Annotated in this window: 35 protein-coding genes and 6 pseudogenes (1 of these 41 running past the window's edge); 16 read left to right on the top strand and 25 right to left on the bottom strand. The window is 51.5% G+C overall.

Annotated elements, in window-relative coordinates; genetic code table 11:
- The 3 genes in view from HKD32_RS14110 to HKD32_RS14100 are tightly spaced (at most 35 nt apart) and all read left to right on the top strand, a layout consistent with a single transcriptional unit that may run on beyond the window.
- Nucleotides 1-989: the 3' portion of a TolC family protein gene (locus tag HKD32_RS14110; RefSeq protein ID WP_061928783.1), read on the top strand. It extends 199 nt beyond the left edge of the window; the window shows 989 of its 1,188 coding nt (coding positions 200-1,188); its start codon lies off the left edge, out of view; the stop codon is at nucleotides 987-989.
- Nucleotides 990-1,024: 35 nt separating this feature from the next.
- Nucleotides 1,025-2,143 (top strand): efflux RND transporter periplasmic adaptor subunit, encoded by a 1,119-nt coding sequence (locus HKD32_RS14105; protein ID WP_061928785.1) that lies wholly within the window; start codon nucleotides 1,025-1,027, stop codon nucleotides 2,141-2,143.
- 4 nt (nucleotides 2,144-2,147) lie between these two features.
- Nucleotides 2,148-5,207 (top strand): efflux RND transporter permease subunit, encoded by a 3,060-nt coding sequence (locus tag HKD32_RS14100; RefSeq protein WP_061928766.1) that lies wholly within the window; start codon nucleotides 2,148-2,150, stop codon nucleotides 5,205-5,207.
- Between the two features lie 88 nt (nucleotides 5,208-5,295).
- Here HKD32_RS14100 and HKD32_RS15535 read toward each other — a convergent pair.
- Nucleotides 5,296-5,519, bottom strand: a pseudogene (locus HKD32_RS15535) (IS481 family transposase); the annotation flags it as partial.
- Between HKD32_RS15535 and HKD32_RS15530 the strand changes: the two are divergent.
- Complete coding sequence (locus tag HKD32_RS15530) at nucleotides 5,488-5,697, top strand: hypothetical protein (RefSeq protein ID WP_382385004.1); 210 nt, start codon at nucleotides 5,488-5,490, stop codon at nucleotides 5,695-5,697. The pseudogene HKD32_RS15535 and the gene HKD32_RS15530 overlap by 32 nt on opposite strands.
- A gap of 614 nt (nucleotides 5,698-6,311) precedes the next feature.
- On the opposite strand, the gene HKD32_RS14090 is transcribed toward HKD32_RS15530, so the two are convergent.
- The 10 genes and pseudogenes from HKD32_RS14090 to HKD32_RS14045 all read right to left on the bottom strand — a co-directional run bounded on the left by HKD32_RS14090 (nucleotide 6,312) and on the right by HKD32_RS14045 (nucleotide 18,422).
- Entirely contained in the window at nucleotides 6,312-7,040 is a 729-nt protein-coding gene (locus HKD32_RS14090) for an SDR family oxidoreductase (protein ID WP_010505648.1), read from the bottom strand.
- Nucleotides 7,041-7,063: 23 nt separating this feature from the next.
- Nucleotides 7,064-8,029 carry an ABC transporter permease gene (locus tag HKD32_RS14085; protein WP_061928768.1) on the bottom strand — a complete coding sequence of 322 codons (966 nt, stop codon included), beginning with the start codon at nucleotides 8,027-8,029 and terminating at the stop codon, nucleotides 7,064-7,066.
- Nucleotides 8,013-9,560, bottom strand: a complete 1,548-nt coding sequence (locus tag HKD32_RS14080) for a sugar ABC transporter ATP-binding protein (protein WP_061928770.1) — start codon at nucleotides 9,558-9,560, stop codon at nucleotides 8,013-8,015. Before HKD32_RS14080 ends, HKD32_RS14085 begins: the two co-directional genes overlap by 17 nt.
- A 36-nt stretch (nucleotides 9,561-9,596) precedes the next feature.
- Complete coding sequence (locus HKD32_RS14075; RefSeq protein WP_228119067.1) at nucleotides 9,597-10,517, bottom strand: substrate-binding domain-containing protein; 921 nt, start codon at nucleotides 10,515-10,517, stop codon at nucleotides 9,597-9,599.
- A 99-nt stretch (nucleotides 10,518-10,616) separates the two neighbouring features.
- Nucleotides 10,617-11,387 (bottom strand): SDR family NAD(P)-dependent oxidoreductase, encoded by a 771-nt coding sequence (locus tag HKD32_RS14070; protein WP_061928774.1) that lies wholly within the window; start codon nucleotides 11,385-11,387, stop codon nucleotides 10,617-10,619.
- A 19-nt stretch (nucleotides 11,388-11,406) separates the two neighbouring features.
- Nucleotides 11,407-12,420 (bottom strand): AraC family transcriptional regulator, encoded by a 1,014-nt coding sequence (locus tag HKD32_RS14065; protein WP_061928776.1) that lies wholly within the window; start codon nucleotides 12,418-12,420, stop codon nucleotides 11,407-11,409.
- A gap of 14 nt (nucleotides 12,421-12,434) precedes the next feature.
- Nucleotides 12,435-13,472: an NAD(P)-dependent alcohol dehydrogenase gene (locus tag HKD32_RS14060; RefSeq protein WP_061928779.1), complete on the bottom strand. Its 1,038-nt coding sequence runs from the start codon at nucleotides 13,470-13,472 to the stop codon at nucleotides 12,435-12,437.
- A gap of 523 nt (nucleotides 13,473-13,995) precedes the next feature.
- Nucleotides 13,996-14,682: pseudogene (locus tag HKD32_RS14055) on the bottom strand (integrase core domain-containing protein).
- A 360-nt stretch (nucleotides 14,683-15,042) separates the two neighbouring features.
- The gene (locus HKD32_RS14050) at nucleotides 15,043-16,656 is read right to left on the bottom strand and encodes a carbohydrate porin (protein WP_228119066.1); all 1,614 of its coding nucleotides are present in this window, start codon (nucleotides 16,654-16,656) and stop codon (nucleotides 15,043-15,045) included.
- A gap of 14 nt (nucleotides 16,657-16,670) precedes the next feature.
- A complete protein-coding gene (locus HKD32_RS14045; RefSeq protein ID WP_061928416.1) occupies nucleotides 16,671-18,422 on the bottom strand; it encodes a glycoside hydrolase family 13 protein in 1,752 nt (583 codons plus the stop codon).
- Nucleotides 18,423-18,612: 190 nt separating this feature from the next.
- On the opposite strand from HKD32_RS14045, the gene HKD32_RS14040 reads away from it, so the two are divergent.
- On the top strand, nucleotides 18,613-19,704 hold the full coding sequence (locus HKD32_RS14040) for a LacI family DNA-binding transcriptional regulator (RefSeq protein ID WP_167347189.1): 1,092 nt from the start codon (nucleotides 18,613-18,615) through the stop codon (nucleotides 19,702-19,704).
- Nucleotides 19,705-19,746: 42 nt separating this feature from the next.
- Here the strand turns inward: HKD32_RS14040 and HKD32_RS15480 are convergent, their stop codons facing one another.
- Nucleotides 19,747-19,914, bottom strand: a complete 168-nt coding sequence (locus tag HKD32_RS15480; protein ID WP_382385075.1) for a hypothetical protein — start codon at nucleotides 19,912-19,914, stop codon at nucleotides 19,747-19,749.
- Nucleotides 19,915-20,039: 125 nt separating this feature from the next.
- Nucleotides 20,040-20,330: pseudogene (locus HKD32_RS14030) on the bottom strand (transposase); the annotation flags it as partial.
- Between the two features lie 225 nt (nucleotides 20,331-20,555).
- Between HKD32_RS14030 and HKD32_RS14025 the strand changes: the two are divergent.
- From HKD32_RS14025 to HKD32_RS13995, 7 genes and pseudogenes are all read left to right on the top strand, one after another.
- Entirely contained in the window at nucleotides 20,556-21,587 is a 1,032-nt protein-coding gene (locus tag HKD32_RS14025) for a LacI family DNA-binding transcriptional regulator (RefSeq protein WP_194258331.1), read from the top strand.
- Between the two features lie 200 nt (nucleotides 21,588-21,787).
- Nucleotides 21,788-22,792, top strand: a complete 1,005-nt coding sequence (locus HKD32_RS14020; RefSeq protein ID WP_194258330.1) for a Gfo/Idh/MocA family protein — start codon at nucleotides 21,788-21,790, stop codon at nucleotides 22,790-22,792.
- The gene (locus tag HKD32_RS14015; protein ID WP_010505434.1) at nucleotides 22,789-24,204 is read left to right on the top strand and encodes an MFS transporter; all 1,416 of its coding nucleotides are present in this window, start codon (nucleotides 22,789-22,791) and stop codon (nucleotides 24,202-24,204) included. The genes HKD32_RS14020 and HKD32_RS14015 overlap by 4 nt, the downstream gene beginning before the upstream one ends.
- A gap of 407 nt (nucleotides 24,205-24,611) precedes the next feature.
- Complete coding sequence (locus tag HKD32_RS15350) at nucleotides 24,612-25,118, top strand: fumarylacetoacetate hydrolase family protein (protein WP_228119065.1); 507 nt, start codon at nucleotides 24,612-24,614, stop codon at nucleotides 25,116-25,118.
- Nucleotides 25,119-25,148: 30 nt separating this feature from the next.
- Entirely contained in the window at nucleotides 25,149-26,075 is a 927-nt protein-coding gene (locus tag HKD32_RS14005) for a 2-hydroxyacid dehydrogenase (RefSeq protein ID WP_061928422.1), read from the top strand.
- A 64-nt stretch (nucleotides 26,076-26,139) separates the two neighbouring features.
- Nucleotides 26,140-27,561: a carbohydrate porin gene (locus HKD32_RS14000; protein WP_228119064.1), complete on the top strand. Its 1,422-nt coding sequence runs from the start codon at nucleotides 26,140-26,142 to the stop codon at nucleotides 27,559-27,561.
- 58 nt (nucleotides 27,562-27,619) lie between these two features.
- Nucleotides 27,620-27,832, top strand: a pseudogene (locus HKD32_RS13995) (transposase); the annotation flags it as partial.
- 159 nt (nucleotides 27,833-27,991) lie between these two features.
- On the opposite strand, the gene HKD32_RS13990 reads toward HKD32_RS13995, so the two are convergent.
- From HKD32_RS13990 to HKD32_RS13975, 4 genes are all read right to left on the bottom strand, one after another.
- Nucleotides 27,992-28,585 carry a hypothetical protein gene (locus HKD32_RS13990; protein ID WP_010505738.1) on the bottom strand — a complete coding sequence of 198 codons (594 nt, stop codon included), beginning with the start codon at nucleotides 28,583-28,585 and terminating at the stop codon, nucleotides 27,992-27,994.
- 42 nt (nucleotides 28,586-28,627) lie between these two features.
- Nucleotides 28,628-29,392 (bottom strand): hypothetical protein, encoded by a 765-nt coding sequence (locus tag HKD32_RS13985; protein ID WP_010505736.1) that lies wholly within the window; start codon nucleotides 29,390-29,392, stop codon nucleotides 28,628-28,630.
- 110 nt (nucleotides 29,393-29,502) lie between these two features.
- Nucleotides 29,503-31,968: an MFS transporter gene (locus tag HKD32_RS15345; RefSeq protein ID WP_228119063.1), complete on the bottom strand. Its 2,466-nt coding sequence runs from the start codon at nucleotides 31,966-31,968 to the stop codon at nucleotides 29,503-29,505.
- Between the two features lie 106 nt (nucleotides 31,969-32,074).
- The gene (locus HKD32_RS13975; protein ID WP_061928350.1) at nucleotides 32,075-32,500 is read right to left on the bottom strand and encodes a hypothetical protein; all 426 of its coding nucleotides are present in this window, start codon (nucleotides 32,498-32,500) and stop codon (nucleotides 32,075-32,077) included.
- Nucleotides 32,501-33,140: 640 nt separating this feature from the next.
- Between HKD32_RS13975 and HKD32_RS13970 the strand changes: the two genes are divergently transcribed.
- The 3 genes from HKD32_RS13970 to HKD32_RS13960 all read left to right on the top strand — a co-directional run bounded on the left by HKD32_RS13970 (nucleotide 33,141) and on the right by HKD32_RS13960 (nucleotide 40,424).
- A protein-coding gene (locus HKD32_RS13970; RefSeq protein ID WP_194258329.1) for an IS5 family transposase occupies nucleotides 33,141-33,898 on the top strand; the annotation gives its coding sequence in 2 pieces (ribosomal slippage) (nucleotides 33,141-33,474 and nucleotides 33,474-33,898; 759 coding nt in all).
- A gap of 287 nt (nucleotides 33,899-34,185) precedes the next feature.
- A complete protein-coding gene (locus HKD32_RS13965; protein ID WP_061928616.1) occupies nucleotides 34,186-37,446 on the top strand; it encodes a TonB-dependent receptor in 3,261 nt (1,086 codons plus the stop codon).
- 653 nt (nucleotides 37,447-38,099) lie between these two features.
- Nucleotides 38,100-40,424, top strand: coding sequence for a TonB-dependent receptor (locus HKD32_RS13960; RefSeq protein ID WP_382385110.1), 2,325 nt, complete (start codon nucleotides 38,100-38,102; stop codon nucleotides 40,422-40,424).
- Nucleotides 40,425-40,763: 339 nt separating this feature from the next.
- Here HKD32_RS13960 and HKD32_RS13955 read toward each other — a convergent pair whose 3' ends face one another.
- Nucleotides 40,764-41,963 (bottom strand): Fic family protein, encoded by a 1,200-nt coding sequence (locus HKD32_RS13955; protein WP_061928610.1) that lies wholly within the window; start codon nucleotides 41,961-41,963, stop codon nucleotides 40,764-40,766.
- A 220-nt stretch (nucleotides 41,964-42,183) separates the two neighbouring features.
- Between HKD32_RS13955 and HKD32_RS13950 the strand changes: the two are divergent.
- Nucleotides 42,184-42,871 (top strand): annotated as a pseudogene (locus HKD32_RS13950) (integrase core domain-containing protein).
- Here the strand turns inward: HKD32_RS13950 and HKD32_RS13945 are convergent.
- The 7 genes and pseudogenes from HKD32_RS13945 to HKD32_RS13915 form a co-directional block, all read right to left on the bottom strand.
- Nucleotides 42,868-44,220: an autotransporter strand-loop-strand O-heptosyltransferase gene (locus HKD32_RS13945; RefSeq protein ID WP_061928606.1), complete on the bottom strand. Its 1,353-nt coding sequence runs from the start codon at nucleotides 44,218-44,220 to the stop codon at nucleotides 42,868-42,870. The pseudogene HKD32_RS13950 and the gene HKD32_RS13945 overlap by 4 nt on opposite strands.
- Entirely contained in the window at nucleotides 44,217-45,398 is a 1,182-nt protein-coding gene (locus HKD32_RS13940; protein WP_061928604.1) for an autotransporter strand-loop-strand O-heptosyltransferase, read from the bottom strand. The genes HKD32_RS13945 and HKD32_RS13940 overlap by 4 nt, the downstream gene beginning before the upstream one ends.
- Nucleotides 45,399-45,400: 2 nt before the next feature.
- Complete coding sequence (locus HKD32_RS13935) at nucleotides 45,401-47,209, bottom strand: fatty acyl-AMP ligase (protein ID WP_061928602.1); 1,809 nt, start codon at nucleotides 47,207-47,209, stop codon at nucleotides 45,401-45,403.
- Nucleotides 47,206-53,547 (bottom strand): type I polyketide synthase, encoded by a 6,342-nt coding sequence (locus HKD32_RS13930; RefSeq protein WP_194258328.1) that lies wholly within the window; start codon nucleotides 53,545-53,547, stop codon nucleotides 47,206-47,208. Before HKD32_RS13930 ends, HKD32_RS13935 begins: the two co-directional genes overlap by 4 nt.
- A 56-nt stretch (nucleotides 53,548-53,603) precedes the next feature.
- On the bottom strand, nucleotides 53,604-55,055 hold the full coding sequence (locus tag HKD32_RS13925) for an AMP-binding protein (protein ID WP_194258327.1): 1,452 nt from the start codon (nucleotides 55,053-55,055) through the stop codon (nucleotides 53,604-53,606).
- A gap of 94 nt (nucleotides 55,056-55,149) precedes the next feature.
- Nucleotides 55,150-57,399, bottom strand: coding sequence for a Hint domain-containing protein (locus tag HKD32_RS13920; protein WP_061928596.1), 2,250 nt, complete (start codon nucleotides 57,397-57,399; stop codon nucleotides 55,150-55,152).
- Nucleotides 57,400-57,540: 141 nt separating this feature from the next.
- Nucleotides 57,541-57,671 (bottom strand): annotated as a pseudogene (locus HKD32_RS13915) (IS481 family transposase); the annotation flags it as partial.

Raw genomic sequence — 57,671 nt, 5'->3', positions numbered from 1 at the left:
TTGGTTACGTCACCTGGCAGGGAGGCGTTTCTGTCCCTTTATGGCTGCCAGGACAAGGCTCTGCGACGGAACATCTTGCTCAGGCAGATTCCAAGGCTGCACTGGCCCGTGTTGAAGTGGAACGGATGGCTATCGCCGTTCGTGTGCTTGAGCAGGGAAGCGCGGCCATTCTTGCGGATCGCAGAGTGATCGCTGCTCGGATGATCGTACGATCTCTGGAGCATATCGCGCTGTTGACCACCCGTTCGAAAGAGCAAGGTGAAGCAACGGGCGTTGAAGAGCAGGCCGTTAACGCGCAGCTTGCTGAAACCCGATCTGAACTGGCGCAGGCCGAAGAAGACCAGACGCGTTCTCGGGTGGCGTTGTTTTCACTTCTGGGTATTCAGGGAGTTCCGGATATTCTTGCTGCGCAAGCCCCATGGCTCGCGCGTATTCCAACAGGAAACTCTAAGGCTCTGGAAGATCTGGATCCCCGTATTAAAGCCGCACATCGCGCAGTTATGGCTGCTCAGGAAGACATGCATCTGGCGCGTTCCAGTTTCATGCCCAACCCTGAAGTTGGCATTGATGCAATCGATCAAGGGCAATACGGAAGCCCTTGGGCAACACAGGTTGGCGTCAACATTCGTGTCCCCCTGCCAAGTGACGTTACGCATACGCCGCTTCTTTCAGCCGCACAGAACCGTTTGGCTGCTGCCATGCGTGCCGAGGTCGAAGCGCGACGGGCCGTTCATAATGAACTGGCTCAGGTCATGGCGCGCGTGACGGCTGCCCGAGTGATGCTTCTCCAGTCCCAGACCGGTGCTTCCCAGACCATGAAGCGTGCAGATGCGATGGAACATTCCTGGCAACTGGGCGAGACGCCTCTCATTGAGGTTCTTCGTGCAAGAACTGAAGCCTGGCGTGCTTTGTTGACTCTGAATCAGGCTGAGGTTGCATGGCATAGCGCGATTATTCGTATCTGCATTTCCACAGGGACGCTCCCTTGAAATTTAAATGCCTTTTTTCAGCATGTCTGTTCGGCATGCTGACCGTGACCTGTCATGCGGAAACGCCGACTTGGTTGCGTCCTGTCTCTCTGACTGCAGCAGCGCAACAGAGTGAGAGAATTACCATAGTTCCCGTCAGATCAGGCGAGTTACGCGTGCTTCTTCCGGCGATGGCCAGCGTTATGGCGAATTCGACACGCTCTGTGACGATCCGTCCTGCAGGAAGCGGTAAAGTCACGGAGGTTCTGGTCACACCTGGAGAGCGTATTCGGAAGGGACAGATCCTCATTACTTATACGGATCATTCGCTTCACGAACTTTATCTTGAGCAGGGCCAGGCCAATGCTGCGCTCCTTTCAGCACATGCTGCGGTTTCTGAGGCTGAAAAATCCTATCAGCGCGGACGTTCTTTGAGTGGGACAACAGTCTCCATCGGTGATGTTCAGCGTCGTCTTTCCATGCTTCAGCAGGCACAGGCCTCCTTGGCCGCGCGGAAAACTGACAGCGCGACGATCCGACATCGGCTTGAGGAAGAATTCACCTCTGTGACTGAAACGATCGGGCATGGAGAGGCTTCGAGCCTGATCTCACCGGTAGACGGTGTGGTTCAAAGCGTCAGCACGGCAGTTGCTGCAGATATTACGGCTGGCGAGCCTGTGGCTGTCGTGACAGACCTGTCAACAGTATGGATTGTTGCGCAGGTTCGTCCGGAAGATGCTCAAAATCTTGCTGTTGGAGATCGTCTCTTCATCCAGTTGTCCGGCCATGAAGGGCAGCCACCACTTTCGACACGTATCAGCACGATTGATGGCATGGCCAATCCTGACACTGGTTTGCTCCGGGTGACCAGTGTGATTGAAAGCCCACCAGCCGAGCTGCGGCCAGGCGCAATGCTGGATGTGAACTTCGAGACAACAGGTCATGCTACTGGACTTATTGTTCCAACCATCGCCATTCAGCGGATTGATGGTCATGACATTGTATATGCGGCTACCGATGGAAAGACGTTCCAGCCGCACGAAGTTCACGTTGTTCTGTCAACGGATGATGACGCTGTCATTCTGACGGACCTGCATGACGGTAGCCGGGTTGTCAGTGCGGGAAGTTTTGCACTCAAGGGTGCTGCGATCGTTGAATCTTCAGGCGGCGACTGAGGCAATGTTAGCTTTCATCCAGAAAAATACCTATCTTTTACTCGGTATTGTTGTCGCTCTGCTGATCGGTGGAGTTCTGACCATTCCAGGTCTTCCCGTCGAGCCTGTCCCAGATATTTCACCGCAACAGGTTATGGTATCGGTCACGGCTCCCGGTCTTGCGACCGAGGAAGTGGAAAAGCTGATTACCTTTCCCTTGGAATCAAGCTTGACCGGCATACCGGGTGTGACAGACCTTCGATCCATTTCCCGAACAGGGGTCTCCGCTGTTTACCTGAAATTCACAGACTCATCCGATATTGATCTGGACAGGACACGGGTCAGTCAACGTCTTCAACTAGCCCGGGACACCATTTCCGTGCCCGGAATTTCCATCATCATGGGGCCGCTTGCCACTGGGATGGGCGAAATCATGCAGATCCAGATCAAAGGATCCGAGTACTCGCTCACAGAGTTGAATCGGATCATGACATGGACTGTTGCGCCTCAGTTGAAGCTTGTGCCCGGTGTTGTGGACGTCAACGTCAATGGCGGTGCGGAAGAGACTTTTGAGCTTACGCTGGATCCAGCCCGCATGGTGAGTTTCGGCGTTTCTATAGATGACATTGATCAAGCCATTTCAACCAATAATGCCTCCTCTGGAGGGGGGTGGATTGCCCATCATGACGAGCAACAGGTTATTGTAGCCCGTGCCCGCATAACAGGACTTGAGTCCTTTGGTCTCATCCCTGTTAAAACAGGGCCGCACGGGCATGTTATCCGTATCCGTGACATGGGAAAAGTTGCGATTGGAACACGGACCCGTCTTGGTGCCGTGACGCGCGATGGGCAAGGCGAAATCGTTAACGGGGTTGTCCTGATGCAGAATGGCGCCAGTTCGAACGCCACTCTGCGAGCTATTAATGCTGCTCTTCCGGGAATCCGTCAGTCCCTTCCTCAAGGCGTGACACTGGATCCGTTTTATACCCGCTCTACTCTGACAACGGAAACGATCGGGACCGTCAAAGAGAACCTGATCATTGGCGCTATTCTTGTCATTACAGCTTTGGTTGTGGTGCTTGGAGACTGGCGGGCAGCATTCGTTATTGCTTCCGTAATTCCTGCTGCACTGATTTTTACCATGGCAGGAATGCGCTGGTTTGGTGTCTCTGCCAACCTGCTCAGTTTGGGCGCTATTGATTTTGGGATGATCGTCGACAGTTCCCTGGTTGTGGTGGAGCACCTGCTGACAACGCGTGACCAGGTCGGCAACAGAGAGAGCTTCAGAACGCTTGCCCACAAAGCACTTCTGGGGGTTATTCAACCGGTCAGTTTTGCAATAGGCATCATCATTATCGTGTACCTTCCGATCCTGACCCTTGAAGGGATCGAGGGGAAAATGTTCCGGCCCATGGCGCAGACAGTGATCATGGCGCTGATTGCGTCCCTTCTCTACTGCATTATCTGCATTCCAACGCTTGCAGCTTTTTTCATGAAGTATGGCCCTGTCGACCGTGAAACACGGTTCGTGCAGTTTGTGCGAAGATACTACGAACCTGCACTAGCCTGGAGTGAGCATCATGTAAGACTGCTCATTGGTATTACGCTTGGTACGTTTGCTGTGGCTGTTTTCTTTGCCAGTCAAATGGGCGGTGAATTTGTCCCTCAGCTTGATGAAGGTTCACTTCTTGTTACATCCTTACGGCTACCAAGTGCATCTTTGGAAACCGTTTTGCGTGGCGTGACCGAGCAGGAGCGGATTCTCAAGAGCTTCCCGGACGTTGAAACTGTTGTCAGCAACACCGGGACTTCAGCTATTCCAACAGATCCGATGGGAACAGGCGAAACGGATACGTTCATCTTTCTCAAGCCGCGCTCTCAGTGGACAACAGCAAGTACCGAAGCTGGTCTTGTTGGAAAAATGAGTGCCGCGCTTCGTGAGAGACTTCCAGATGCAGAATATTCCTGGACGCAGCCTATTCAGATGCGGATGGATGACCTTCTCTCTGGTGTCCGCACGCAGTTGGCGATTTCTATTTATGGCGACAATCTTGAAATGCTGTCCCATCTTTCGGACGCGACGATAAAGGCCATCAGCAGTGTTCCAGGGGCGGCAGATGTCAATTCTGCAAACGAAGGCATGATGCCGTATATCCATGTGGATGTGGATCGCGATTCAGCGGCGCGTCTGGGGGTTGCTGTTCCTGATATTCTTCAGACTGTAGAAGCGATAGGAGGACGCATTGGAACATCCATTACTTTGGACAATGCGATTATTCCATCTCAGGTGCGGTTTTCAAAAAATGCCGTGGTTTCCATGGATCAGATCGGCAGGCTTCAGATACGCCGGTCCGACCATGCGGGCTGGGTCATGCTTCAGGACGTTGCACGTCTTTCCCTCATTGACGGAACGTCCCGTATTGATAGAGACAGCCTGAATCGTCGGATTATCGTACAGGCAAATGTTCGTGGCCGGGATGTTGCGAGTTTTGTAAAAGCAGCTCAAAATGCTGTTTCGCAGCAGGTTAAACTCCCTGCTGGATACCGCATGTCCTGGGCTGGGCAATTCCGTAATCTCGAATCTGCAAGTCGGCGACTTTCCATTGTCGTGCCGATTGCGCTGGTTCTGATCTTTGGTCTTCTTGTCGCGGCGCTGGGCTCTCCGGGAGCGGCGGCCTTGGTGTTTGTGAATCTTCCTGTGGCGGCTACTGGCGGTATTCTTGCACTGGTTATTCGAGGCATGCCGTTCAGCATCGCAGCGGGAATTGGATTTATCGCCTTGTTTGGCGTCGCCATTCTCAATGGTGTCGTGCTTGTATCCCAGATACGGACTTACCAGAAGTCAGGAATGGCTGTTGTAAAGGCTTCATTTGAAGCTGCCCGAGTGCGTCTGCGCCCTGTAATTGCAACAGCATCTGTTGCAAGTCTCGGTTTTTTTCCGATGGCGTTTTCTGGAAGTGCAGGCGCAGAAGTCGAACGACCATTGGCAACAGTCGTGATCGGTGGACTGGTGTCTTCAACCTTATTAACCCTTCTGGTGTTACCGTCATTATACGCATTCGTTTTCAATAACCGCACCCGATAATGCATTGAGAAAATGGTGGAGACATATGATATACTTTTCACCATTTTAACATCGGTAGTAACTCCGCAAAAATAATCAGAACCTGAGCCTATATGTTTGGTCCCGGGATTTGATGAGTTGGATTGATAATGAATCTTTCTGGCTCTCAAGTCCATATTTGCAGACGTGTTCGTAAGGTGTGAGGCCACTCAGCCTCTCGAGCCTTCGCCCGAATTTATAGGCTGCTATGATGTCGTTGAGGTGTGTCCTTAACTGCTCATGACGGTCGTAATGGAAGCATTTGACGGTTGCTTCCTTGATTGTCCGGTCGATAGCAACGACCCTCAGCAGTCTGGACTTCGACAATCTGGCGCTTGCGCCATTTTGCATCTGTTTTCGGGTTGATCCCGAACTCCTCGCTCAGCGTCGCGAACAAAGCCTGCGATCGCTGTATTGCTGCTCGAACGGCGGGCGTGGCCGTGGTGCTGCCATGACATGGCTGCCCCCATAATGCTTCCTTCCACTCACGTGAAAATACCACACCATCAAACCACGGGACCAAACACCTAGGCTGAAGCATTCCTGAACGATTAACTCTCAGACTGGTATCCGATCATGGAGGCAGAAAACGCCTTTTATCGCTGGCTCGAAGCCAGTCGTCCCCATGCTCCAATGTGCGCAGCATCCAGCAAACACTGGCGCTCCCACAACGTCTTTCAGATTCTACTTCTGACCGCCCTTCAAGCCCTCGCCCCTAGGACACCCTAGGAGATTGAGTAATAGCTATCCTGTTGGTTCGATACTCGCCTAATTGAAAAATCCGACATGCGCACAACCTTTTGCTCCAGTTGGAGCAAATACGGAATCAGGCGCTCGAGAAATACGGTGCACAGCGTCGACATTCCTGTGTGCCTCAAGCAGGCAATATGCTTGCCTCCAGCAACGTCTATCTGGCACCCTAGATCGCGAGAATTCGAGACGCTGTTCGGGTTAGCAACAGCAGGATCAATTACTTCTCACCCGAACAAACAGCCTATTTTCAAGAGAGACAACAGGAAGCCCGTTAAGTTCAAAATTGAAACATTACAGCTTTAATTAACGTTTCTTCGATCTTTCAGCCTCTATTTAAGCATCAAAATTATGCGGCAAAACGACCAGATCACGCACCATGACACCTTTTGAACGTGTCAGGATAAAGATCAGAGCTTCGGCAACTTCCTTGGCTTCCATCAGGGCACCCGCTTTAATGTTGGCTTCAAGCCGCGCCTGATCCCAGTCTTTCAGCAAAGGGGTGACAACCGGGCCAGGCTGAATGGCGCCCACACGAATTCCGTACTTCGCGACCTGACGGCGAACCGTATGGACGAATGCCTGCACGGCATGTTTCGAGGCCGTATAGATTGGCTCGGCCATGATGGGGATCATGCCTGCAATCGAGCTGGTCATAACGATATCGCCACTTTCCTGCTTCATCATCTGCGGCAGTACGGCGCGAACCGAGCGGAAAGCTGCATTGATGTTCAGATGGAGCATCGAATCCCAGCTATCAGGATCGCCTTCCCACACATTGCCACCAACATACGCGCCGGCATTGGCGTGGAAAACATCGATCCGGCCCTGCTCCTGAACGATCTGCGCGACCGCAGCATCTACGGTTTTGTAGTCGAAAAGATCGACAATGATCGCATGAGCCTGGCTGCCGAGTTCTGCTGTCTTTTCTTCCAGCGCCTTGGCGTCACGGTCCAGAAGATAGACCACCGCACCAGCTTCGATGAGATAACGGGCACATTCGAGGCCAATGCCCGAAGCCGCGCCCGTAATAGCGACGACCTTGTTCTGAAGAGACTGTGTCATATGCTCTACCTTGTGATTCTGTCTCAGCGTGCAGATGCTGTGCCGCGCTGACGACTGATGAAAATTGCGAGAAGGATGATCGCGCCCTTGATGACGTTCTGAACGTAAGGGGAGACTTCAAGCAGGTTCAGCCCGTTGTTCAGGACGCCCAGCAGCATGGCGCCGATCAGGGTCCCGATGATGGAACCACGGCCGCCGGAAATTGAGGTGCCACCCAGCACCACGGCAGCGATGGCATCAAGTTCAAAGCCGACGCCTGCATTCGGCTGACCACTCATGAGACGGGAGGAGAGAACAACGCCCGCCAGAGCAGCCGTAAAGCCGCCGATCAGGTAAACGATAATCTTGTATTTTCGGGAATCGATGCCGGAGAGGCGAACGGCGTCTTCATTCCCACCGATTGCATAAATGTAGCGGCCAATCGGCATGCGCTGGAGCAACAGATAAGCCAGCGCATAGACCACCAGCATGATGAGAATGGGAGTCTGGATTCCCAGAATCTTCCCGCGACCGATAAACGCAAACCAGTCTGGAAGACCCGAAATGGGATAGCCGTTCGTGTAGATCAGCCCTAGTCCACGAGCGATGCTCATGGATGCCAGAGTGACGATGATCGGCGGCATTCCGAGACGGGCAATGCACAATCCGTTTCCTGCTCCAAAGAGCGCCCCGACACCTAGCCCGGCGATAATGGCCAGCCCGGCGTTCAAGCCAGAAACCAGCAGACCCGCTGTAATGGTTCCGGCCAGCGCCATGACCGCGCCTACGGAGAGGTCAATGCCGCCCGTGAGAATGGCAAAAGTCATGCCTACAGAAATGATGGCATTGATCGAGACCTGTCTGGCAACGTTTTCGAGGTTGCCGAAGGACAGGAAGCGACTGTTGAGCGCGATCATGCAGGCCACGACCACGAACAGTCCGACAGCCGGGAGAAAGGCCGTTGAACGTGCGACCTTCGACGCTCTGTAACGCTCAAGCAGAGAGTGCATCGACTGCGGACTTTTTAACGCTTGCTGTTGCATGACGCATTACCTCTTCCGAACTGATGGCATCCCCTTCCAGAACTGCCGTGATGACGCCATGGCTGAACACGGCCACGCGGTCACACATTCCGACGACCTCTGGAAGCTCGGATGAGATCATGATGATGGCGTATCCCTCTGCCGTGAGGTTCCGCATGAGTGTGTAGATTTCCGCCTTGGCCCCGACATCAATGCCGCGGGTGGGCTCATCGAAGATCAGGATCTTGCTTCGCCGGTTCAGCCAGCGCGCAATCACAACCTTCTGCTGATTCCCACCACTGAGGCTCACTACGGTCGTTTCGTCCGAAGGGGCTTTGATGTGGACCGCGGACATCAGTTCCTGTGTCTTCCGCTTCTCCCGGGCGGTGTCGATCGTGCCGATCGGGCGGGTATATTGCGGCAGGTTGTTGATGGAGATGTTGTCCCGGATGCTGAAGCCGAGGATCAATCCCTCGGTTTTTCGGCTTTCGGGCAGAATTCCGATGCCATGATGCAGAGCCTGTGCAGGATTCCCCATAGACACTTCCCTGCCCTCAATCCGCACCCTTTTTCCGGGACATGGCAGTGCGCCGATCAACGCCAGCGCCGTTTCCGTTCGGCCAGAACCGACGAGCCCGGCGAAACCGAGGATTTCACCTTTTCGCAGATAGAAACTGTTGGGGTGCCCGTTACTGGCAAAACGAATGTTTTCGGCTTCCAGAATGCGCTCGGCAGTCTGGAGAGCGGGTTTGGGCGGAAACGTACTTTCAATTTTCCGGCCGACCATCTTCTCAACCAGATGATCCATGGTGCAGTCAGCTGTTTTCAGGACGCCCACGTGGGCACCATCACGAAGCACCGTAATGCGGTCGCAGATTTCGAAAATCTCTTCGAGGTGATGTGACACGAAGAAAATTCCGATCCCCTGATCGCGAAGCTGCCGCATGACGTTGAAGAGCAGTTCAGCTTCCGTCGGGGTCAGGGTCGCGGTTGGTTCGTCGAGGATGAGAACCTGCACATCCAGTGACAGGGCTTTCGCAATTTCCACGAACTGCTGTTCCGCGACACTGAGACGCGCAACAGGCACATCAAACCGCGTTTTTACTCCCAGACGTTCGAAAATTCCCTGCGCAATGCGCGTCATTTCGTTTTTGCGGGAAAATCCGAGAGCGTTCCGCATCTCGCGCCCGAGGAAAATATTATCCACGGCATCGAGTTCAGGAATTAGGCTGAATTCCTGAAAAACAATTCCGATCCCCGCACTGATGGCGTCCCTGTAGCTGAAAAAGTGGCATTCTTTTCCTTTGAGAAAGATCTGTCCTTCATCCTGAGACTGGATACCGCCCATGATCTTGATGATCGTGGATTTTCCAGCACCATTCTCCCCCAGAAGAGCGTGGATTTCTCCACGCTCCAGGCTGAGGCTGACATTCCGTAACGCCCGGACTCCCGGAAAGCTCTTGGAGATTCCCTCAAGCGCCAGAAGAGGCTCCGACAATATCTGACTGGTTTCTGTCATGATGTTCCCTCCAAAATCCGGGGCCGACCTTGGAATTTACCAGCTGAACGTCTTGGCTTTCGTCGCGTCGATCAGTTCGACATCGACTGGCAGAACCTTCGGCACTTCTGCACCCCATTTCTTGGCAAGGGCGAGTGCCAGTGCCAGACGGATTTCCTGCCGGGGGAACTGTGCTGCCGTGGCGATGAAATGCGAGCCTGGCTTGCTGATGGCCTTCACAGCTTCCGGGTTACCATCAACGCTGACCAGCTTCACGTCCGAGCCATTGGATTCAATGGCGGACAACACACCGAGCGATCCATTGTCATTGACGCTGAAGATGCCCTTTAGATCCGGGTTCGCCTGAAGCATGTTCTCTGCCACAGTCAGAGCCTGATCACGCTCCTGCTTGCCGTTCTGAACGCTGACAATCTTGATGTCGGAATGCTTGGCGATAGCGTCTTTGCAGCCTTTAACACGCTCAAGAATGGGAACGACCGGGATGCCGTCGATAATACCGATATTACCGGTCTTGATCGTCGTGGCGAGATACTCGCAGGCTTTGAAGCCGGCATCGTAGTTCTTGGAGCCGACAAACGCATCCAGCGGACCACCAGCCTGAGCATCTACCGAGACAATCGGGATGTTCTTGTCATGAACGGTCTTTACGACGGACGTGACGCCTACGGTATCGGTCGGGTTGATGATGATGATCTGCGCGCCCTGCTGGATCATGTCCTCAATGTCACTCACCTGCTTGGACACGTCATGATGTGCATCGCTGATGATGACGTTGGCGCCGATTGTGGCAGCGGCCTCCTGTAACGCGTCCTTCATGGTGACGAAGTACGGATTGTTCATTTCCTGAAAAGAAACGCCGATTTTCAGCGGCGCTCCGGCTGCGGCAGCCGGCTGTGACAGGGCCGTCCCGCCAAGAGCGAGAGACAGAAGGGCCAGCGGAAGCGTCTTGATCTTCATGTTACACCTGTTGATCTGCATGAATTGTGCAGGCCATTTCCTGCACATGGCCTTGTCAAAACCGTAAAATCACATGTCTCTATTTGAAGATGCGGCGACCTAAAGGGCCGTGTATCCGCCATCGACAAATATTTCCTGCCCGTTGACCATGTTCGACGCATCGGAGGCGAGATACAAAACTGTATCCGCGACATCTTCCGGTGTTGCGACACGACCAGCGGGAATTTTTTCCAGTAGCTTTTCCAACTTGTTGCCAACGCTCCAGACGCGTTCGCCCATGGGCGTCCAGACAACTGTCGGGCAGATGGCATTAGCTTGGATGTTGTGAGCCGCCCACTCCGCCGTCATGACCTTGGTGAGGCCATTCAGACCAGCTTTGGAAGCGACGTAAGCACCATGGTCAATCAGCGCGACAGAACTGGCCTGGGAGCTTATGTTGACGATCTTACCGCGTTTGCGTTCGATCATCCCCGGCGCAAAAGCACGGGCGAGAAGCCACGGCGCACGCAGGTTGATGGCCTGTACGGTGTCCCATTCTTCGACGGTCTGTTCCACCAGCGGCCGGGGAAAACTGACGCCAGCATTGTTGACGACAATATCCACGCCACCCCACGCAGCCGTCACTGTCTTGGCGACAGCGTCAGGGACAGTCGGATCACTGAGATCAGCAACAACCGTGAGGCATTGACGCCCATGGCCTTCCACGATCCGGCGTGTTTCAGCCATATCGGCTTCAGACCGTGCAACCGCGACAATATCGGCTCCGGCGGCACTCAGAACATCGCAGATCGTGACGCCAAGCCCGCGGGACGCACCCGTGACAAGAGCTTTGCGACCATCGAGGGAAAAGCGTTGTGGAAGTGTTGGCATGGTCTGTTTTCCCTGTCGATCAGTTCAAAAAATCAGCGGCATCTGCAGGCGAAAGGGCTGTCATTTCGCGGGCATGACGACGGTAGTCCCGTGGTGTGCAACCACGCAGACGCAGGAAAATGCGATTAAAATTGGAAAGGTTATTAAAGCCGGAAGCTGCACCGATTTCCGTGATTGAAAGGGGGGAACTGGCCAGCAGATGGCACGCGTGACACACCCGCAGCCGGTGCAGGAAAGACATGAACGTGTCGCCCGTCGCAGCCCGGAACTGGCGAGAGAATGTTGAGGCGCACAGCCCCAGATCCTGCGCCAGATGGTCATGCCGGATTTCGGACGGGTCCATAGCCATCAGGGATGTGATGACACCGCTCATTCGCTGCATTTCCGGACTGTTGAGCGCCTTGGTCTCACCTTTGAGCGACAGCGTCCTGAACGGAGCAGACGTTAGTGTGGCAAGAAGATCCAGACAGGCGGCCAGCTTCCCAGCGCCTTGAAAAGTCCCGATCGCTTCGAGTTTTTCCCCGAGGCCAAGCGCTTCTGGGCCGGTGAATTCGACGCCAAGAGTAGAGGCCTGAAGCAGATTTCTAAGTCCACCCAATTCCGGGCACAGCGCCATCAGGCTTTCAATCCATTTAGCGCTAAACTGAATGACAACATCCCGCCCTGTCAGCACTTCACCCGGCTTGAGGGGGCTGAACCAGCCATGCGGCAGATCAGGTCCGACCAGAACAAGCTGGCGTGGCCCGAAACTCCCGATATGGTCCCCGATGATCGCACGGCCTTCGCTCTGTGTGATCAGGTGCAGTTCGTATTCCGGATGATGGTTCCAGCGTGCCAGCGGACCGGGATAGTCATGCTGATGCCAGCGGAAACTGGTGTTCGGTTCGGCATGGATCGTTTCGTAAACAGGACGCGTGTTTCCCTCACTTACAGGTGCTTTTGCTTTCAGAGAACTGACCATTCCAAGCGCTGATGCACGACTGGCAATCGGGGAAAACGGCCCCTGCTTAGGCAATTTCTGCGTTACGGACATGATGGCACCGCTTCTCAGAGAACAATCTGGAGTTTGACGTCGCTTGGTCGAGCCTCAGCAGCCCGCTCAAAGGCCGCGATAGCCTGATCGAAAGGGAATGTTTCCGATACAAGCGGCTTGAGGTCGATTTTCCCCGCACTGATGAGGCGGATGGCGCGGTCATAGACGTTGGCGTAGCGGAAAACCGTTTCCATGCGGATTTCCTTAGCCTGAGCCGCCACGATGTCGAACGGGACCCTCTGGATAGGCATGCCTACGAAAACGATGGTTCCCCCGGGTCGCACACAGGCTAGAGCGTCGTCGTAAGCACCGGCAAAACCGCTCGCTTCGAAGACGACATCCACGCCCCAGTCAGCGCCACAGGCGGCATCCACAACATCACGCGGTTTCTCGTCACGCACGTTGATGGGTCGGATACCGTCATACTGCCCGGCAATGGCAAGCTTGGCAGGAGCCAGATCCGTGATGAAAATCTGCCCTGCCCCGGAAGCAAGTGCGGCCAGCGCCGTCATGATGCCGATAGGGCCACAGCCTGTCACAAGACAGATATCTCCCGGCTTGATAGCGGCCTTCACCGAGGCATGTACGCCAACCGCCAGCGGCTCGATCATCGCACCTTCAGCAAAGCTCACATTGTCCGGCAGTTTGAACGTGAAAGCGGCTGGATGAACCACAGAGGGTGTTAGACAACCATGGATCGGTGGGGTTGCCCAGAAGCGAACGGCGGGATCTACGTTGTACTGGCCCATCAGCGTTGCGCGGGATTGTGGGTCTGGAATGCCCGGCTCCATGCACACCCGGTCTCCGACTTTCAAAGACCGGACATGGCTTCCAATTTCCGTAATCGTTCCAGAAGCTTCATGTCCCAGAACCATGGGTTCACGGACAACGAAGGGTCCAATAGCACCATGCGTGTAGTAGTGCACATCGCTGCCGCAGATACCCACCGTATGAATAGCGATACGGACGTCATTCGGTCCAAGCTCCGACGGCAGGCTGATCTCCCGCAGAGAGAGCTCACCTTTCTTTTCAAGCACCAGTGCCTGAGCCATACCCAACCGTCTCCTGTCGCACGTTTTATCATCAGTTGTGATCAGAAGTACGAATTATATGTTATATATCACAAAATATAGAACATTTTTTCCTAAAAAATGATACTTTTTTGAGTGAAGTACTTTCAGATGTCGAATTTTTCGTTTTCAAATTTTTATGTAATATATTGATAAATAATAATATTTTTTACATTCTCTTCTCCTATAAGGAAATATAATCCGCTTTAGTCTGAAATTTTTCATGTTATAGATAACGCAAATATGAGGTGCGGGCTGTTCAAAAAAACTTCCGATAGGGTGCTCGAAAAATCCTTTCTTTTGATCGCGCCGCTATGATTCCATCGCTCATATTGTGAGGGCAGAGATCATGAAATAGTCGGGTTCTTTGATTTTGGAGAGCGTATTGGAACGATCAGCTCGGATTCTCTTCCCGAACAGCGAATTTTGGACTGTTCGGGGCTGATCTGAACCAGAAGTCGGTCTATTCGGAAAATAACAAAAGCCCCTCCCCTTTGGAGAGGCACTAGGTGTTTAGTCCCGTGATTTGATGGGTTGGATTGATGATGAATCTTTCTGGCTCTGAAGTCCATATTTTGCACATGTATTCGTAAGGTGTGAGGCCGTTCAGGGTCTTGAGCCTTCGCCCGAAATTATAGGCTGCCATGAAGTCGTTGAGGTGTGTCCTTAACTGCTCGTGGCTGTCGTAATGGAAGCGTTTGACGGTTGCTTCCTTGATTGTCCGGTTCATCCGCTCAACCTGACCGTTCGTCCAGGGATGATTGGGTTTCGTCAGACGATGTTCGATCCCGTGGGCTTCGCAGACCATGTCAAAGCGCATTGGACGCGACCACGCCGTATTGCGATTACGAGGCTGCTCAGCGAACTGGATCCCGTTGTCGGTCAGGATGGTATGAACCCGATAAGGGATCATACTCAGGAGATGTTCGAGGAATTCCCAGGCTGTCTTCCGATCGGCTTTCCCGACGAGTTGTGTGACAGCGAATTTGCTTGTCCGATCGATGGCAACGAAAAGGTGCAGCTTGCCCTCAGCACTCTAGACTTCGACAGTCTAGCGCTTCCGCCATTTTGCAACTGTTTTCGGGTTGATCCCGAATTCCTCGCTCAGCGACGCGAGCGAAGCCTGCGATCGCTGTAGTGCTGCTCGCACGGCGTGCGTGGTCGTGGCGCTCCCATGACGTCTCTGTCCCATAAGGCTTCCTTCCACTCTCGTGAAAATACCACACCATCAAATCACGGGACTAAACACCTAGAGCATAATCTAATTAATCTGGCTCATATCGTGCGGCGGCGAAAAGGCGGCGGCCTGGAGTGCATCGAGAGTTCGGGGAACCAATATCATCTATAATATGCGCCGCTTCCTTTTCCTCGCGAGGATCAACGCCATAATGTAGCAATCCAAGGTCAATGCCTAACGCTCTGCGCCAGACCAGGTGCGAAAATCAGACCAGGGAACCCTCAATAAGCACCTATTGAACCGAGATCAGGCCGCAAGCGCCTCAATTAACGGTTCTTCGATGATCCACCTTATAAACCCAAAACTTTCAGGTATTCAAAATATCTCAACATGCGATTTGAACCCAACCATGACGGCATTTTTCAAATGCTTCTCTGCATTAGGTCGAAAAAAATACTGTACGTCCGGAGAAAGAAAAACGCCACGCATCAAGCGATATTGATAAACCAACTCCAGAACAATAGCATATTTTTGAATACCATATGCGCCGCCCAAAAGAGGGAGGCCATTCTGAATCTGTATCTGTTGAGATCTCGAAATAGGTCCCGAAACGCGATCGTATGCAAACGCAAATCCAAGAGTATCTTGCGGGCGAGAAACCCAAAATCCACGATCTATAATGCCTGCTTCATATTGTTGCGCACGTGTCTGGGTCCGTTCTGAATTGGCGACGAAATTTCCAAAAATAATAACTCCTGCATCTTCTCGATGATGCGGATGATGCCAGATCATTTGGTCGACCTGCATATAGGCTGACCATGACCCATGATTGATACGAGGAGTCTTTCCGCTTCTAGCAAAAGCTCCTCCATCACCGTCATAATAGTTATCATGATGATCGGCAGTATCGAGGATATAGCCAACCTTATAATGCCCTGGAAGATTGCCATGGTTTAGAATAGGTTCCCAGCCAAACTCCAAGGGTACAGCCACCCCATTGATATCTGCTCCATTAAACTTGAAACCTGTACGGAATTGCACATTCCCATAAATACCTTCCTGACTAAGATAGGCTCCAGTCTGGAAATAGATGTGATCCGTTGGCCTCCAGCGCATACGCCCTCCCCAGGACGCATCAGCCCATGATGAATGGGTTGTATTATCCGCAATGGCGTTTGGATTTCCGCAGAATGCATTATTCATAAATGTGCAGGTCACAGCAAAGTTTGCCATAAAATCCAGAAGAAGCGGTATTCGACCACCCGCTACATCAAACCGGCCATGTCCTAATGTCTCTTCGCCATAAAAGTAGACAAGATGCAGAACAACGTTCCCGCCACCACCATAAATTTCCTGACTATGACTAAGCTGGTCTCCGAACATAGGACTGGCCGGGATACCGTATCGACTGACCATGGCCGTATGTGTTAAGAAACCTCCTATTCCCGCCAGATGTTCCCAGTCAATATTAGTCAAATATCCAACTTGCCCTGTGTTGCTGCTCCCTTTTTTCAAACCCAGTCTGGGCGTGGGGGAAGTCAAAGCAGCTCCAAATTCGTTCGTATTGTCAACAAGGATATTAATACCCTTCCTCTGAAGCCAGGTTTTAATACCCCATGGATTAATCAAAACAGCCTCTGGGACCATAATCGGCGGCACTTGTTCTTTTCCGAAATTCAGTAGGCCAAGAGGCATGTTGACGCGATCACTCTCTACTCTGGGAAGCTGTTCGGAGGCATCTTCCGCTGAAACGAAATCTGCCTCTGAATGCCTCTGAAGCCAGTTTCGAAGATCCTTCAACGTAATTAAATGTTGCCAAACTCCGGAGTAAGGCAAAGGTCTTTTCAAGAATAAAGATCGAGATTCTTTGATCCTTACAATAGAATCAGGAACCTGTTTTGCAGCTTCTCCGGCAATTGCCGGAGAAGCTATGGATTTTGGCATACACACAAATACATACATGATGAGAATACAAAAGAAGCTTTTCAAAATCTTGCTTCTTTCTAGCTGGAGATAGCAGTAATACACCCTTGCCAAGGAGCAAGTGACAAGGTCCGGCCCATGGGCTTTACCACGTGCGTGTTAAGAAGAATTTTGCCAAGATTTATTTCAGCAGGCAAAGCCCACGCCTGCGATTGAGCCGTCAAGTTGATAAAAATTAGTATCTGATTGTTATCTAATGTTCTGGTAAAAGCAAAAATATTAGGATTTTGTGGATCAATATCATGAAAAGTACCGTAAACTAAAACCGGATGGCTTTTTCTAAAAGAAATTATCTGCCGATAAAAAGAGAGTACAGACGAAGAATCAAGCTCCTGCGCAGCCACGTTAATACGATCCGTATTGGGGTTTAGCCTGAACCAAGGCGTTCCCGTAGTGAAGCCTCCCGTTGTGGTATTATTCCATTGCATTGGAGTGCGCGCATTGTCCCGGCTGGTCTGACGCAATTCTGTAAGGACAGCGTTCGCTGAATGTGTTCCACGACCTACCGTATCGGCCCATATGCCTTTTGCATTAACATCTTCAAAGTCTTCAATCTTATCAAAGGAAATATTGGTCATACCAATTTCCTGTCCTTGAAAAATAAAAACAGTTCCTCTCCGCCCCATGACCAGAAGAGACAGAGCTTTGGCAGAGGCAGGACTATTATCTCCAAAACGTGAGACTGCTCTTGGATTATCATGGTTCTCCAGAAATGATGTCGTCCATCCGTCTGGACCAGTCGAACGATCGTCTTCAGTGATAGTCTCTTTTAATTCCTGGAGTGTCCATGGCCGCGTTTCCCAATCTTTGCGACCAACACGCGCCGTATCGAAATGGAAAATCATATCCAGCTCTTTCCTCTGTTGAGAGACAAACAGAGGCGTCTGAGCGTAAGAGACGCCGAAAGCTTCCCCAACACTCATGGCATTGTGAGGCGATAGAACCTTTTGGTTCATCTCATGAAGATAAGTATGAAGGTGTGGACCATTAGCAAAAACAACGGACGGATCCTGCAATTCTTCTATTGTCAAATCGCGAAGGCCTGCAGGCTTGGAGATGAATGGGATGACATCCATGCGAAAGCCCGATACTCCACGCGCAATCCAGAAGCGCATGATGTCATGGACTTCTTGGCGAACCTTAGGATTGTCCCAGTTCAAATCTGGCTGACACCGTTCATAGTAATGAAGGTAATACTGTCCTGTTTTCGAATCATTCTGCCAAGCTTTGCCACCGAAAAATGATGGGTAGTTGTTGGGAAGACCACCATTTTTCCCATCACGCCAGATGTAATAATCACGGTACGGATTATCTCTGCTGGAACGGCTTTTCTGAAACCAAATATGCTGGTCGCTTGTATGATTGACGACGAGATCTACGATAACCTTCATATCCCTCGCATGCGCGCCGGCCATTAGTGCCTCGAAATCCTCCATTGTCCCAAAATCGGAATTGACTTTTCGATAATCACGGATGTCATAACCACTATCGACATTGGGAGAGTCGTAATGTGGATTGAGCCAGAGAACAGTGACGCCAAGGTTCTTCAGATAGTCCAGTCGATTAAGAAGGCCACGAAAATCGCCAATTCCATCTCCGTTGCTATCCGCAAACGACCGGATGAAAACCTGATAGACAATAGCTTCTTTCCACCAGGTATGCTGGCTTTTACCTTGAGCCTCGACTGAATTAATCATGGACAGACCTGCCCCTCCCGACAACAGGAGCGGGATAAATTTCAGTGTAGTACGACGCCGCATCTTGGAAAGCATGAGCACACCTTAGAATCAAAAAGAGATGACGCATGGTTGAACGTTCAACTTTATCGTTCAACTTACAAATTGTGTCATGCTATTGGGAGTAATGTTTTCTTTTTTCTGTCACTGACCCTCTCGTTAGGGATTTTTCAGAAAATGAATTATGATTCCACAATTTTGGAAACTCGTTCTTCAGGACAAAAATATGAGCCAGAAGCCGCGCCGTCTGCATGTTACCCTGAAGGATGTCGCAGCTCACATTGGAGTTTCTCATACAACGGTTTCCAATGCTTTTTCTCGACCCGAAAAATTGTCATCTGACCTTCGTCAGAAAATTTTTAAAACTGCACGTGAGCTAGGATACTCTGGCCCAGACCCTGCCGCTCAGCAGCTTCGAAAAGGGCAGATTGGCGCTGTAGGACTGGTTTTGAGCCACGATCTTCATTATGCAGTATCAGATCCTGCAGGCTTGGCTGTATTACGTGGGGTGACTAAAGCCTATCAGTCACATCCGACTAATCTGCTTCTCATCGCCAGTCACGACAAAGAGGCAGAAGGCCCCTGCGCTGCTATTCCAAGTCATGCCGCAGTTGACAGCATGATTCTCTATTCTCTTGCAACAAACAGTCACACTGTAGAACGGGCTTCTCGCCGCGGCATACCACTTGTGACAATTGATCAGCCTCGAATTTCAGGGGCTGGCTTTGTGGGAGTAGATCCGACCTCTGGTATTAACGCAGCAGTTCAACACATGCTTCAACTGGGGCATCGTCGATTCGGTATTCTATCTCTCAAACTTGCTCCTGACAGGAAAACGGGCTTTGTCTCCAAAGAACGGCTCGCTGCTTCACAATATGAAATGGTTTTAACCAGACTTGATGCTTATCGCCAAGCCTTTCTACACGCTGGCTTTGAACCAGAAGAGTGTCCAATCTGGGAATGTGGAGAAGCTATTGAGGAAAGTGCTCTAAAGGGAACCATGAAATTACTTCAGGCTCCATCAAAACCCACTGTTATTATTGCTCTCAGTGATCGTCTCGCTATTGCCGCGATCAAGGCTGTTCAGGCAATCGGGCTTTCTGTCCCCAATGATATTTCGATAGTAGGTTTTGACGATATCCCTGAGGCAGAAGTTCATAAGCTGACCACCATCAGGCAGCCACACGAAGAGAAAGGGCAGCAGGCGGTTAAAATTCTTCAGAAAAAAAATTCATGCCAGGAAGTCATTCTCCAATCGACATACATAGAAAGAAATACAGTTGGTATATCAAGCGAGAAATACTCCCGCAATTCATGAAATTTTTCTCCATACTTCGATATTTCATAAATAATACTTACATCAGTACTGTATGTGGTGCGCTATATTATCTGAAATTTTCATTCCTAAACTCACACTACGTGTGACAAGGCTTCCTGCACCGATAATGGTATCATCTCCAATCGTAATTCCTGGCAAGATGATGGCCCACCTCCAATCCAGACGTTTGCGCGGATAACAACCGGGCAACCAAACTCAAGCCTCTCCCGTCGCAAATCCGGATTACGAGGGTGATCTGCCACAAGAATTTGGACACTTGGACCTACTGGTTGCGCCCGAGCCAGTCCCGACGGAAACACGTCTAGGCTCAGGATTCATAGCCAGAACATGACAGTGGCAGCGAGGCAGATAACTGAGACGAAGAAGGTTGGACATCTGTCGTAACACGCGGCGACGCGCTGCCAGTTCTTGAGCCTGCCGAACATGGTTTCGATACGATTGCGGCGCCGGTATTTGTGCTTGTCGTAACTGACTGGCGTCGTGCGGGATTTTTGGCTTGGAATGCAGGGGCTGATCCTTTTCTCCTCCAGTCCGTCCCTGAACCAATCGGCGTCATAGGCGTGATCGGCCAGGAGCCATTTTGCCGCGGGAAAACTGTCCAGCAGATCATTAAACCTGTCCTCTCTTAGGTCGGATTATAGCTTACGCCCCTGTTCGAAAATCGGGGGCGACCTCTTTTCCATCAAACCATGAAATTTGTTAGAATTCCTCATTGAGAAGAATGACGCTTTGTCGAGATTTTTCTGGTATCTTAGTTTGCGGTAAAAGCTCTTATCTATAGGCCTTCTGTCTTTTCAAGTTTCTTTTGCTCAAAACGGTCTGCCGTTATCATGAAAAAGTCTTTCTCTTTGGCCCCTGTCAGCCTTCTTGCCGTTGCTCGTGAAGCTGGCGTGTCCAGAGCGACAGCCTCGTTGGTCCTGCGCGAAAGTCCTCTGGTTGCGACCGAAACGCGTGAGCGTGTTCAGGAGGTCATGAAACGTCTTGGGTATATTTATAATCGGGGTGCAGCAAACCTCAGACAGAACCGGACCCACACCATTGGCCTTGTCCTTCCCAATATTGCGAACCCCTTTTTCAGTGAGCTGACAGCGGGAGTTGATGAGATTAATGATACCAATGACGTTGTCTGTTTCATCGCCAATAGCAATGAATCGGTCGACCGTCAGGCTCGCCAGCTACAACGCCTGCGAGAACACAACGTTGATGGGGTCATCATCTGTCCTGCTGTGGGAAGTTGCCAGACGCTTCTTGATGATCTTAAGCGGTTAAAACTGCCTTTCGTGCAGGCCCTCCGGCAAGTTTCTTCAGATGAGAGTGATTATGTGGCCGCTGATTACGCTACTGGTATTGAAAAAGCAGTAACGCATCTCGTTCGGACTGGTCGCAGACGAATCATGTTCGTTGGCAATATGAACGTTCATTCTGCCGCACAGGCTCGTTGTGAAGGATTCATGCGAGCGGTGGCACTGCATCACCTCCCCCAAACACTGATTGTTTCGGGTGGAGCAGAAAATACCTATGACGAGGCGATGTTTGATACGCTGCTAAATTCCTCCGATCCTCCAGATTCAGCGATCTGTTACAATGATATCATGGCCTTAAATGTCATGAATCGTCTTCAGGCGCATGGTATTGCCGTGGGTAAGGAGTTTGCAGTTATCGGGATGGATGATTTGCCCCAAGCATCGGCGTCTTATCCCGCTTTAACGACCATCGGCACTGGCCCCTGCGATATCGGTCGAGCGGCTGCGAATCTCCTTCAGGCTCGACTTGAAAACCCCGAGCGTTCGAGGGAACATATTATTCTCTCTCCTCAGCTAATCATCCGTGCCAGTTGTGGCCAAAATGCTTATCTCGGGTGACATCTTTACTCACCTAAACGACGATACGATCACAGAAAACGTGATGAAAAATCATATAATCACACAAGAGTGACGTTTACCTAACGTTATTTATGTGACTTTTTTTCAAAATTAGCATTCCCTGTACGAACCGCGGTCTTTTAGATCGATCTAATTAAAAGTTCTGTTTCGTCATCAGAGACGAAACTCAAGGAGGGCTTATGACAACACCCGTGAAATGGGCTCTGATTGGGGCTAGTAACGTGGCGCAAGAGTGGATGATCGACGCCATTCGCTCGCAGCAGGAAGGTATAATTTGCACAGTATTCAGTCAAAATGCTGAAAGAGGAAAAGCTTACGCTCAAGCCAATGGTATTCCACGCAATACAACGCTGCTTGATGATATTCTGCAAGATTCGGAAATTCAGGCAGTATATATCAGTTCTCGAAACGAGTTTCATAAAGAACAGGCTCTTGCTGCCGCGCGTGCCGGGAAGCACGTTCTGTGCGAAAAGCCACTCGCTTTATCGCTGGACGACGCTGAAGACATTGTTCGTGTCTGCCATGAGAGAGGTGTGGTTCTCGGCACCAACCATCATTTACGCTGTTCCGCCGTGCATATTGCTCTCAGAGAACAATTGCGTGCAGGTGCAATCGGGAACCTGAATACCGTCCGGGTTTTCCACGCCAATTGTCTTGCCAAGTCAGTGGATGGATGGCGCCTGAACGATGCCGGGGGTGGGCTCATCCTCGATAGTACTATTCACGACATTGATACTTTACGCTTTTTACTGGGGACTGAACCGCTTTCTGTGTTTGCCATGACGCAGAGCGGTCGCAAAAGTGTCTCGGGCATTGAAGATGGTCTGATGGCGGTTATGCGCTTCCCTGGAGACGTTCTCGTACAGATTCACGGGTCTTACGCTGTTCCATATGCACCTGGAGGCATAGAGATTTACGGAGACAAAGCGGCTTTGATCGCGCGGGATTGCATGTCCCAGAAGCCAGTAGGAAGTCTTGCTTTACGAAATGCAGAGGGAGAGCAACCAATATCCCTCACTCATCATAATCTTTACCGCTACAGTGTCGCCCGTTTCCTCGGTGCCATCAATGGCAAAGGAACACCTGCAGCAACAGGCGAGGATGGGGTGGCTTCTCTCAGGATTGCACTGGCCCTCAAGGAATCCGTCCGTACAGGACAGGAGATAAAGGTCATCCCATCATGAGCGCAACGACGATGACGACGTCCCTTCCCCTTGATCAGGAGCGGTCTCTGACTATGACTGAAGCATTGTCACAGCGTCCTGAAATGACGCCCGAGGAACTACGTCGTGCTGCATGGACATGCTCTGTTGGGAGCGCCATGGAGTATTACGACTTTGCACTATACAGCCTCGCATCAGCGCTGGTATTTGGGCCGCTTTTCTTCCCAAGCACCATTCCTGGCATGGGGTTGGTTGCAAGCTTCGCGACCTATTTCATCGGATTTGCAGTTCGGCCGATTGGCGGCATTTTCTTTGGTCGACTGGGAGACCGTCATGGCCGCAAAAAAGTCCTGCTTCTGACCGTAACACTCATGGGACTGGCAAGTGCAGCCATTGGACTTATTCCATCTTATGCCACAATCGGCATTGCAGCCCCTCTTCTGCTAGTTTTCATGCGTATTCTGCAGGGGTTTGGTGCGGGTGCCGAGCAGGCAGGCGCAGCGGTCATGATGACGGAGTCTGCACCGAAAGAACGTCGCGGATACTTTGCCGCCCTCCCCTTCCTCGGGATTCAGATGGGAACGGTTGCAGCGGGACTGATCTATTTTGGCATGCTCACGGGCGTACCGAATATTGCAGAGACCTGGATATGGCGCGTGCCATTTCTAGGGAGTGCGTTTCTTCTCGTCATCGCCCTCTACATGCGGCTGAGACTGAAGGAATCTCCAGCTTTTGCAAAGTTGAAGGAAGAGGAAGAGCATGAAGAAGTCATGCCAATCCGCGAAGTTCTGACCACTTCATGGCGCCCCATCACGGCTGGACTTGGTTTGCGCATGGCCGAAAACGGTGGTTCATCCATCTATCAGGTGCTGTCAATCAGTTACCTCGTGCATACCGTTGGGATGAGCAGCCAATGGGGAACCCTCGCCCTGATTGGAGCCGCGTTCGTCGGTGCTGTTACAATTCCGGGAGCCGGATGGTTGAGTGACCGCTACGGCCGAGTCCGGGTGTATCGTGCATTTGCCATCCTGCAGGCTGTGACCGCTATTCCTGTCTGGTACATTTTCAGCCAGGGAAATCCAGTTCTTTCAATGATTGCATTGTCTCTGGCTCTTGGCGTCGCAACCTGGGGAATGTTCGGTACACAAGGGGCTTTCCTGCCTGAAATGTTCGGGGTCCGACACCGTTACACAGCCGTATCATTCACGCGTGAATTTTCCTCCGTGATTGCAGGAGGTGTATCTCCCATGGTCGGGCAGTTTCTGATCACGATGTTTGCCCGGTTCAACATCGGAGGCGTCTCGAGTGGCAAGTTCGCATGGGTACCATTGGCAACCTACGTGATTTTTCTGGCCGGACTTGCGGTTCTGGCAACTTTTTTTATCCCTGAGACCAAGGGAAGAGATCTGATGTCTCAGAACGACGTGTTCTAAAAAGTCTGCTTCCTCGCTCTAGAATTTTTCAGGGCACTTCTGACTATCGCCTGACATGCACACGCATCCGCAGACGGATCATGATCAATTCATGCCTGAGGTTTAACATGACATCTGATGTTTATTCGCCCTGTTTCAAAGCGTCGTTATCGGACGCTTTGAAACAGTATGCAGACCTCCTTCTGGACGCGCGCAAAACGGGTCATTGCCTGCAACAGATCCCAGCATCTTCTGTTCCCCAAAATACAGAAGAGGCTTACGCAATACAGGATCGGGTAGCGCATGCCTTAATGTCATCTTTTGGATCGATCCAAGGGTGGAAAGTTGGCGCTCCAACCCCAGACAGCGAACCTTTTTGTGCTCCACTACATCAGAAGACAATTTTTTCGGGAGATACCAAACTTCCAGTGGATTTCTGTCGCCTCTACGGTGTTGAAGCAGAAATCGTCTATGTTTTTGGCTCATCTCTGCCAATGCGCTCCACACCGTGGACAGAGGAGGATATTCGCAAATCCATTGTAAGTGTACATGCCGCAATCGAGATTTTCGACACGCGCTTTTGCAAACCCGGATCCCAGTCCGGTTTGGTTCATCTGGCGGATCAGGGAAACCATGGCGCTCTTATTTACGGAGCGCCCCTGAATGACTGGCAACGCCTTGTGCCGGTTGATGAACGGGTCCGTCTCACTTTGAACGGTAAAACACTCATTGATCATACTGGAGGAAATTCCGCCGGTGATCCGATGCGACTTCTTGTCTGGCTTGCCAACCATGCTGCCAAAAGGGGTTTCCCCATACAGACAGGGACGATCGTCACGACAGGGTCCATGACGGGAACTGAATTTGTTTCCGCAGGCACGATCGCTGAAGTCCAGATTGGCCCATTAGCGCCTGTTACCGTCACACTTCCTTGAAATAGAATGATGAAAAGGGTTTTTGCGGTCATGAAGACGGAAATACTTCTTGTTGAACCCATGATGCCTGAAATCGAAGCTGTTCTTGATGCCACATATATTGTGCATCGTTACGATGATTCGATTATTCCGCCAGATGTTGCCGCGCGTATTCGCGGGATTGCAACAGGCGGCGGAACTGGAGTGCCAAACCAGCTAATGCAGAGCCTTTCGAACCTTGAAGTCATTGCTATCAATGGTGTCGGAACGGATGCCGTTGACCTAAAAGAAGCAGCACGACGTAATATTGGCGTAACTACAACCTTGAATGTTCTGACGGATGATGTCGCGGATCTCGCCATGGCACTGATGCTGGCGGCAATGCGTGATCTGGTTCCGGGAGATCAGTTCGTTCGGGATCATCAATGGGGTGCCGGTCAACTTCCCTTGGCTCGTAAAGTGACGGGACAGAAACTCGGAATTGTCGGTATGGGACAGGTCGGGCAGGCTATTGCCAGGCGTGCGCGTGGCTTTGATATGCCTGTTTCCTATTACTCCCGCCGTGATCTGTCATTGCCAGAAGCGCCTTTTGTTCCTGACCTGCGAGCACTCGCTGAACAGAGCGATATTCTGGTTGTCTCAGCTTCTGGCGGTGCACAGTCCCGGCATCTCATCAGCCGTGATGTCATGGAAGCCCTTGGTCCATTCGGGTTGCTCGTAAATATTTCCAGAGGCAGCGTTGTGGATGAACACGCCTTGGTAGAGCTGCTCGAGCAAGGAAAGCTCGGGAAGGCTGCTCTGGACGTTTTCGAAAGCGAGCCGACGGTTCCAGAGGCTCTTCTCACGATGAAAAACGTTGTTCTCCAGCCTCACCGCGCCAGCGCTACTGTGGAAACACGCCTCCAGATGGGGCGTCTGGTTATTGCCAATCTGGCCGCGCATTTTGCGGGCGCACCTCTCCTAACGCCAGTGCAGTAACTCTGCATAGGTCAAGCAGAGGCGTTGTTCCGTCCAGAACAATGTTTCGCTCCGAGGTAATACCATGATGTATTCCCTATTTTTTCGCCGAAGGCTCATTGCCCTTGGTGTTCTTTCGGCTGGGTGGCTATGCACCCAATCAGCCCACGCTCAGTATCGTGGTCCGATCTCCGAAACGGCCCCTCTTTTCGCTCTGGATACCCCAACGTCTTACGCCAATACGCCTTTTACGCCACCTGTGGAAAACATGGTTAACCCGTGGGGAAGACTGGTTAAGCGCCTCAATAAAAAGGGAATTGGGATTGTTGTGGACTACACGAGCGAAAGCGCCATCGCTCTGAATGCCGGGCATGGCGGTGATGCCGGGTATGCCCACCAGATTGGGGTTGAACTCGATCTGGACTGGGAGAGGCTAATCGGATGGAAAGGTTTCAAGACACATGCCGTCTTCGTTAACCGTGCAGGCCATAATTTAGCATCTGATATGGGGGAACGATCCCTTAATGGCTTCCAGGAAATTTACGGTGGGGGCGGTAATGTTGGCGTGCATCTAGTGTATGTTTACGGAACGCAGGACCTTTACAAAAACCGGATTCAGATTGCTCTCGGCAAAATGCCTGTCAATATCGATTTTGCCAATTCTCCTTTGTTCTGCACGTTTATGAACAAATCGAACTGCGGTATTCCAAAATCCCTCACCCGTGGTGCAGCAGGCTATGCGACGTACCCAGGATCTACATGGGGCACGAGAGTAAGATACTGGCCATTACATGGAGTTTACGCTCAGGCCGGCTTGTATGGTGTCAACCCATATCTGAATACAAACAGATACGACCGTACCGGATTCAGAATGGATACCAAGCTTTATACCGGCGTCTATATTCCGGTTGAAATTGGCCTTATTCCATCTTTCGGAAAAAATAATCTGGTAGGCCATTACAAATTTGGCGTTGCTTATGATTCTTCGAATTATAGAGACGTCTATTATGACACGTCTTTACAACCTGCTGCCAGAACCGGCATGCCCTATCGCTGGACTAACGGAAAAACGCAAATTTGGCTTCAGGCAGACCAGATGCTGATCCGCAATGGAAATGGGCCCCTGCACGGCCTTTATGCAATCGCGGGTTTCACGAAAAGTCAGGGGAACAACAGCCCTTATACATATCAGGTCTATGCCGGATTTGTGGACAGAGGCGTCATTCCTAGCCGCTCACAAGATACAATGGGCGTGGAATGGTCTGAAACATTTGCCAGCCCGCAACTGATCACATCGCAATGGATCCGGTATCGGCAAGGCCTTTCTCTGCCAGGAAATGCAGATTATCCGCAGAGTCACGTCATGACGTTTGAAGCAACTTACAATATTCACGTTTTCCGTGGCCTTTCGATCCAGCCGGACTATCAACATATTTGGAGAACCAATCTTCAGAAAAACAAGCCAGAGGTTGATGCACTTGGCCTCAAAATCCATGCTGTTCTTTAGGCTCAGGACCTATTAATTTATGACACCGAACGAACGGTTGTGCTTCACGGGCTTACCGATGGAGGGTGGGCCTGTAAGTGATGTGTTTTTACTATCTGAGCGCCAGATGAAGCGGATTGAGCCGTTTTTTCCTCTGGCGCACGGAGTGCCACGCGTGGATGACCGGCGCGTTCTGAGCAGGATCGTTTATGTGATCCGCAACGGCCTTCAGTGGAAAGACGCTCCGAAAGCGTATGGTCCGCACAAGACCTTGTATAATCGCTTCATCCGGTAGAGCCGCCTAGGCTCAGGATCCATTGATATGGACGGAAGGATGTGATTTAGGCTCCCTAAGGAGACTGAATCAGATTTCCGCAATCAAATCAATGGGTCCTGAGCCTAGGCGGCGAACGGTTTCAGAAGTGTATTAAATTTAAATTCTGGTCAGTACTTACGATAATGTCTCGAAGTGTCGGATGATCCACGAAATTTCGTAAAGCAGGCCAAGACTCACGAACCCGATATGGAACCGGCGATTGGTCGAGACGATCGCGATACCACATAATACGAGATAGACCGGCACACGGAACCAGTATTCGATCGAGAACAAGGCATAATGCGCAGGTCCTTTGAGCAGGGTATCGATCAGATCAAATACGACTGTCAGAGCAAAAATAGAGAAAAACCATTTTCTGCGGGAAATGAAGAAATCCTCGTATCCCGTGTAATCATTGACTGTGTCCGGAAAAAGAAAAGCGCTCAGAAAGAAAAGAAGAACCGCATAGAGAATCAAAAACAGATACGTTTCAAACGTCCAGACTGGCAGTTCAATCAGCCACAGCTCCCACCACCAGAAATGCATCAGCATCAGAAGCAATGTCAGGACCCAGCCGATGTGCACGGGGTAGATCCGCGTTTGGTTGGGGTGCTGAATGATACGCACGAGGCCCGTGAGAAGGCGCGTCATACTCAGACCGACCACCATACCCATGATCATGCGGACATGCTGGAAAATATCGGGCGAAGTCAACGGGTGAGGGTTCAAGATCGTCTTGCTCCTGATCAGATTTTTCTGAAAGTCTCCTTTTCAAGGAATGGAATTGACCACCTCCAGTCCATTCTCACCGAAAAAAGCCAGCCCCGCGCCGATCATGGCTTTATCCTGAATGACGGACAGGTCATGGGGTGAAACTGCCGCAAGCGCCTTCAACCATGCCGGAGAGAAGATGCTGTTCCATTTCTGCTGGAACTCTGAAGCATTGTGGACGGTCAGAAACCGCTGAGGTGCTGTGTTGACCCGCAAGGGAAAAACCACGAACCGAGCAGCGTCTGCGGGGCGCCCGGCAATAGCCGCATCATAGAATCCCTTGATGGGCTCCTCAAACTGATCATCACCCTTGTTGGTTACGTCACCATATCGATGGCCGGGCACATAAGAGCCACTACCTTCGGCAACCAGTTTGACGGGAAGAGTGTGACCGTTACCGCTCCATGTTCCTGCAAGGCCCGTGCTGTTCTCCGCAGTGACGGTCGCCGAGTTGTTATCAACATAATGGAGCACAAAAAGCCCCCCGCCCGGCTCGGCAAGGCGCAGGTCTTTGCCTGCTGTTCCGGTGAGAGTAATATCCTTCAGGTATTTTCGGTAATAATAATGGCTGCCTTCAGCGACCTTGTTCCCAGAGATGCCCAAGGTCATGCCGACCGGAGCGTCTCCTACCATACCTGCATAATCATTAAATTCGTGCATGTCCGCAGCATGGACATGGCCCGATATGCCCACTGGTATCAGCAGAAGGAAAACCGGCATGAGTCTTGCGAGGTTTTTGCGCATCGCGATGACGCTGGGTGTCATGAGTTCAGCTTTCCGTCGTTGAGAGTGTAGGAAAATGTCCCGGCGCCAAGGCGATTTCGTTCTGATAATCCGCAGGGACATCCATCCGGAAAGTCAAGGAGGGCTGCACGCTACAAGCCCCTTTTTTGCAGCAGCGGCAGGATCACGAACAGGGCGCAGGCAAAAGCCGCAAAATAGGGAAGTCCGTGCGAGGTAAGATTCATGGCCACTCCCGTCGCGCCAGGGCCAACAAACGCCCCGATCCCCCATGCGATCGACATGACGGAATACACGGACACTAAATTACCGCCACGAAACCGGTTACCGACAACGCCCATCATGACGGTGTAGATACCGACGAACACGCCGCCCCATACGAACAGCAATCCGTAAGCCAGAAGGGGATACGCGATAGCGAACGGCCATATGAACGCTCCGATGGCCGATGCGGCAGACAGTCCGATGACCAGACGCCGCGGATTGGTCCGGTCAGCGATCCATCCGACAGGAACCTGCAACACGATCGCTCCGATCAGCAGGACAGAAAGCAGAAGTGTCGCACTATGCTCGCTCCAGCCCGCTCGCATGGCATAGAGTGGAAGAAATGAAGAACCTGCCGTCTCCAGTGTCGCGTTCAGCAGGGTTGCGCCGATCGCAACTGGTGCGAGTGCCAGGTAGCGCATCATGCCTGGCTGGGTTGGCTTTTCGAGCAGTGGTGAGCGCATCCAGGGCATTGCCACGGACAGGACTGCCACAAGCGCGATCCCCCCGCCGATCAGGTAAGGTGTTCGTCCCTGTGGTCCCACAATAGTCAGGATGACTGGTCCAAGCGCAAAACCTAGCGACAGTGCGGCTGTATAGATCGCCAATGTGGTTGTTCGACTCCTTTCCTCACTAATGTGGTTGATCCAGGTCTCGGACATGACCAGCATTGTCTCTGACGCTGCCCCGAGTGCGAAGCGTAGGGGAAACCAGAGCCAGATCGACGGCATGACAGGAAAAAGGGCCAGCGTCGCTGCCACGACCAGAAGAGCGACAGTGATCGGTAGTTTCGGACCGTAACGCCAGGCTAGTCCGGGCAGGAAAGGCGCGAGCGCAAGCACCCCGACCGCGTGCATGGCGGCGTTGGCGCCGATGACATTCTCGCCAAAACCCATCCGGGTCAGATCAAGGGCAAGAAGAGGTGCGCTGAGACCATAGGTCAGGCCAAAAATCATGCTTGTCATCACGAGAGAGACAAGTGTGGGGCGTATCGATCGTGTCTGTACGCCCTCGAGAAGTTGCACCTGCCTTGCGACGCTATAGCGCTTGCGCATTGTGCGAATACGCGCGAACCACTGCTGGCGGCGACCTGTCAGAATGAACTGGAGAGTTTGCGCGTAATCAAGGATCAGTCCCGGAGTCCATGTCATGGCTTCTGCGCGCGCGCGCCACAGAACCAGTAGCCACATCGCCGGATCCGTGAGCAATAACAGAACCGTTCGTAGCGGTTTTTCCTGCCCCAGTGCGCCTTCCAATGCAGCGTCCAGAGCGAGGGCGACGGTTGAAGAGCAGTTCCGGCTGGTCAGGTTATAAATTGGCGTTTCGCGATAAAGCGCCAGAAATGCACGCAGAGCATCGGCATTGTATCGAAAAAACCGGATGTCTCGATCGGGACTGCGCCATCCGGCACATTCTTCTTCGAAGGAGGGACGAAAAGCGCCGGGAACATCATTTTCTACGCCTGCCCGGAGCAACGCGGCAAAATCTTCCGGTGAATGATCGATATCTTCTGCAGGGCACAGGCTGACGTAATCGGTGGGTGGCAGGGACAGCGCGGCGTGTCCAGTCGATATAACACCGCCTTCATCCATCGCAGCGATATACCGGTCGATAATCGGGCGTCTTGTCGGATTGATGGCAGATCCGACAGCTGTCCAGACATGGACGGTCAGCGCCTCTTCATTGTCCCATGATTTTGGTACTACCTGCGACGGATGGAGAAGTCCGCGCCCATGCCAGTTCGGTCCCGCAAACAGCGGCAGATCCGTCACGGAGGCTTCAGGCGGCAAACGAAGAAGCTGTATCCCGAGTTTTCCGAAACTCCAGGCTGCTCCAAGCAGCGCAACGCCAAGACAGAAGGGCACGGTATTGCGGTATTGCACTGGCCATGGTGATGCGATCAACATGGCGACGCCCAGTTCGAAGACACCCAGAGCTATAGCTTTACGCCATTGTGCAGCCCGGATCACGATCGCGGCCGCTATCCGTAAAATGCCATCGACGACGAGTGCCGTTCCCAGCACGATTGTCGCGACGATATTATGATCCGCAGGAATGTCGATCGCCATGAAACCGAGCGCGAAAAAGCCAAGCGACTTCAACACAGGGATGGTCGCGTTTGGAAAACCTATGGTCGCAAGGGTTATCAGCCGTGCAATGCCTTCCACGACGAACGCCGCACCAATGACGTCAATCGTGACGATCTCAGCCGGGCGGTAGATATCGCCGACAAAAACAATGCCTGCAATTAGGCACAACAGCGCAATGCCAAGACATGCGCTCCATAGCCTTCGTAGCGGACCGGTACCCAGAAGAAGGATGATCAGACGAATCATCGCGTCGCTCTGGATCGACGGCCATCTTCAAATTGATCCGAAAGAAGCAGATCATTGTCGTGGGGTCTGAAATGATCAGGACTACCGGATGATAGCCGGATGTTCATTATCGGACGCTCTCAGCCAGGACGCTGTCAACATTGAAGAGACCCGTCTGGTTCGGATCGATTTCTCGGGTTCGATAGAAGCGGGCTGTCAACTCATCGCGCGGTTCGGCAAGTTGATACGTTCTACGGGATTGCTTCGATCCGTATGATGAGGAGGGGCCGGGAACCTCCGTCTTCTGCTCGTTCAGGACGAGAAAATATTGGTATCCTGAACTCTTTGCCGTTTGAGCGGCAGTCCGAAATACTGCCTGCTGGACACTGCTCATGGAATCCGTGCCTGCCCCCGAGCCGGAGATGACCATTGTATGATCGTCAAGCATACGAGACGTGGTCTGTACAGTATTCAGCACGGAACCGAGGCTGGTGCATCCAGCCAGGGAGGAGAACAGCCCCACTACGAGAGCTTTTTTCCACGTCTGGTCCATAAGGCTTCTCCTGCTGTGTATCCGTAGGAAACCTGCCACTTCGTCGTGTAGCCGCCATTGAGCAGAAGTGCTCTGCTCCGTGATGTTATGGCCCGTCATCACCCTGTCATCTCTGAACTGCTCACAACACGTTTGCCATTCTTTTCATTCAGGAATGATTATCAGTTATGAGATCATGATAAATGTGTCTTTTTCGACAAGACATGTCGCGAAACGCGAACAAACATCTGGTGATCGTTGTGTGTCTGCGAATAGTGCAGAGGAGTCTATTGCGTGTTATCCGGATGGCATCGGCCTGATCCGGTTTGGAGTGTATACGTGCGGAAGCGCTGCTGATGATTGTTCGCTCGCCGTATTGTACGCGGTGCTCATCGGTATGCTCTCTGGGCACGCAAGAATACAGCTTATGGTCCGCATGCCGTTGTGACGGATTGATGTCTGCTTTCCGAAGTGTTCACATGATGCCCTGACGTCTGACATGTAGGCAAAACCGGACCTGCGGCTTCCGCCACTATCCCGGACATTGCCGCAGACGCTCATTAAGCCGAAAAGAAGACGCTTATGGCAAAATTTAAGTTAGGCTCAGGACCCATTGATTTGATTACGGAAATCTGATTCAGGCTCTGTGAGGAGACTGAAGATGAGTGATCTGTTTTGGCTGACGGATGAACAGATGGATCGTCTGCAGCCCTTTTTCCTAAAGAGCCACGGCAAACCTCGCGTTGATGATCGCCGTGTGCTGAGCGGCATCATTTTTGTGAACCGCAATGGCCTGCGCTGGCGTGACGCACCCCGGGAATACGGTCCGCACAAGACGCTCTATAATCGCTGGAAGCGCTGGGGCGACATGGGTATTTTCATGCGGATGATGGATGGCCTGTCTGCTGCGAAAGCCGAGCCCCGGACCATCATGATTGATGCGACGTATCTCAAAGCGCACCGCACGGCTTCAAGCCTGCGGTTAAAAAAGGGGATCCAGGCCGCCTGATCGGACGCACTAAAGGGGGCATGAACACCAAGCTGCATGCGATCACGGATCAGAACGGACGACCGCTGAGCTTCTTCATGACGGCGGGACAGGTCAGCGATTATACCGGTGCCTCTGCTCTGCTGGACAGTCTTCCTGCCGCACAATGGATGCTGGCGGACCGAGGTTATGACGCCGACTGGTTCAGGAACGCCCTGGAAGAGAAAGGGATAAAACCCTGCATTCCAGGACGGAAATCTCGCGGAAAACCGGTCAAATACGGTAAGAGAAAATATAAACGCCGCAACCGTATCGAGATCATGTTCGGAAGGATCAAGGACTGGCGGCGGGTCGCAACCCGCTATGACAGATGCCCGAGTGTCTTCTTCTCAGCCATCTGCCTCGCTGCAACCGTCATCTTCTGGCTATGAGTCCTGAGCCTAATCGCTTGGTATTGAATTTTTCTCAATCGTCACTTTAAAAAAATGAAAGGAAAATACCGTAGACAAAATCAGTTTTTTTAAAGTGTTCGATACCTGATAACAGATAAGATCCATTTCCGTTAAATACATAATTTGAAATAAATGTGTTATAATGGACACACCAAGAAAATCTCACTTCAAAATCGCATTGTTACCATTGCGCACAGGAGACATTTCCTTTCAGTTTTGTAATCGAAGATACATTGAGACATGAAATGAAGGGATATCTGCCAGCAATGAACACCTCTTTTCCAACGTTGGCCCGTCCGGGCTTTTCACTGAAACCCTCCCGGACTTTTTTGAAAATTGCCTTACTGGCTGGTATTTCCTACACAGCGCTTCCTGTTCCTGAAGCCTGTGCAGAGACGACGACGAAGCATCTTTCTGCCGCTCACAAGTCTGCTGCGAAAAAAGCAGCAGCGCCCCGTGCAACAGTGCAGTCCGCACGTCCTCAGACATCGGTTCAAGCCAAGCCCGTTACAGTTGCGCCTGTGTCTGCGCCCGTTCAGACAGTTACGAATGCCAACCTACAGCCAAGCACATCACCTGCAGCTGAAGTCGTTACCGTTACAGGAACGCGTCTTTCTCAAACGCGCCTGACGAACGTTATGGCTGGCTCAACCGTCGATGCCGCGCAGCTTCGTGCCCGTGGCTATACGGACATGGGCATTGCACTGATGCGTGAGAACACCGCCTTCACGGTAGGTGACAACTCCCCTATCGGTTCACAGGGCAGTTTCGGTGCCGGCCAGTCGTTCGTTTCTCTTCTTGGCCTTGGCTCACAGCGGACTCTCACCCTCGTTGACGGCATGCGCATGGTGGGTGGATCAACTGCTTCCAACTATGGTGCAGGCTCAGGCTCGCAGGTTGATGTCAGTGCAATTCCGACATCCCTGATCAAAAAGGTTGATACCCGTCTCGGTGGCGCAGGCGCGGCTTATGGTGCTGATGCTGTTGCGGGTGTCGTGAACTACCAGCTCGACGATCATTTCAAGGGTGTTGATTTCAACGCACAGGGTAACTGGACGCAGAAGCTGGATGCGCCGCAGGAAAAGATTACGTTCAAGGCTGGCACAGACTTTGACCACGGCAAGGGCGGCGTCGTTTTCGACGTGGAATATCGCAATGCTGGCGGCATGGTCGCGAATGACCGCCCCTATACAAGAGGCAGCCTGTCCACCACATACGCTCGACCTGCTTATGGTTCGACTACGCCATACGCGCGCGTACTGACGCCAGGCGTTCGTTTCCTGCAGAACTCAGTCACTGGTCTGCCGACCACAAGCGCAGTTTACGGTCAGCTTCCAGTCAAGGCAGGTAAAGCCGGATACGCTATCCCTAACGCCGCCGGACAGGCGCTGATGTTCAGCCCTAATGGCCAGTCTCTCGTGCCTATCACGTATAACTCTGCTGTGCAGGACGGACTTCGCGCTTCAGGCGGGAACGGCCTCGCACTGCAGGATTACAACCAGCTTTATGCGCCATCCGACAAGCTGAACCTGACCACGCTCGGCCACTATGATTTCACCGATCACCTGCATGCAACATGGCAGGGGTGGTATGCTCGCGGAACAGCGTCCAGCCTGGTTGGTCAGGGTACCTGGAACACGCCTCAGTTCGATGACCCACTGAGCCTGCAAAGCTATCAGACGAACACGGTCGTCAATGGTGCGTACAAACTCAGCACGAACAATCCCTACCTGACGCCAGCCGTACGCGCGCAGATCGTCAATGCTCTTCAGGCGGCAGGAAAGCCGACGGATACGTTCTATCTGTCACGCTTGAACCAGGATCTTGACGCAGGCATGTATCGTACCACCATGCAGATGTTCCGCTTCCAAGGCGGCCTGAACGGTGATTTTAACGCAGTTGGCCGTCATTTCGAGTGGTCTGTGAAGGGTGTGTACGGCAAGTACATGAACGACACCTGGGAACCATCTATTGTCACCCAGAACCTGACCAATGCGCTGAACGCCACGACGGACGCCAGCGGCAATATCGTCTGCTCTCCAGACTATACAAATTCTACGGCCGTCACACGGAGCTCCACCTGCTCGCCGTTGAACCCGTTTGGTTATAACCAGATGACGCCAGCCGCCCGCGACTACGTCATTTCGGACGCGCACAGCAAAAACACAAACGCGCAACGCGATCTTCAGGCAGAAATTCACAGCACGGTTGCCCACCTGCCGGCTGGTGATATCCGCTGGGACCTTGGCTATGAGCATCGTCGTGAAGGCTACAACTTCAACCCAGGCAGCTTCTTCCAGGGTGAGCAGCAGGCAGACGGCAGCTACAAGCAGTATGGCAATTCAACCGCCATCCCCATTACGTCGGGCGCCTATCACACGCATGAAGTTTTTGGTGAGCTGGATATTCCGCTTGTTTCCCCGAACATGCATGTCCCAGGCGTTTACAGCCTGTCCGCAACAGCAAACGGTCGCTTCATCAACAACAGCATGACCGGCAACTACTGGACGTACATGTTTGGTGGTGCGTGGTGGCCAACGCAGGATTTCGGTCTGTCTGGGAACTATGCCCAGTCCGTTCGTAATCCTTCCGTGACTGAGCTTTTTGCACCCCAGAGCACGACCTACAGCACAGCAGAAGATCCCTGCTCCATTGAGTACATCACCTCTGGGCCTGCGCCTGCAACGAGAGCGGCCAACTGCGCAAAGGAAGGAATTTCCAAGGGCGGTTTCAGCTCGAACATCAATTATTACACGGCGCAGGGCAAATCAGGCGGCAACGCAAAGCTGCAGAACGAGACATCTCACAGCTACACAGGCACACTGGATTTCCATCCGCACTTCGTCCGTGGCCTCGACATGACAGCCGCTTTTGTTGATGTCAAAGTCAACAATGAGATTACATCCCTGAGTGTCGGCGATCTGATGAATGCCTGCTATGATTCAGGTTCTTACCCGAACAACGCATACTGCAATTCCTTCAAGCGTGATTCAGACCACCAGGTTGAGAGCTTCACGTCCGGCTACTTCAACATTGCCAACCAGCACATGCAAATCATGCAGGCGAACATCGATTACTATGTTCCGCTGCAGCGCCTCGGCCTGCCGCAGTCTGCTGGCAACATTGAACTTCGTGGAAACTATTCTCACTACCTGCGCAATCAGCAGACATATCTTGGCAGCACGTATGTCCTGAATGGTGATACGACGTCTCCGAACAATCTGTTTACGCTGGACTTTAACTATACGCGTGGCCCGATTTTCTTCCAGTGGCAGACCATTTACTATGGCAAGTCCAAGTATGCCCTGCAGGTTTCGGACTATACGTACGAGCATAACAACCGTCCGGGATTTGCGTATTTCAACACAACTTTTGGCTATCAGATCACCAAGAACATTGATGCCAATTTCATGATCAACAACATTACCGGAGCACTTCCAAAGTATCCCGGCACAGTCAGCCTAACCCGTTATTATGATGCCATCATGGGACGGTCGTTCCAGCTAAACATCGGTGCTCATTTCTGATCTTTCGATTTAGATATAACACGAGAAAGAGGGGCTTCTGGCCCCTCTTTTTTTGTGCTCTCAGCCTCGGAGACGTCACGAAAACTTCGCACTTGCGTGAGAGAGATACTCTGTTTTCGTTGGGAAAATTCCGTTTAACTTAGAGTAAGCAAAAGCTCCTTGCTCAGATCCTCATGTACCCTGGAAGATTACGGATACGATGGTTCTGCCTGGCACTAAAGACATCGAATTCGATCCGGCACCTGAACACATATGTTATTTTTGAACAGGAGAAGCTCCGCTCTGACAAGGCGTATCTCAATGTCGCAATTTGTGCTGCAAGCGCAGATCATTTGAAGTCTCTAAAAGACCCCGGTTGTTTAGTCTCGGAGTTTGATGGTGTGATATTTTCACGTGAGTAGAAGGAAGCCTAATAGGGCAGATACGCTCAAGCCTGAACTCAAGATATAGCATTATAATGGAACCAAACATAAAACTGCAAAGTGTAACTCGCTGGATTAAAAATAAATTTTAATTTCCATAATTCGGCTTGGTGATGGTGACAATTATTACCTAGCGCGATAGATGCAATTGATTATTTCGGTGGAACGAATTCAATAGCGAGGTACAGACTGTTGACGAAGATTTTCGCGACAAAGAATGCTCTTGTTCTTATGACCTGTCTTTCCGGCGTTGGATATGCGGAGGCCAGAGCCGTTCATAAACACCAGACACATCCCCGCATAATGCAGGGACATAGTGTGGCATCCAAGATCCAAACGCCTATAAACAGCTCTAAGGCAATTGTTCGCAAGCAGCCTGTAACAGCCATTTCGGCGACTTCTGATGAGAGCGTCAGCGTTTCTGCACACCATTCACGTGGTGGCGGTATGATGCGCGTGGAGACCGCGCCCTACGCCGTTCAGACCGTGACCAAACAGTATATTGAGATGAAGAGCCCAACCGGCACTGCCCTTGATTATATTCAAAATCTACCGAGCATCAGTGTCTCGACTACAGATACTTCGGGGATCCAAGGGGGGCAAATTCAAAACCGTGGCTTGACCGATAGTGATATGGGTCTCCTGATTGACGGCGCACCTGCTCAGAATGCTACATATTTGACCGAAGATATTGATTCCGAAAACCTCGATAGCGTTAGTATTCTGCCTGGATCCACTCCCGTTGACGTGCCAGCGACTGCAGCAGCCGGAGGCGTGATGAACGAGGTAACACATGACCCGTCGCACAAATTCGGCGGCATGACGGATTTCTCTTACGGAACTAACAACTTGTCGCGCGAGTTCCTGCGTCTTGAGAGCGGAGATATCGGTAATACCGGTGTACGTAGCTTTCTTTCTTTTTCTAATACCCATGCCCGGACTTGGGTAGGGGCGGGCATCAACAACCGTCGTCACCTTGATTTCGGAATGCGTAAAGATTGGCAAAATGGATCTTTTGCTCGCTTCTTCCTAAGCTGGAACAATGAAGATTCCGTTGTTAATAACTACCCCACAGCTTCGCAATTTTATACCTTTAAGCATACCGGTCAAAGTTATGGGCATACTGCAGGATTCGATGCCAAGAACAATGACTACTGGAAGAACAACCTCGATATCTGGAACGAAATATTCCTCACTGCCCCCATACACGCTGTTGTTAATGACAAGTTGAGCTTTGATCTTAAGCCTTATTATAACTGGGGACGTGGCTGGGATGGTGGCCCCAATGGCACAGCCAGCGCAGGGGAATATACTTATAGGGATGGTACGGCTATTGCAGCGGGAACTCCTCTGACCAGCTACTACAACCAGACTCTGTCGATGAATGTTGGTGTCACTGCACAGGGTAACTATGATATCGACCGCCATAACCACTTAACGTTCGGTTACTGGTATCAGAATTCTAACTCTATTGCTTATTTCCCAGTCAGTGTGACCAAGGCCAATGGCGTCAATCCTCATCCCGACAACTTGAATTATGCTGTGTATTCTGATGGTGTACGTAGCAACTATGGCAGTAATTCCGGATCAGAAACTCACGCTCTTTTTATTCAAAACACAGCAAAGTACCTCAATGACAAGCTCCAGATTGATGCGAGCTTCAAATTTGTGATGTCGAATATCTGGACAATGTCCGCTGCTACTCATAGCAACGCCCATGGAGAGAACATCACAGCCCCTCTGCCACATTTTTCGATTAGCTATCATTTCAATAGTCATCACCAGATCTATATTAATGCCGAAGGGGACTTCCGTCAGCCTAGCGCATCTGCGCTTTCTGTTGGTGCTTCGTCTGGAACGATGCCCAAAAATCAGTATTCGATCAAAGAAGAACTGGGATATCGCTACAACGATAAGTACATCAATCTTGACCTAGATCTGTTCAATTACAACATCACCAATCGCCTGCTCTCTACCTATCTCGGTAACGGCGAAAGCGGCGTCGTCAATGCAGGCAATCAGACCATTCGTGGTTTTGATATCATGTTGGCTGCTCAGTCCTATCATGGCATCAGCCCTTATGTTTCCTTTGAGTACCTCAATGCTCGCATGGACACGAACATCGCGGCGTCTGACGTTTACGGCGATCTTACCGCCTTCCGCACTAAAGGGCGTCAGGCCCCCATGGCACCGCACGTCATGGCAAATCTCGGTGTGACCTATACCTACAAAGGCTTTTTCTCCAATGCCACGCTTCATTATACAGGCCCACAATCTGTGACGCTGGCGGGTGACCAGAGAATTCCAGGTTACATCACTAATTCTCTGACGTTAGGGTATCACTTCAAACCTATGGGTTTTGCCAAAACGCCCACAATTCGACTGAATTTTACGAACCTCACAGGCTCTATTGTCCGCAGTGGTGCTGAAGGCGTAGGCACCAATATAAACGCAGTTCGACTTATGAATGGCAACCTCTCTGCTACAGGAACTGGTGCTCAGTTCTATCTCGTTCCACGGTTTAGTATGACCGGAACCATTTCTACTTCTTTCTGATTTTTGCAGCGGATGCCTGTCATGTCGTCAATTGCTTCTGGCATGACAGGATCGAGAGAGGAAGAGAGCGCCAAAAGCCGGAAATCAGGCGGATGGCATCAAACCATAGTTCTTCAAACCCCTCGATTCTAAACTGCTGGCTGTAAACTATCCTTGAGCAAGGTTAAACCTTACGATGCAAAGCTTGGGTACAGATCTCAAACAGCGTAATTTCAATCGGAATCAAACGAAAAACATTCTAGTTGGTATAACAAATATTATGCGACATAATTTTTACTGCTCTATCGACAAAATGCAAGCTCCTTTATTTGCTCGACGGCCACAATCAAAGACAGGATATTAGACTGGGGTACCTGCGCCTGGAACGATAGGATCTTCTGCAAACGGTCGGTTCAGGATGCCAAGCACGTCGTCTGCAACGTAAATCCGATTACGAGCATAGCCAGTTCGTTCTCTCAGAATCCCCGCCTGGCAAAGCTGGCCAATTGCTGTGTGAGCAGCTGGTGGCGTAATCGACAGCAAAGTTCCCAGCCGTGGAGCCGTCAGAACCGGATAATCCCTAAGGATATCAAGCGCTCGTAGCGCTGCTGATCCCTTTCGGAATGAACGACGGGTCAACCATGCAGTATTCAGGGTTCTGAGAGCTTCACGGGTGATGCGTAACTCCTGAACCGTTTGAACAATGGCATTCGATACAAAGCCGATCAGAGGAAGCCAGTTTAGTTTCTGCTGTGCTTGTTTGAGTGCTGCATAATAAGCCTGTTTGTGGAGCTCTATATACGGTGAGAGATAGAGCGGAACTTGTTTCTCAGCTGCCATCATCAAGGGTAGCAGGAGCCGGCCCACGCGACCATTCCCGTCTCGGAACGGATGAACAGCCTCAAAATGAGCGTGGGCTAACGCCATCCGGGTAATCAAGGATTGGGTCATCATCTGCATCCCATCTTCCCGCATGTAATCCAGGGTATCTTTCAGAAAATTAGGGACTTCAGCCGGCGGTGGAGGATTATAGACGGAATAGGCAATATGCCCATTGCCGCCGATCCATACGACCTCCTGTCGGAAGTCTCCCGGAGTATCCCGGTAGGACGCATCATGGCCGAGTACACTCCGATGCAGGTTCTGGATCAGATCGACCTGAAAGATTTGACGGCCCGCAATAAGAGCCGATGGCACGAACCGCTCCAGAGCCAGCGCGTAATCCCGAACCTGTCGAACCACCTGCCCCCCCTGATCGTCATCTTCGTCAGCAATAAGAAGTTCATCCAGGGTGCTATGGGTTCCTTCCATCGCCGAACTGCTGACAGCTTCACGGCGGCTGAGAATACGACTGATCTGATAAGGGTCTGGAAGAGAGCGTGCAATCTCATCAGCCTGTCCCAATGCCAGCTGGGCTTCGGAATGCACTGCTGTGATTTCTTCAAGAGGAATTCCTTCCTCCGGAAGAGGGAGAGGAAGCACCCCGTAGTGATGCTCATAAGGGGCTGGAAGACGCACCAGACGCTCACGGACACCACCGGATAGTTCAGTTCGCTTCATGGCCCAAAACCTTTATCAGAGAACTTAAAAAACAATCTTATTAAAGGTTACTAAAGAAAGCTTTCAATAATTTTCTTTTTTCGAGCCTGTGTGAAAGGTTGGCGGATATGGATGCGATCAACATTCTGTCCTGACGATAGACAGACGACTGCTGCGAAATTAGGTGTTTGGTCCCGTGGTTTGATGGTGTTGTATTTTCACGAGAGTGGAAGGAAGCCTTATGGGACAGAGACGTCATGGCAGCGCCACGACCACGCACGCCGTGCGAGCAGCACTACAGCGATCGCAGGCTTCGCTCGCGTCGCTGAGCGAGGAGTTCGGGATCAACCCGAAAACAGGTGCAAAATGGCGCAAGCGCCAGACTGCCGAAGTCTAGAGTGCTGAGGGCAAGCTGCACCTTTTCGTTGCCATCGACCGGACAAGCAAATTCGCTGTCACACAACTGGTCGGGAAAGCCGATCGGAAGACAGCCTGGGAATTCCTCGAACATCTCCTGATGTATGATCCCTTATCGAGTTCATACCATTCTGACTGATAACGGCATCCAGTTCGTCGAGCAGGCTCGTAATCGCAATACGGCATGGTCGCGTCCCATACGCTTCGACATGGTCTGCGAAGCCCACGGGATCGAACATCGTCTGACGAAACCCAATCATCCCTGGACGAACGGTCAGGTTGAGCGGATGAACCGGACGATCAAGAAAGCAACCGTCAAACGCTTACATTACGACAGTCATGAGCAGTTGAGGACACACCTCAACGACTTCATGGCAGCTTATAACTTCGGGCGAAGGCTCAAGAGCCTTAGTAGCCTCACACCTTACGAATACATCTGCAAAATATGGACTTCAGAGCCAGAAAGATTCATCATCAATCCAACCCATCAAACCCCGGGACTAAACAACTAGCATATATCTGCACCCGTTTTATGTATCACCCCTCTGATGAAATTATTATGGGATATTGCTTCCTCAATGGCGGCAATCACATGGCCCGAACTAATATACCGTGTACACTCGAACTGTCGGGGGGTGTCTTTGTGGCGAGGGCAGAAAAGAAAATTGCTGTGTTCGAAGGGATGACGAATATCGTGCCAGCAACTATTACATACATGAGTGTTGAAGACTCTATACGGCGTTTCGAACTCATTCGTCGGATGGGTAAAGCCGGAAATCATCACAACAGGTGTTCCTGCAGCCCAAGCAAGCCAGCTTAACCCGCTTGAGAGACCAACAAAAAATTCCGCATGCTTGAGCCAGTTGGCGCGTTCCGAGAGAGGGCGAGCACCAGTTTGATCTTCGCATCCATTCGGAATCTGGTTCCAGTGTAGGCCTTGTCCCCAGACCATATCTTTATCGATACAAATAACACGATAACCGGATCGTTTGAGGAATTCTATGACATCATGCCATCCTTCGGGATTGTTCCAGTATTTGCACTGAGAACTTGCCTGCGTCGCAATGACGACATATGGCTCCTCGATTGGCCTTTGACCTGAAATAACAAGTTGTGGACGTTCTTCCTCCGGAGAAACACCAAGGATATATCCTGCAGTGCGATGAAGTCCGACCATCCGGAAATCTGCCGGCTGCCAGGAATTATCTTCATCCTCAAAGAACAGGCCAAGATGATACGTTGCGTAGTATTCGTTGTTTTTTAAGAGATAATCTTTTCTCAGAATGAAAGTGATATCTGGATAGGCTGGCTCCAGAAGCTCCTTCATCTGATCTGCGAGAACAACAACAAGTTTGCATCCATGTTGTTTTTTGAAGCGAGCCGCGTAGGTGAACCATGCAATGCTATCACCAATGGTTCCGCCCGGCATCAAGATAGCGACAGGCCGATCAGTGGCATCATAAATATGAGAAAAAATGAGCACCCCGTCCCGGAATACTTCTATTTTTGCCCTCAGATAGTGTTTTTTTCGGCTGTCAAAAGTGCATTTGCTTCCTTCTCCATCGAAAAAAACCGTTTCGGTATCAAGATCAAAGAAGCGTACGCGCCATTTTCCTTCCGGAACCTGAACACGCAATCCAATATTGAAATCATATCTGATTCCTTCTGGCCCCTCCTGTGTGGGTATGGCAGCAGCAGCCAGAATACCGCCTTGATTGTCCGCATCACCCGACGAAGCTGAAGTTTCATTCGCCTTGTTTTGATCAGCGTCTTTCAAACTGGGCGCAGGACCTGCTGAATCAGGAATTTTGCCAACCTGCAGAATGGATTTGAAGATGTCGGCCGCCTTTGGGTCGGTCATGGCATAACCTCCAGAAGGTTGGGAATTGTCTTGATAATGTCCATGACCTGTTCTGGAGCGATCAGTTTGGAACACTCGAATTGCCTGGGTGTCCCCTCATGGCGCGGGCACCAGAGGTAATTGGAGGTATCGAGAACGCAGCGAATATCGTTTGAGCAGCCGTTGCAGGCATGCCAGTTTATGACGCGATATGGCGTAGAAAATTCATTTTCCGGTCGGGTAAAACCACTGATAAGCACAACAGGCGTTGTGCCTACGCACCAGGCGAGCCAGCTTAATCCGCTGGAAAGCCCTATGAAAAATTCGGCATATTTTATCCATCGCGCCCGCTCAGAAAGCGGAAGTGCGCCTGTTTTATCTTCCGCGCCAAATGGGATGTGGTTCCAGACAGTACCGCTGCCATTAACGTGTTCTCTGTCAATACAGAACACACGATACCCTCGGGTCTTTAGCTCCTGAATAAGCTTTATCCAACCAAAAGGATTATTCCAATATTTGTTCTGGGCTGATGCCTGTGAAGCAATCACCACATACGGTTCTTCAATAGGCCTTCCGCCCTCGCCTATTGTAATTTTTGTAGGGCGAGAAATGCGCGACAAGCCCAGTATGGAAGATGCATTCCCCTCTAAGCCTGCTTCACGATAGTCTACTGGACTGTGATTAAGCTTATCGTCGCTATAAAATACAAGGACAGTGTAGCTCGCATAGTATCGAACGTCAGGATCTTCTTCAGATACGAGTTTGAGAGTAGGATATTCATCCTGAATGAGGGTTCTAATGTCGGCCCGAATATCGACCGTCAAATCACAGCCGTGCTTTTGAGCAAATGCGGCAGCGTGCCCGAACCACGCAAGATGATCTCCAATACCACCTTTTCGCATATCAATACGGACTGACTGGCTTTTCAGATCCATATCGTGACTGAAAACGAGTTTGTCGTCTTTTCTCACCTCAATCCCGAAACGCACATAGTAACGTTTCGCGCTCTGCACAAACCCATCGTTGATATCCTGGGAAAAAAGAATTGTATGGGTATCAAGATCTTTGATGATCACATGCCACTGACCTGCGGGTACATAAACGCGGCATCCATCATTAAAGTCATATCGGATCCCTTGAGGACCCTCCTGCGTCAACGAAAAGGCGCTGTGTGTGGCATTGAGGGTGGGATTCTCCACAATCAGACCTTTCCATGCGCAAATTTCAGAATACGAACCTGAGGAGTTCCTGCTTGTACGTAAAGCTCTTCACCCAGCACATTCGGATGCTCTGATTTGAGGTATTCCCGCATTTCACCTACCCGAATTTTTCCACTTGGTGTTTTGAGCATGCTGCCCACGCGCAGAAAAACGACCCGACACTTCTGCACTGGAAAACGCTCACAGACTGTTTTACCGATGCTTTGCCCCAGAGCTGTTTTATCCACTTCCGAAGCGGATGGGAGTTCAGTAGCAATAACCAAAGGAGCTTCCTGATTTCTGCTCTCAAGAAATACCGTTGTTGAGAACATGCGGATGTCATCCGCATACTTGGTCAGGCAGGCAATAATATCTTCAGGGTCGAGAATATTTTCGCCAACCGTTATGCGGTTATCCTGACGTCCCACGACATACAGTTCTCCATCACACACAAACCCTCTATCCCCAGTTCGCAGAAATGTTCCCTGCTCCCCAGCGACCCCGCCACCAAAGACCCGTTCATTCTCGGCTTTACGATTAACGTATCCTGGAGAAACACCTGGGCTCTGGATCCTGATTTCACCGACCCGTCCATCAGGAAGTTTCTCGTTCGTCTCCTCATCTGCAATGACTATACGGATGTCTTCAAAGATCGCGCCGCAACTCGCAAGTTGGCGCTGATCCAAAGGTTCTTTGGAGGCGGTTGCCTGTCCACAAGATAATGAATGTCTTGAGAACGTCTGAAATCTGACGCCCTGACCGCGTGTACTGGCCGTCACAAGTAACGTTGCTTCTGCCAACCCGTAGCAGGAGAAGAATGACTGGCTATCAAATCCAACGGGCGAAAATTTTCTATAAAAATTCTGCATCGTGTCCGGGCGGATATATTCGGCACCGTTAAAGGCAATCTCCCAGCATGAGAGATCCAGACCATGCAGGTCTTCATCATCAATCGTGCGGGCACACAGGCCGTACATAAAATCAGGACCACCGGACAATGTCGCGCGATACTTGCTGATAGCCCTGAGCCATCGGACAGGCTTTTCAGCGACATGTTCCGGAGCCAAGAGAACGCATCGTCCTCCCGTTCCGAGTGTAATCAGTGCGCCACCGATAAGTCCCATGTCATGAGACAAGGGGAGCCAGTTGACCCCACAATCGCCGCGTCGATAGCCAAAAGCTTTTGCCTGTCGAAACAGGTTATGAGCAATATTGCGGTGTGTCAGAAGAACACCACGAGGCGTTCGTGTAGACCCGGAGGTGTATTGAATAAGTGCCAGGTCGTCAGAGTGGGGAGTAAAAGTCTGCGTCCCTGCTGGAAGTCTGCCTGAATCGGTAGGGATCCAGAGAAAACGGCTCCCGTCATCCGGAGGTCCACAGACTTTTTGAAATTCTGCCAGAACAGATTTGTTGCCAATAACAGCAGACGCCTCTGAATCGTCCCTAATCGCAAGAAAGCGGTCACGGGCTCCAAAGGCTTTGGGATGGACGCCAGACACCGGGATAATACCCGAGACCAGACATGCCATCAGGCCTCTGATGTAATCCAGACTGTTATCGTAGAGAAGGATAGCCCGCGCTTTTTCAGGAAGAAGGCGCTTGAGCCAGCTTCCAAGATCTTTGGCGTGTTGATCCAGTTCGATGGCTGTGATGCCATCCGTTTCGTTTTCGCCATCTCCCAGAAGAGTATAGAGCTTGAGATCCGGTGTCCGCAGAGCATGGAACCTGAGGGCATCAACGATGGTGTTTTCACGCCAGTCGAGGACGTCTTCGCCGTCAGGACCTTGTGTCGTAATGAATGTTTCGCTCATGGGAGTTTGGCCCCCTGCCCGATTTTGATACGGTTCAAAAGAAACTGGGACATTTTCTGGATACTCTCATCGCGCGCGAGAACCAGAATGGAAACTTCGACACCGAATTCGAGACGCAGGGCCGTCTGAAGTTCAACCCCGGCAAGGGAGTCAATGCCAAGTTCAGACAAACGTGCACGCCCGTCGATGGCGGACGGATCAAGGTGAAGAGTTTGCGCAATCAGGATCTTAACCTGATCGACGACGTACGGTAGCCGCTCATCCTCGGGTAAAGTGACAAGGGTAGCCAGTCTTGCACTCGCTCCCGCAGCATTATCTTCAGCCAGGCGAACCAAGGAAAACCTCGCAGCCTGTTCTGCACCGAGGAATATTTGTGTCCATTTCTTCCAGGCAATGTCCATGCAGGCAACAGACGGAATCTCAAGCTCCAGCATACGCGGGATCTCTTTCAAGGCCCGTTGTGCAGACATTCCCTTGAGCCCCGCAAGCTCCAGCGCTTTGGTTGCCGTTTCGTTTCTGGCCAGCATTCCAACATCGCCGATAGCTCCCCAATCGACCGAGAGGGCTGGTTGCCTTTTCTGCCATCGGTTTTCTGCGATTGCTGTCAGAACAGTATTGGCTGCGATATACGCACTCTGCCCGACATTCCCCAACTGTGTCGTTGCTGAAGAATACAGGACAAAATAGTCCAAACTCAGATCGGAAGTCAGGCGATCAAGAATGATGGCACCCTCTGCCTTGGGGCGCATGACGTTCGCAATACGCGCAATATCAAGATTTTGGAGGAGCGCATCATCCAAAATGCCAGCACAATGGAAAATGCCTTTGAGCGGCACTTCGTCTTTGCTTGCTTCCTCAATAATACGACGCATGGCGCTTTCGTCAGATACATCGACCTGAACGGTTCGAATGTCTAAACCGTCAGAACGCTTGACCTGAATGTCTTCAAAAACATCTGTGTTCTCCAGAGGTGTGCGTCCGAGCAGCAGGAGATGTCGGGCTCCGCTATTTATCAGCCACTGGGCTGTTGCCCAGCCAAAGCCGCCCATGCCTCCTGTGACCAGATAGAGATTATCCTCAGAAATTAGGGGCTTTGGTCGCGGTAGAGGGTAAGCCCAGAGGTCTTCAAGCTTCTCATAATCAATGACAACCTTTCCGATATGCTTGGCCGAGGCAAGGAAGCGAAAGGCGTCTGACGTATGGGCAGCGGGAAAATCTGTATACGGTAGGGGTTCAACAGCCCCTGTTCTAAGAAGTCCCGCAACATCCTCAAGCAGTGACCGCATCAGTGCCGGACGTTCAAGCATCATGCGATCAAGATCTAGAGAAAAGAAGGTTAGGTTCTTATTAAATGCTGCGAGCGACAGACCTTTGTTTTCGATGATGTCCTTCTTGCCGATTTCGACAAAGCGACCGTAAGGCGCTACCAGAGAAAGACTGTGTGACTGCCCCTCACCCGCCAAAGAGTTCAACACCACATCGACGCCACGTCCGGCAGTAGCCGCCTTGATGCCGTCCACGAATGCCAGAGAGCGAGAATCAAAGACGCCGTAGCAACCAAGTTTCAGAAGATAGTCACGCTTCTCTGCACTTCCTGCCGTTGCGAAGATCCGCGCACCAATTTTCTTGGCCAACTGAATGGCAGCCAGCCCGACACCACCCGTCCCCGCATGAATGAGAACGGTCTCACCTTCGGATAACTGCGCCAGTCTAGAGAGACCATAATAGGCTGTGATGAAAGCTACCGGAAGAGTTGCCGCTTCTTTCGGCGCTCCAAGCCCCTGAAGTGGCAGCGCAAAAATGGTTTTTGCATCCGCCATAAAATGAGAGGCGAAGCATCCGGGCCAGGATACGACATATCGAGCGCCCACTTCAAAATCCGTAACGTCTTCCCCAACAGCCAAGACTTCGGCTGAAGCCTCCATGCCGAGTGTCTCGCCATGAAAGGTATCGTCGATGACGCTATCCGGAATGAGGCCGGTCGCTTTCAAAACATCTTTGAAATTGAGCGCAGCAGCAAGTGTTCTAAAAAGTACCTGCCCCGGACCAGGCTTCTCCAGGACAATGCGTTCATAATGTAGCTTGTCAAAAGATCCGTTGGAACCAATTGCAAGTTTTACACCAACAGAGAGGTTTTCAGACCTTTCAGTCAGGCTATAGGGCGTTAAAGCTGGCTCGCTCTTTTCATCTGAGGGAACCAGTCGGCTGACAGCGCGCCCATCGACCCTGAGTAAAATGTCATCTTCAGCATCTGTCTGCATAATTTCTGCGCAGAGATGCCTGAGGATAGCAGGCTCAGCGTCAGCCCAACCAATGTCGACGATACGCAGGGAAAGATCCGGCCGCTCTGACGATATTCCTCGAGCAAAGCCGCGTAATGCGGCCTGTCCTGTTTTGACCGAAGCGCCTTCCTTCTCTTCAAGGGTTACAGCTCCCCGTGTCACCACGATGAGACGTGTGGATATGGTTGTGTCGTTAGAGCCCGTGTTGAGTGCTTTGGTGAGATGCAAGACATCTTCCAGAGCCTCAATGCCTGTCGGTTCGTTTCCATCAAGGTTGGGGATGTAAAGAACGACGTCATAGGTCTGTTGGAGAGAGTTTTCCAGACCAGTCTGGTCAAGGGTATTGAGTGTATGGGCATCGACCATAACCCCTTGTTCGGAAAAAATATCCTGAACCTGGCCAAGGAGAGCAGCATCGCGTCCGAAAGCAGCCACAGACAGAGGTTCTGCAAATAAAGGAAGAAACTCGGTTTTCAGCCAGGTCTGTCTATAGAGACGTGGAATGACGTCTTCTGCAGTGCCGAGCTTCAGTTTCTGAATAGCCTTTGCACGAAAGCCGATGATTTCAGCAACCGGATCGCCATTGGGGGTGTAAAGCCTGATATCACCTTCAATGCCTTTGTCAGTTCGCTTCGTCAGTGTGGTGAACGCTATAAGGTCCTTGTGTTTTTCCCCATGGTAACGGATCTGGCGTGCTCCTGTCGGGATAAACACCCGTTCCTCTGCCGGGTTGTACCCCGCACCGATGAGCGCCTGAAAAGCTCCGTCAAGGAGAGCGGGGTGGAGGAAGTACTCGCTGACGTCTTCTTCAACATCATAGTTGAGCGTGGCAACGGCAAGATTTTCGCCAATTTTCAGATTTTTGACGGTCTGGAAACATGGTCCGTACATAAAACCATGTTCTGCAAGGCCGGCGTAAAACTGATCGGTTGGGACATTGGTGTGAGTGTCTTTGTACAGATCGTCGGGCGTGACGGGTGTGGCATCCCATGGAATATTGCTCAGGACGCGCATTTTCGCGTGCTGGACCCACTCTTCGTCGCCCTCCTCTCCCTGCGCGGACGCAACAGTAAGAGTACGCGTGTCGGCATCAAAAGCCCAATCCACTGTCGGCGGCGTCAGGCCGTCGAGCAGTAACGCCTGACCGATTTCGAGATCTTCGATAATGGCGACGTCTGTCCGCTCGATCTGACGATGGACCGCAAGACCTCCCTCGATATAGCCAGCCGCCGGGAAAAGGCAGATCCCGTCAACCTTATGGTCTCCTAACCAGGGCATATAGTTGCGGTTGATGTCCGCAATCCATGCCGGGCGAGACGCACTTACCGGAATACCGAGAACAGGGTGGACAGTTCCATCAAGACGGTCTCGTCGTGACAGTTCAGTTTCAGCCCAGAAATAACTACGGGACCAGGGATAGTGCGGGAGGGGGGTTCTGACGCCGCCTGTCAGCAAGCCCCAATCGAGAGGCACGCCTGCCATGTAGAGGCGCGCAATGCTTCGGGCAATCGCCAGGTTTTCCGGATCTCTGCGCGTCAGACTAGGAATGATAACGGCATCACCATCAAACTGTTGAGCTGTTTCGCGGATGAGACCGCTCAGAACAGGATGGGCGCCGATCTCCAGAAAGACGCGCTCACCTTTGTCGAGGAGATCCTGTATCGCGTTTTGAAAAAGGACAGGTTTCCTCGCATTATCAAACCAGTAGGCTGCGTCGTGTCTTTCAGAATTCCCCCACCGTGTTCCGGTGACCGTCGAGTAAAGGACGTCAGAAGCAGCGCGTGGCGAGATGTTGGCTAATGCGGCTGTAAGGTCATCATGGACCTCATCCATCATGAAGCTGTGGTAGGGAATTTCAACACGCAGAAGGCTATTGAAAATCCCGTTTTCATGACAGTCCGCTGCGATCGCCTTAAGGGCTTCTTCGGTACCTGCGAGGGTACAGGACTGCATGCTGTTATAAGCAGCGATCGACACGGAATCCGCATACGGGCCAAGAAACCGCTGCGTTGCGGCCTCACCAGACAGTCCGATGGCAAGCATCGTCCCACGTCCTGCCAGACGTGCCTGCTGCTGACTGCGATGATAAATGACGGTCACGGCGTCTTCGACGGTCAATGCACCGTCAATATAAGCCGCTGCCACTTCACCAACACTGTGACCAACAATTGCAGACGGCTCTATGCCATGAAGGCGATAGATTTCGGCAAGAACGACCTGAATAATGAAGATGGCTGGCTGTGCGACAATCGTTTCATCAATCCTTGATGACGAACGATCAGCAAGAATTTCATCAATGATGGACCACCCGGAAAGCTCCGAGAACAATCTGTCTATGCGCTGCGCTGTTTTGAGAGCTTCAGGCAGGGCGTGGCGCACAAGATGCTGCCCCATCCCTTTCCATTGGGATCCCATTCCTGAGAAGACAAAAACTGGTTTGAGGTGAGGTCCATTCCGTCGACGTCCTCTCACAATTCGCGGTGAGGTTTTTTCATCCACGAATTTGCGGAGTTCCTGAACAAGCTCCTGCCGGTCCGAACCGATAATGACGGTCTGAGATTGGAGGGGCGTCCGGTTAGCTCCGGCAGAGAAGCAAAGATCTTCGGCGTTGGGGCCGCTTTCCCCCTCGAGCAAATCTGCGTAGGCCGTCGCAAGTGCTTTCGCAGGGCCATCTCCCATTGCATTGATAGGAAGAAGCAGTGCGTCCGAAGGTTTGAGTGCAACCGAACGTTTAGGAGAATGTGCTGGTGCAGATCGCAGAAGAGCCACAGCGTTCGTACCGCCATAGCCGAATGAATTGACACCGACATGCACCTGGCCGGTCTCCGCGCTTAGAGACGCCATGCGGTGTTGCGGAATTTTTAGCCCAAGCTCATCAAAGGGAATGGCGGGATTGAGTGTTGTAAGATTTGCCTGCGGAGGAATGGCATTATTCTGCAGGCAGAGAACAGACTTGATAAGCCCTGCAACGCCTGCGGCAGCTTCAAGATGGCCGATATTGGCCTTGATGGAGCCGACAACCAGTGGTTGCCCTGTTGGGCGTTTCTGGCCGATCGCGGTTCCAATGGCGCGGGCTTCGATAGGGTCGCCTACAGGTGTTCCTGTGCCATGTGCCTCAACATATCCAATCTGATCGAGAGTGATTTTGGCCTTCTGTGCAACTTCAAGAAGAAGGGCTCTCTGTGCCTCTTCGCTGGGCATGGTGAGCGACAGGGTGCGCCCATCCTGATTGATGCCCGTTCCTGCGATGACAGCATGAATGAAATCACCGTCTTTCTGAGCATCGGGAAGTCTCTTGAGAATAACGATGCCACAGCCTTCGCCACGCCCATATCCGTCAGCATCTGCGGAAAAGCTTTTGCATCGGCCATCTGCTGCAAGAAAATGGCCTTTTGACATGGTAATGGATGCAGGCGGTGCAACCATGATGTTGACGCCGCCCGCGACCGCGACGTTGCTCTCGCCTGTCAAGAGACTGGTGCATGCCTGATGAATGGCGACGAGTGATGATGAGCAGGCCGTATCAATCGACATGCACGGCCCCTGAAAGCCGAGATTATGTGAGATACGTGCCGCTAACATGGTGGCGGAGGCCGCGGTGGCGGCAAAGTGATCCGTAATCAGCGGGCGGTTCAGAGGGGAACCACAGGCGACGAGCCAGTCCAGTGAAAACGTCCCGATGAAAACGCCAGTACGGCTTTTGGTCAAGGACGCAGGAAGAATCCCGGCGTCTTCCATGGCCTCCCAGACGACTTCCAGTAGTAGTCGCTGTTGGGGGTCCATGATCGATGCTTCGCGTGGGGAAATCCCAAAGAACAGGGGGTCCATCTGATCAATCTTCTGACTGATGAAGGAGCCACGACGCATGTATGTCTTGTTCGGGGTTTCATATTCGGGGTCATAAAACCGCTTGATGCCCCAGCGATCAGCAGGAACTTCGGAAGACGCATCCTTTTGTTCGCAAAGGAATGTCCAGAGATCCTTGGTGGTTTCAATACCTCCGGGCAGTCTGCACCCAATACCCACGATGGCTATATCGTTACCGTACTCGACCATGTGAGTTTACCTTTTCTACGCGTCGTCGAATGATCGTTTAAGGAAAAGAGTGCCAATCAACTCGCTTGGACGGCTTGTGCCAGAGCAGCACGGTCTGGTTGACCGCCACTCAGACGCGGAATTCCCATCACGAAAACTGCGGCTGCCTGAGGAAGCGAGGGATAGGACTGGCGCATCCAATCCGATAAGTCTTCGAGCCTGAAATTCTGTTGGGATACCAGCGCGATCCAAGGTGACGGCAGACCTAATTCGTCTGGGACAGTGAACATCGCTGCGTCGGTTATGCCTGAGCATTTCAGCGCATGGGCATCGAGAGCGTGCAGGTCGAATTTCTCCCCACCAAAATTGACGAGATCATCATGACGCCCATGAAGATGAAGAACGCCATCCTGAGTGAGAGAGCCTTTATCACCCGGATAGAACCAACCGTTCCTGAACTGCTTACTGGTACCTTCAGCATCGTCAACATATCCGGAAACAACGCCGGTACCTGAAATTCTTACCTGCCCTATGGTTCCAAAAGGCACGACATCATCGGCATCATCAACGACCTGAAGATTCACCCAAGACAGGGCTTTGCCGACAGCATCATCGGAAATCGCTAAGCCGTTTTCAACCGTGGCGATACCGCACTCTTCAGCGCCGTAAACAACCTGAATGTTGGGTGTTAGCGTAGTGCGGATACGCTCACGCAGTTCATTTGGAAGCTTACCGCCCGCAACTGTGAGATAAAGACTCGTGAGTGGCTCCATCCCTGGAGGAATTTGATCCAGTATTGCGCTGATATGAATTGGCGAAGAAATGGCGACTGTCGGGACTTTCTGGGAAAAAGCAATCCCAAGCTCACGTTGTTGCAGCATTTGTAATCTGGCCCCAGAAGCCAAAGCTGAAATGACAATCAGGAAGCCTGTTGGGGTTGTTGGTCCAAGTGTTGGAACCACGCGCAACTCGTTGTTCCGATATCCATAAGTGGACAGATCCTGAAACACGAGATGGTAAACAGATATTTCGATATGTCGTGCTGTAAGGTTGATTTTCTTCAGGGCACCGTTGGTCCCGCTGACAAGAGCAACACGGACCACATCATCTGGAAGGACTGCAATATCTCGAACGATAGAGACTGCAGGTGATGCGGTTATGTGTTCGAACCAAATTTCATCCAGCACAAGTGGCTGCGCAATCGGCAAATCAATATTTTTTTCAAGAAGTACAATGTCTGGAGAAAGGACATTGAGAGCTTTTTCAAGCGTTACATTAACTTGATCCGGCAGGGACGCAGAAGCAATCCCAAGCTTTGAGAGAGCCAGAACAACGAGCCAGTGACGATATGGGTTCGTAAAATGCACCCCTATCACTTTAGGTGCGAGATCCCGTAACTGCAGAAGTGCTGCTGCAGTGCGATTTACATCCTCGGCAAGTCTCCCGAATGTCGCCTCACCTTCCAGCCAAGTCATTGCGATTGAAGCTGGCGAACCAGCTGACTGAGCCAGGGCCAGACGTTCCAGCATATAAAATGACCTACCTTTCGGAGAGGGACAAAAGAGATACAAAAGTAGCGCACATTATAAAAATGCACGCCACTTCGGTATTAGTTAATAGTTTTTAGGATGCGACAACCTTTTTATTGTCTCTGTCCTGATCAATCAGGACATATGGACCCGCGTGACGGATTTCGAGAGACAGGATAGAGAGGTTGAGCTTTTCACGGTGCGGCAGCTTCAGAGTTGCGTTACCGGTTGTCCAGCGACCATGTGGCCCCTCGATACCATTCCAACCAGCGAGATGGGCATCAGACAAGTGGCTCGTGATGAGTTGCTTGCCGTTACCTTCCCAGAGCTGGATTTCACCGATGTTCACACCGAAGTAGCGACGGTCATCAACCATTGGACCGACGACATCGGACGGACGGGACGCACGGGATACAATACGGACTTCATCAAGGCCCGCTGGCAGCATGAAGACGACGCGACCATTTTCCGTGTAGCGAGCAACGTTAATGCGATGACCTGCGGGTGTAACCAGATGAAGGTCTGCATCGTTAGTGAGTTCAAACGGTGCTGTAACCTGAGGCAGGGCAAGCTCTGCTGCGCGATCTTCAAGCGCACGGTAGACAGGCTCAACCAGTTCACGTGCTACTGCGAGTGGTGCTGCAGCTTCCGTGCTCCAGTCACGACCGGGGCCTGCCGTAAGGCGAACGACCTTACCCTGCTGACCGAATTCCTGACGGTTCCCCGTGTCGAGGTAAGACTCGGTTAGGGCACCATTGGACCACAAAATGGAGTGGCTTTCGGTTTCAACGTGATAATAGTCATATGTCGTCAACGTGGTGTCGTAAAACACGCTTTTACCGTTAACGAGCATACGAGCCGGGATGAAGCGACCATCGAAGTAGAAACAGTGTTCCGGCGTGACCAAGAGATCCTGGTGTGGCACGCCAGTGGAAATTGCGTCTTTAAGAACCCGGACAGGATAGCCAGCTTCGTCAAGCGGCAGACCTGGTTTGACGTGTGCAGTCTTTTTGCCAACCCAAACAATAGGTTGAATAACTTCACGACCATCAACATAAGTGACGACATTGTCACCAATATTCAGGCTCTCAACAGTCGCTTCGCCGTTATCCGTACGGATAAGAGTACCTGCCAAGAAGCAGACGAACGTCAAAACCGTGCTGCCGTCCGTATCCTTCGTAACAATGAAGTAATCATTGGAAGAGACTGCACCTGTGAAAGTGGTGGTCCAGGTTTTTCCGCCTTCAGTAACGGTCAGGACACCATTGCTTGAAAGATGGACCGTTCCACCAGAGGCGTAAGTCAGATTATCTACATCGATGACGGCGCCAGAACTGATAACTGTGTTGGTAAGGCTTGCACCAGAATTAACGACAAGGGATCCTCCGGAGAGGATGCTCATCCTCGTTACGGTTGCGCCGGAGGATACAATTTCAACACCCCCCTTGTTGATGGTGCCGCCCGAAGCATATCCGCCATTTTCCACAATAGCGGTGCCGCCTGCAGAAATGGTAACATTGAGCAGTGAGCCGCCGGAGTCCGTAATTTCGGTGCCGCCGTTTTGGACGCTCACTCCGGATGCAGTACCGCCGCTTGTAACTTCAAGTCGTCCCGCCTGAACAACTGCACCATTCAGGATACCACCGTTATTAACGGTTCCCCCAGCAACAGTAATGTTGTTGATGTGCGCACTAGGCGAAGCAACGGTTGTGCCGCCACTACCAACGGTTGTCTGATTTGCGGTAGCGCCGGATAGAAGGTTCTGAACACCGGAACTGTTGACAGTATCAGAAATTGAGAGGCCACCGGCAGAGACATACTGCACACCGTGCACAGTAGCATTCTGACCGGTGCCACCACTGGCGATAATTTCTGTACCACCGGCACTGATTGTACCGCTGTTAATAAAGCCAGGACCATTAAGAGACGTAATACCCTTGCCCGTAAGGGCTTGCGCAGCAGAAGTCTGCGACATGTCTCCGACGTAAATTGCACCGCCGTTGGCCACATTGAAGTTGGTAATGGTTCCTGAACCAAACGCCAACGCAGCCGCACTGGTAGCTACAGCAGCGCCAGCAATTGTGCCGCCCGATGCAAGCAGCGCACCATTCGTTGTGGCTGTAAGGTTTGTACCAGCATAATTACTGCCAGCTCCACTTGCAATAATCGCTCCGTAGGAACCGGCGGTCGCACCTGACAAGCCACCGTTTTTAATATTACTGTAATATGTCTGTACGTAGGTTGTACCTCCGGATGACGTTACTGTACCACTGATTGTACCGCCATTCGAAACACTTCCGGAACTCGCATTATAGAAATATGTAGAACCAGATTGGTAGGCCATTCTCTAATCCTCTTTAAGAAAAGGGAGCGAGAAGCCTAGACTCCCTACGCTTATCGCCGCATGATTAACTTATGTTAACGGGTTATTTTTCGTCAACAACGAAATTGTAACTATATTAGCTCCGCCGCTTAAACACAGTTACTAGGTGTTTAGTCCCGTGGTTTGATGGGTTGGATTGATGATGAATCTTTCCGGCTCTGAAGTCCAGATTTTGCAGACGTATTCGTAAGGGGTAAGGCCACTGAGGGTCTTGAGTCTTCGCCCGAAATTAT

The organism is Gluconobacter japonicus, assembly GCF_015244665.1.
Lineage (GTDB): Bacteria > Pseudomonadota > Alphaproteobacteria > Acetobacterales > Acetobacteraceae > Gluconobacter > Gluconobacter japonicus.
The sequence above is the reverse complement of the archived record's forward strand: the minus strand, read 5'-3'. Positions and strand labels throughout refer to the sequence as shown.

What these genes read in the sequence shown, in the direction of transcription:
- HKD32_RS14025 (WP_194258331.1), top strand. Translation starts at nt 20,556, where the DNA reads ATGAAAAAGTCTTTCTCTTTGGCCCCTGTCAGCCTTCTTGCCGTTGCT.
- HKD32_RS13935 (WP_061928602.1), bottom strand. Translation starts at nt 47,209, where the DNA reads ATGAGCGAAACATTCATTACGACACAAGGTCCTGACGGCGAAGACGTC.
- HKD32_RS13965 (WP_061928616.1), top strand. Translation starts at nt 34,186, where the DNA reads ATGAACACCTCTTTTCCAACGTTGGCCCGTCCGGGCTTTTCACTGAAA.
- HKD32_RS14005 (WP_061928422.1), top strand. Translation starts at nt 25,149, where the DNA reads ATGAAGACGGAAATACTTCTTGTTGAACCCATGATGCCTGAAATCGAA.
- HKD32_RS13930 (WP_194258328.1), bottom strand. Translation starts at nt 53,547, where the DNA reads ATGGTCGAGTACGGTAACGATATAGCCATCGTGGGTATTGGGTGCAGA.
- HKD32_RS14090 (WP_010505648.1), bottom strand. Translation starts at nt 7,040, where the DNA reads ATGACACAGTCTCTTCAGAACAAGGTCGTCGCTATTACGGGCGCGGCT.
- HKD32_RS14100 (WP_061928766.1), top strand. Translation starts at nt 2,148, where the DNA reads ATGTTAGCTTTCATCCAGAAAAATACCTATCTTTTACTCGGTATTGTT.
- HKD32_RS14000 (WP_228119064.1), top strand. Translation starts at nt 26,140, where the DNA reads ATGATGTATTCCCTATTTTTTCGCCGAAGGCTCATTGCCCTTGGTGTT.
- HKD32_RS13920 (WP_061928596.1), bottom strand. Translation starts at nt 57,399, where the DNA reads ATGGCCTACCAATCTGGTTCTACATATTTCTATAATGCGAGTTCCGGA.
- HKD32_RS13925 (WP_194258327.1), bottom strand. Translation starts at nt 55,055, where the DNA reads ATGCTGGAACGTCTGGCCCTGGCTCAGTCAGCTGGTTCGCCAGCTTCA.
- HKD32_RS14045 (WP_061928416.1), bottom strand. Translation starts at nt 18,422, where the DNA reads ATGCTTTCCAAGATGCGGCGTCGTACTACACTGAAATTTATCCCGCTC.
- HKD32_RS13960 (WP_382385110.1), top strand. Translation starts at nt 38,100, where the DNA reads ATGACCTGTCTTTCCGGCGTTGGATATGCGGAGGCCAGAGCCGTTCAT.
- HKD32_RS14060 (WP_061928779.1), bottom strand. Translation starts at nt 13,472, where the DNA reads ATGGCTCAGGCACTGGTGCTTGAAAAGAAAGGTGAGCTCTCTCTGCGG.
- HKD32_RS14085 (WP_061928768.1), bottom strand. Translation starts at nt 8,029, where the DNA reads ATGCACTCTCTGCTTGAGCGTTACAGAGCGTCGAAGGTCGCACGTTCA.
- HKD32_RS14015 (WP_010505434.1), top strand. Translation starts at nt 22,789, where the DNA reads ATGAGCGCAACGACGATGACGACGTCCCTTCCCCTTGATCAGGAGCGG.
- HKD32_RS14070 (WP_061928774.1), bottom strand. Translation starts at nt 11,387, where the DNA reads ATGCCAACACTTCCACAACGCTTTTCCCTCGATGGTCGCAAAGCTCTT.
- HKD32_RS13975 (WP_061928350.1), bottom strand. Translation starts at nt 32,500, where the DNA reads ATGGACCAGACGTGGAAAAAAGCTCTCGTAGTGGGGCTGTTCTCCTCC.
- HKD32_RS14020 (WP_194258330.1), top strand. Translation starts at nt 21,788, where the DNA reads ATGACAACACCCGTGAAATGGGCTCTGATTGGGGCTAGTAACGTGGCG.
- HKD32_RS14080 (WP_061928770.1), bottom strand. Translation starts at nt 9,560, where the DNA reads ATGACAGAAACCAGTCAGATATTGTCGGAGCCTCTTCTGGCGCTTGAG.
- HKD32_RS14065 (WP_061928776.1), bottom strand. Translation starts at nt 12,420, where the DNA reads ATGTCCGTAACGCAGAAATTGCCTAAGCAGGGGCCGTTTTCCCCGATT.
- HKD32_RS14075 (WP_228119067.1), bottom strand. Translation starts at nt 10,517, where the DNA reads ATGAAGATCAAGACGCTTCCGCTGGCCCTTCTGTCTCTCGCTCTTGGC.
- HKD32_RS14040 (WP_167347189.1), top strand. Translation starts at nt 18,613, where the DNA reads ATGAGCCAGAAGCCGCGCCGTCTGCATGTTACCCTGAAGGATGTCGCA.
- HKD32_RS14105 (WP_061928785.1), top strand. Translation starts at nt 1,025, where the DNA reads ATGCTGACCGTGACCTGTCATGCGGAAACGCCGACTTGGTTGCGTCCT.
- HKD32_RS13955 (WP_061928610.1), bottom strand. Translation starts at nt 41,963, where the DNA reads ATGAAGCGAACTGAACTATCCGGTGGTGTCCGTGAGCGTCTGGTGCGT.
- HKD32_RS13945 (WP_061928606.1), bottom strand. Translation starts at nt 44,220, where the DNA reads ATGACCGACCCAAAGGCGGCCGACATCTTCAAATCCATTCTGCAGGTT.
- HKD32_RS15345 (WP_228119063.1), bottom strand. Translation starts at nt 31,968, where the DNA reads ATGATTCGTCTGATCATCCTTCTTCTGGGTACCGGTCCGCTACGAAGG.
- HKD32_RS13985 (WP_010505736.1), bottom strand. Translation starts at nt 29,392, where the DNA reads ATGACACCCAGCGTCATCGCGATGCGCAAAAACCTCGCAAGACTCATG.